Origin of the sequence: Arachnia rubra (genome assembly GCF_019973735.1) — a bacterium.
Taxonomy (GTDB): domain Bacteria; phylum Actinomycetota; class Actinomycetes; order Propionibacteriales; family Propionibacteriaceae; genus Arachnia; species Arachnia rubra.
In genome coordinates, this window is the sequence record NZ_AP024463.1 from 2,047,789 (window position 1) to 2,105,459 (window position 57,671).

The 57,671-nt window shown below is 64.9% G+C and carries 44 protein-coding genes, 2 pseudogenes and 1 riboswitch (2 of these 47 only partly in view); of the genes and pseudogenes, 8 read left to right on the forward strand and 38 right to left on the reverse strand.

Annotation, left to right across the window (positions count from 1 at the left end; translation table 11 throughout):
* Together fdxA and SK1NUM_RS09410 are read right to left on the reverse strand one after the other, a co-directional pair.
* A protein-coding gene (gene fdxA / locus SK1NUM_RS09405; protein ID WP_212321449.1) for a ferredoxin crosses the window boundary here: on the reverse strand, nt 1-61 show its 5' end (the start). It extends 260 nt beyond the left edge of the window; 61 of the gene's 321 nt are visible here — the first part of the coding sequence; its start codon is at nt 59-61; its stop codon lies off the left edge, out of view.
* Nucleotides 62-110: 49 nt separating this feature from the next.
* Nucleotides 111-1,847 carry a VanW family protein gene (locus SK1NUM_RS09410; protein ID WP_212321450.1) on the reverse strand — a complete coding sequence of 579 codons (1,737 nt, stop codon included), beginning with the start codon at nt 1,845-1,847 and terminating at the stop codon, nt 111-113.
* Nucleotides 1,848-1,942: 95 nt separating this feature from the next.
* Here SK1NUM_RS09410 and SK1NUM_RS09415 point away from each other — a divergent pair, with 95 nt between their 5' ends.
* Nucleotides 1,943-3,166: an MFS transporter gene (locus SK1NUM_RS09415; RefSeq protein ID WP_212321451.1), complete on the forward strand. Its 1,224-nt coding sequence runs from the start codon at nt 1,943-1,945 to the stop codon at nt 3,164-3,166.
* Nucleotides 3,167-3,176: 10 nt separating this feature from the next.
* Here the strand turns inward: SK1NUM_RS09415 and sppA are convergent, their stop codons facing one another.
* The 10 genes from sppA to SK1NUM_RS09465 all read right to left on the reverse strand — a co-directional run bounded on the left by sppA (nt 3,177) and on the right by SK1NUM_RS09465 (nt 15,525).
* Nucleotides 3,177-4,859 carry a signal peptide peptidase SppA gene (gene sppA, locus SK1NUM_RS09420; protein ID WP_212321452.1) on the reverse strand — a complete coding sequence of 561 codons (1,683 nt, stop codon included), beginning with the start codon at nt 4,857-4,859 and terminating at the stop codon, nt 3,177-3,179.
* A gap of 67 nt (nt 4,860-4,926) precedes the next feature.
* The gene (tkt, locus tag SK1NUM_RS09425) at nt 4,927-6,981 is read right to left on the reverse strand and encodes a transketolase (RefSeq protein WP_212321453.1); all 2,055 of its coding nucleotides are present in this window, start codon (nt 6,979-6,981) and stop codon (nt 4,927-4,929) included.
* An 87-nt stretch (nt 6,982-7,068) separates the two neighbouring features.
* Nucleotides 7,069-7,278: a hypothetical protein gene (locus tag SK1NUM_RS09430; RefSeq protein ID WP_212321454.1), complete on the reverse strand. Its 210-nt coding sequence runs from the start codon at nt 7,276-7,278 to the stop codon at nt 7,069-7,071.
* Between the two features lie 45 nt (nt 7,279-7,323).
* Nucleotides 7,324-7,818: a phosphoribosyltransferase gene (locus SK1NUM_RS09435; protein WP_212321455.1), complete on the reverse strand. Its 495-nt coding sequence runs from the start codon at nt 7,816-7,818 to the stop codon at nt 7,324-7,326.
* 9 nt (nt 7,819-7,827) lie between these two features.
* Nucleotides 7,828-8,343 carry a GNAT family N-acetyltransferase gene (locus SK1NUM_RS09440; RefSeq protein WP_223927474.1) on the reverse strand — a complete coding sequence of 172 codons (516 nt, stop codon included), beginning with the start codon at nt 8,341-8,343 and terminating at the stop codon, nt 7,828-7,830.
* Nucleotides 8,344-8,393: 50 nt separating this feature from the next.
* Complete coding sequence (locus tag SK1NUM_RS09445; protein ID WP_212321456.1) at nt 8,394-9,542, reverse strand: VWA domain-containing protein; 1,149 nt, start codon at nt 9,540-9,542, stop codon at nt 8,394-8,396.
* The gene (locus SK1NUM_RS09450) at nt 9,539-11,677 is read right to left on the reverse strand and encodes a DUF5682 family protein (RefSeq protein ID WP_212321458.1); all 2,139 of its coding nucleotides are present in this window, start codon (nt 11,675-11,677) and stop codon (nt 9,539-9,541) included. The genes SK1NUM_RS09445 and SK1NUM_RS09450 overlap by 4 nt, the downstream gene beginning before the upstream one ends.
* A gap of 13 nt (nt 11,678-11,690) precedes the next feature.
* Nucleotides 11,691-12,776 carry an AAA family ATPase gene (locus SK1NUM_RS09455; RefSeq protein ID WP_212321460.1) on the reverse strand — a complete coding sequence of 362 codons (1,086 nt, stop codon included), beginning with the start codon at nt 12,774-12,776 and terminating at the stop codon, nt 11,691-11,693.
* Complete coding sequence (locus SK1NUM_RS09460) at nt 12,773-14,233, reverse strand: DUF5691 domain-containing protein (RefSeq protein WP_212321462.1); 1,461 nt, start codon at nt 14,231-14,233, stop codon at nt 12,773-12,775. Before SK1NUM_RS09460 ends, SK1NUM_RS09455 begins: the two co-directional genes overlap by 4 nt.
* A complete protein-coding gene (locus SK1NUM_RS09465; RefSeq protein WP_212321465.1) occupies nt 14,221-15,525 on the reverse strand; it encodes an SWIM zinc finger family protein in 1,305 nt (434 codons plus the stop codon). Before SK1NUM_RS09465 ends, SK1NUM_RS09460 begins: the two co-directional genes overlap by 13 nt.
* A gap of 127 nt (nt 15,526-15,652) precedes the next feature.
* On the opposite strand from SK1NUM_RS09465, the gene SK1NUM_RS09470 reads away from it, so the two are divergent.
* On the forward strand, nt 15,653-18,184 hold the full coding sequence (locus SK1NUM_RS09470) for a DEAD/DEAH box helicase (protein ID WP_212321467.1): 2,532 nt from the start codon (nt 15,653-15,655) through the stop codon (nt 18,182-18,184).
* Nucleotides 18,185-18,338: 154 nt separating this feature from the next.
* Here the strand turns inward: SK1NUM_RS09470 and SK1NUM_RS09475 are convergent, their stop codons facing one another.
* The 3 genes from SK1NUM_RS09475 to SK1NUM_RS09485 all read right to left on the reverse strand — a co-directional run bounded on the left by SK1NUM_RS09475 (nt 18,339) and on the right by SK1NUM_RS09485 (nt 21,350).
* Complete coding sequence (locus SK1NUM_RS09475; protein ID WP_212321469.1) at nt 18,339-19,376, reverse strand: trypsin-like serine peptidase; 1,038 nt, start codon at nt 19,374-19,376, stop codon at nt 18,339-18,341.
* A gap of 528 nt (nt 19,377-19,904) precedes the next feature.
* Nucleotides 19,905-20,258, reverse strand: a complete 354-nt coding sequence (locus SK1NUM_RS09480; protein ID WP_212321471.1) for a hypothetical protein — start codon at nt 20,256-20,258, stop codon at nt 19,905-19,907.
* 267 nt (nt 20,259-20,525) lie between these two features.
* Entirely contained in the window at nt 20,526-21,350 is an 825-nt protein-coding gene (locus SK1NUM_RS09485) for a GNAT family N-acetyltransferase (protein WP_212321473.1), read from the reverse strand.
* 129 nt (nt 21,351-21,479) lie between these two features.
* Here SK1NUM_RS09485 and SK1NUM_RS09490 point away from each other — a divergent pair, with 129 nt between their 5' ends.
* From SK1NUM_RS09490 to SK1NUM_RS09510, 5 genes and pseudogenes are all read left to right on the forward strand, one after another.
* Nucleotides 21,480-22,184, forward strand: a complete 705-nt coding sequence (locus tag SK1NUM_RS09490; RefSeq protein ID WP_212321474.1) for a hypothetical protein — start codon at nt 21,480-21,482, stop codon at nt 22,182-22,184.
* Nucleotides 22,185-22,254: 70 nt separating this feature from the next.
* Nucleotides 22,255-24,004, forward strand: a pseudogene (locus SK1NUM_RS09495) (DEAD/DEAH box helicase).
* 90 nt (nt 24,005-24,094) lie between these two features.
* Nucleotides 24,095-24,895 (forward strand): purine-nucleoside phosphorylase, encoded by an 801-nt coding sequence (locus SK1NUM_RS09500; RefSeq protein WP_212321478.1) that lies wholly within the window; start codon nt 24,095-24,097, stop codon nt 24,893-24,895.
* Between the two features lie 5 nt (nt 24,896-24,900).
* Nucleotides 24,901-26,547, forward strand: coding sequence for a phospho-sugar mutase (locus SK1NUM_RS09505; RefSeq protein WP_212327676.1), 1,647 nt, complete (start codon nt 24,901-24,903; stop codon nt 26,545-26,547).
* A 49-nt stretch (nt 26,548-26,596) separates the two neighbouring features.
* Entirely contained in the window at nt 26,597-28,573 is a 1,977-nt protein-coding gene (locus SK1NUM_RS09510; protein ID WP_212321485.1) for a DUF2207 domain-containing protein, read from the forward strand.
* 137 nt (nt 28,574-28,710) lie between these two features.
* On the opposite strand, the gene metG is transcribed toward SK1NUM_RS09510, so the two are convergent.
* From metG to purU, 15 genes and pseudogenes are all read right to left on the reverse strand, one after another.
* Complete coding sequence (gene metG / locus SK1NUM_RS09515; RefSeq protein WP_212321487.1) at nt 28,711-30,498, reverse strand: methionine--tRNA ligase; 1,788 nt, start codon at nt 30,496-30,498, stop codon at nt 28,711-28,713.
* A gap of 67 nt (nt 30,499-30,565) precedes the next feature.
* Nucleotides 30,566-31,165: a hypothetical protein gene (locus SK1NUM_RS09520; RefSeq protein WP_212321489.1), complete on the reverse strand. Its 600-nt coding sequence runs from the start codon at nt 31,163-31,165 to the stop codon at nt 30,566-30,568.
* A gap of 2 nt (nt 31,166-31,167) precedes the next feature.
* Nucleotides 31,168-32,034, reverse strand: coding sequence for an ATP-binding cassette domain-containing protein (locus tag SK1NUM_RS09525; RefSeq protein ID WP_212321491.1), 867 nt, complete (start codon nt 32,032-32,034; stop codon nt 31,168-31,170).
* On the reverse strand, nt 32,024-34,090 hold the full coding sequence (locus SK1NUM_RS09530) for a S9 family peptidase (RefSeq protein WP_223927476.1): 2,067 nt from the start codon (nt 34,088-34,090) through the stop codon (nt 32,024-32,026). The genes SK1NUM_RS09525 and SK1NUM_RS09530 overlap by 11 nt, the downstream gene beginning before the upstream one ends.
* A gap of 11 nt (nt 34,091-34,101) precedes the next feature.
* Nucleotides 34,102-35,418, reverse strand: a complete 1,317-nt coding sequence (locus SK1NUM_RS09535; RefSeq protein WP_212321493.1) for a threonine/serine exporter family protein — start codon at nt 35,416-35,418, stop codon at nt 34,102-34,104.
* Nucleotides 35,418-35,963 (reverse strand): annotated as a pseudogene (locus SK1NUM_RS09540) (ribonuclease H family protein); the annotation flags it as partial. The gene SK1NUM_RS09535 and the pseudogene SK1NUM_RS09540, both read right to left, overlap by 1 nt.
* The gene (locus SK1NUM_RS09545; RefSeq protein WP_212321496.1) at nt 35,960-37,051 is read right to left on the reverse strand and encodes an adenosine deaminase; all 1,092 of its coding nucleotides are present in this window, start codon (nt 37,049-37,051) and stop codon (nt 35,960-35,962) included. The gene SK1NUM_RS09545 and the pseudogene SK1NUM_RS09540, both read right to left, overlap by 4 nt.
* Before the next feature lie 40 nt (nt 37,052-37,091).
* On the reverse strand, nt 37,092-37,490 hold the full coding sequence (locus tag SK1NUM_RS09550) for a cytidine deaminase (protein WP_212327680.1): 399 nt from the start codon (nt 37,488-37,490) through the stop codon (nt 37,092-37,094).
* 10 nt (nt 37,491-37,500) lie between these two features.
* Nucleotides 37,501-38,802 carry an ABC transporter permease gene (locus SK1NUM_RS09555; RefSeq protein ID WP_212321498.1) on the reverse strand — a complete coding sequence of 434 codons (1,302 nt, stop codon included), beginning with the start codon at nt 38,800-38,802 and terminating at the stop codon, nt 37,501-37,503.
* Nucleotides 38,799-39,983, reverse strand: a complete 1,185-nt coding sequence (locus SK1NUM_RS09560; protein ID WP_212321499.1) for an ABC transporter permease — start codon at nt 39,981-39,983, stop codon at nt 38,799-38,801. The genes SK1NUM_RS09555 and SK1NUM_RS09560 overlap by 4 nt, the downstream gene beginning before the upstream one ends.
* Nucleotides 39,980-41,533, reverse strand: coding sequence for an ABC transporter ATP-binding protein (locus tag SK1NUM_RS09565; protein ID WP_212321500.1), 1,554 nt, complete (start codon nt 41,531-41,533; stop codon nt 39,980-39,982). The genes SK1NUM_RS09560 and SK1NUM_RS09565 overlap by 4 nt, the downstream gene beginning before the upstream one ends.
* Before the next feature lie 89 nt (nt 41,534-41,622).
* Nucleotides 41,623-42,741 carry a BMP family lipoprotein gene (locus tag SK1NUM_RS09570; RefSeq protein ID WP_212327682.1) on the reverse strand — a complete coding sequence of 373 codons (1,119 nt, stop codon included), beginning with the start codon at nt 42,739-42,741 and terminating at the stop codon, nt 41,623-41,625.
* Between the two features lie 90 nt (nt 42,742-42,831).
* Nucleotides 42,832-44,037: an aminoglycoside phosphotransferase family protein gene (locus SK1NUM_RS09575; protein WP_212321501.1), complete on the reverse strand. Its 1,206-nt coding sequence runs from the start codon at nt 44,035-44,037 to the stop codon at nt 42,832-42,834.
* A complete protein-coding gene (locus SK1NUM_RS09580; protein ID WP_396020937.1) occupies nt 44,030-45,364 on the reverse strand; it encodes a hemolysin family protein in 1,335 nt (444 codons plus the stop codon). The genes SK1NUM_RS09575 and SK1NUM_RS09580 overlap by 8 nt, the downstream gene beginning before the upstream one ends.
* A complete protein-coding gene (purU, locus tag SK1NUM_RS09585) occupies nt 45,361-46,209 on the reverse strand; it encodes a formyltetrahydrofolate deformylase (protein WP_396020938.1) in 849 nt (282 codons plus the stop codon). Before purU ends, SK1NUM_RS09580 begins: the two co-directional genes overlap by 4 nt.
* Before the next feature lie 64 nt (nt 46,210-46,273).
* A riboswitch (cobalamin riboswitch) is annotated at nt 46,274-46,333 on the forward strand.
* 51 nt (nt 46,334-46,384) lie between these two features.
* On the opposite strand from purU, the gene cobN reads away from it, so the two are divergent.
* A complete protein-coding gene (gene cobN, locus SK1NUM_RS09590) occupies nt 46,385-50,050 on the forward strand; it encodes a cobaltochelatase subunit CobN (RefSeq protein ID WP_223927478.1) in 3,666 nt (1,221 codons plus the stop codon).
* 161 nt (nt 50,051-50,211) lie between these two features.
* On the opposite strand, the gene cobF is transcribed toward cobN, so the two are convergent.
* The 8 genes from cobF to dxr all read right to left on the reverse strand — a co-directional run.
* Nucleotides 50,212-50,976, reverse strand: a complete 765-nt coding sequence (cobF, locus tag SK1NUM_RS09595) for a precorrin-6A synthase (deacetylating) (protein WP_212321510.1) — start codon at nt 50,974-50,976, stop codon at nt 50,212-50,214.
* Nucleotides 50,973-52,406, reverse strand: a complete 1,434-nt coding sequence (locus SK1NUM_RS09600; protein ID WP_212321512.1) for a cobyric acid synthase — start codon at nt 52,404-52,406, stop codon at nt 50,973-50,975. Before SK1NUM_RS09600 ends, cobF begins: the two co-directional genes overlap by 4 nt.
* Complete coding sequence (locus SK1NUM_RS09605; RefSeq protein ID WP_212321514.1) at nt 52,403-53,347, reverse strand: cobalamin biosynthesis protein; 945 nt, start codon at nt 53,345-53,347, stop codon at nt 52,403-52,405. Before SK1NUM_RS09605 ends, SK1NUM_RS09600 begins: the two co-directional genes overlap by 4 nt.
* On the reverse strand, nt 53,344-54,135 hold the full coding sequence (locus tag SK1NUM_RS09610; protein ID WP_212321516.1) for an adenosylcobinamide-GDP ribazoletransferase: 792 nt from the start codon (nt 54,133-54,135) through the stop codon (nt 53,344-53,346). Before SK1NUM_RS09610 ends, SK1NUM_RS09605 begins: the two co-directional genes overlap by 4 nt.
* Entirely contained in the window at nt 54,135-54,608 is a 474-nt protein-coding gene (locus SK1NUM_RS09615) for a bifunctional adenosylcobinamide kinase/adenosylcobinamide-phosphate guanylyltransferase (protein WP_223927988.1), read from the reverse strand. Before SK1NUM_RS09615 ends, SK1NUM_RS09610 begins: the two co-directional genes overlap by 1 nt.
* Before the next feature lie 60 nt (nt 54,609-54,668).
* Nucleotides 54,669-55,739 (reverse strand): nicotinate-nucleotide--dimethylbenzimidazole phosphoribosyltransferase, encoded by a 1,071-nt coding sequence (cobT, locus tag SK1NUM_RS09620; RefSeq protein ID WP_212321526.1) that lies wholly within the window; start codon nt 55,737-55,739, stop codon nt 54,669-54,671.
* Nucleotides 55,740-55,830: 91 nt separating this feature from the next.
* Nucleotides 55,831-57,117: a M50 family metallopeptidase gene (locus tag SK1NUM_RS09625; protein WP_212321528.1), complete on the reverse strand. Its 1,287-nt coding sequence runs from the start codon at nt 57,115-57,117 to the stop codon at nt 55,831-55,833.
* Nucleotides 57,114-57,671: the final stretch of a 1-deoxy-D-xylulose-5-phosphate reductoisomerase gene (dxr, locus tag SK1NUM_RS09630; RefSeq protein ID WP_212321530.1), read on the reverse strand. 618 nt of this gene lie beyond the right edge of the window; only the last 558 of its 1,176 coding nucleotides appear in the window; its start codon lies beyond the right edge, outside the window — the gene reads right to left on this strand; its stop codon occupies nt 57,114-57,116. Before dxr ends, SK1NUM_RS09625 begins: the two co-directional genes overlap by 4 nt.

The following is a 57,671-nucleotide window of genomic DNA, read 5'->3' on the forward strand; positions in this document are numbered from 1 at the left end:
ACTCCTCGACACAAGCCCTGTCCTTCACGTCGACACACGGCAGGGCGATGATGTAGGTCACTTCACTCCTTCTGGTTCTTCCGCGCAAAGCTTAGCGCGAAGCACCGGAGTCAATTCCCGCCCGGAGAACCCGCAGCAGTGCAGGTGACCCGGTCACCGGCCGAATAGGTCCACGAATAATCTTCGGTCTTGGCTACCTCACCATTCTTGTAGAACAGCCGCTTCCAGGTGGCGGTAAAGCCCTGAATAGGGTCCTGAGGCTCACAATTTGGGGTGTCGACCACGCGTTCGCTACCTGAGTGGTAGTTGGATTTCTCAGGCTCGGTTGACTCCACCTTGTCCCACGTCGGGCGTGACCAGATCCGGAAGGTGAGGCTTCCCTTGCTACTCGCGGTCGAGGGGGTCAGGGAGCCCTGGATGTAGGCCGGATACTCGGTGTTGTTCCTGAACTTCATGTCGAAACTGCCGTAGTAGATGGTGGCCTCGCGACCCGCGGGGTAGCGCTCGAAGTACAAGGTGTGAGGCCGGTGCTCGACGTCCTCATAGCCCGCAAAGAAGCCTGCGTTGTACATGGTGGTCGCTGCCTGTGAGATCCCGCCACCAGACTCCTTGACCAGTAGGCCGCCGTTGATCACGTACCCGTCGGTGAAGCCGTTGTCCGGAGTGCGGGGCCCCAGGGTGTCGTTGAGGCTGAACACCTCCCCGGGCAGGAGCACTTTGCCGTTGATCAGCTCAGCGGCACGGCCCAGGTTCTTGTTGCGATAGTCGGCGTGCGGGAAGGACGTCGTGAACTCACCGATCACCTGGGTGGGTTTGAGGGATTCCGCCTTCTCGGTGGAGAACTCGGCAGCGCCCTCGATCAAGTCCACGCTGGTGGCACGGGCGTCACCACTCAAAACCGCGGCCTTGGCCACCCCCTCGGCCATGCCCTTCGCATCCACCTGCTGGCCGCCCTCGGCCGGCACCACCTGGATGGCGTTGTCCTTGAGGATGTAGCCGGCGTTCTTGCCTGTTGTCAGGCCGAGGCGGGTGCGGGCCTCGGCGGTGGCTTCGAGGAGTTTGTCGGGGTCGAGGTGTGGGACCAGTTTCCCGTCCTCGGCGGCGAAAGTGGTGACCGCTGCGATCTGTTCAGGAGTCACCTGGAAGCTCTTGTCACCGGCGTTCACCGTGACCGGGCCAGACAAGGCTGGGGTGGCAAAGTTGTTGACGGCCTCATCGACCATGGCCGAGGTCACGGCAGGTGGTTGCACCTTGACGGTGGCCGAGGCCTCGTGCGTGCCCGACTTCATGGCATCGGTGACCGACGCCTTGGTGGCGTCGACATCAAGGGCTGCCGAGTCAGTCGACTCGGTGCGGGAAATCGCGCCATCCGTGAAACTGAGGGTGGCGTCGACCCCTTCCACGGCAAATGCTGGGGCCTGTGCGTTGAGCGCCTCGGACAGCCTCTCGGCGTCGACCCTCTTAGGCAGTTCCGTGTCTCCGCCCCCAAGCAGGGTCTTGAAAACATCGATCGGGTTCAGCGTCGCTCCCCCAGCAGCCTTGACCGCCCCCGCGTAGTCGACGCTGAGCCCGCTATCCAGGGGAGTCAGGCTGATGGAATGCCCCCGGCCGTCCGAGACGGTCATGGCGGCCTCATAGCGTGGTCCCAACTCGGTGCGCAACCGCTCCTCGGCCTCTAAGGGATGCAGTCCCCCGATCGCTACCCCCTCGACTCTGGTGTTTGTTGGCACCTTGTCGCCTGCCAGGAAATAGGCTGCGGTGTAGGCACCACCCAGCAGCACGACAAGCCCTATGCCGCTGCCGATCAGCCATCTCCTACGGCGTGAGGTGGGTTTCTTAGTGGTCAAGTCCGGTCCTTTTCTTTCGCCGATTCCATGGGCACAAGCCCGCACTATGGTACGCGAGTAGGCTGTCATGTTGGCCGGTGGGCCGCAGGAGGGAGATGAGCATGGGATTCGTGGCACGTTTCAGGGCTGCGGGACTCCCGCGCACCGCCTGGGTGCTGGCGATCACAGCCTTTCTCGTAGCAGTGGGGTTCGGGGTGGTGATCCCGGTCCTGAGCCCCTTCGCACGCACCTTCGGAGCGGATAACTTCCAGCTGGGTCTGGTGGTCTCGATGTTCGCGCTGATGCGGCTCGTCAGCAGCCCGTTCGTGACTCGCCTCGGGCGGTTCATGGGAGAACGCAACGCCATCACGCTGGGCATGGTGATTGTCGCCGTGACGACTTTCGGGGTGGCCCTGTCTCCCAGCCTGTGGTGGATGATAACGGCGCGGGCCCTGGGTGGCACCGGCTCCGCGATGTTCACCGTCGCCTCTTTGAATCTGCTGATCTCCACAACTCCCCAGCATCTGCGCGGCCGCGCCTCCGGCCTGAGCCAAGGCGGTTTCCTGCTCGGCAACATGGCGGGCCCGGCGATCGGCGGCCTGCTGGGCTCGGTTTCGCTGCAGGCCCCTTTCTATTTCTACTCGGTGATGCTCCTGGTGGCCGGGCTGGTGGCCTTCCTGCTGCTGCCTGCCCGCAGCGAGCCTCTCCCAGCGGCGGCGAAGAATCCACCGACGTTGCGAAGGGCAGTCAGCGACATTCGCTACCGCGCTGCCTGCCTGCTTGGCTTCGCGCAAGGCTGGCAGTCGATTGGGGTGCGGGCCGCGCTGGTCCCGGTGATCATCACCGAGGTCTATGCCTTGGAAACCGGCTGGTCTGGGATGGCTTTCGCCATGGCGGCGGTGTCCCAGGCCGCCGCGTTGACGCCGGCCGGATTGGCGACTGACCGGATAGGCCGCAAGCCGGTGATGGTCGCGGGCGGCCTGGTGTGTGGGTTATCCGCCATAGCCATGCCTTTCGCGCCAGGCATCTGGATGCTCATCGCGTTGCTGTGCGTCTATGGGGTAGGCGCGGCCATGCAGGGAACCGCTCCTGCTGCGGCAGTCGGCGACGTCGCTGAGGGCCGCGGCGGAACGCCCGTCGCCACCTACTCGATGATCGTCGACCTGGGAGCGATCATCGGTCCAACTGCCGTCGGGGCCCTGGTCGATGCGACGAACTATGCAGTCGGTTTCGCCGTCGGCGGGACGCTGCTCCTGCTCGGCAGCCTCACCGCCTCGCTGATCCCGAGGTCTTTGGACCGTTCTTTCCTGGAATCCCCTCAGCAGGAGAACTCCCGCTGATCATGGAGGCTCAGCGCACCTCCAGGCGGAAGGGCAGGCTCAGCGCGCCATAGACCGGGAACCCGATCAGCTCGGCGGCGCGCATCAACAGGTCGTCGGCAGTCGGGATAGCCATCCGCGCCGACTCGGCGCGGTGCTCACTGGAGCGAGCCGGAATGATCTGGTCCAGGACCGATGCGGTGCCGATCCGGACCGGGGCCGCCTCTTGGGGGTCGATGTCCGCCAGGGCACAGGCGCGGCGCCACGCGAGCCCCCAGTCACCGACGTGATCAACCAAGCCACGTTCACACGCGTCAGCTCCTGTCCACACCCTGCCCTTGGCGAGGGACTCGAGGTGGTCATAGTCCATGCCGCGATCCTGTGCGGCCAGGCTGGTGAACTGCTGATAGATGCGATCGAGTTCCGCACCCAGGCGCTCCCAGTCCTCCGGGGAGAACTCCGTGGCCGAGCTGAGCAGGCCAGCAACCGCACCGATCCGGATGGGCTCGCGCTTCAACCCCAGCTTCTCGTACAGCTCCCGGGTAACGAACTTGCCTGCGAGCACTCCGATGGACCCTGTCAGGGTGGTGGGATAGGCGACGATCTCATTGCAGGGCATCGCGACGTAGTACCCACCTGACGCAGCGAGTTTGCCCATCCTGGCCACCACCGGACGTCCGGAGCCCCTCAGACGCTCGATGCTACGGTGAATGAAATCGGAGGCGACAGCCGATCCCCCGGGGCTGTCCACCTCGAAGAGGACGGCCTTGACGCGTTCGTCCCGCAGGGCAGCACGGAGATGCTCGTCGACCACATCAGCCCCAGCACTGGGGCCGTTGAGCCCCACCGAACTGCCCCGGCCAGTCACGATGGGACCCCGCAGACTCACAATCGCGACCTTCGGCCGGTCCCAGCGTAACGTCTCAGTGAAGTTGGGTCGGGGCTGGTAGCGAGACGCGTAGAGCAGATCCCCCGGCCTGGCATCCCACTCGTTGAGCGCCCAGGTGTAGGCCTCGTCCCGGTAGCCGACCTCATCGACGAGCCCGAGCTCCTTCGCGCGCTCCGGGACCACCGGGGAGTCGTTGACGGCTTCCCACACCTTCTCAGGTGCCACGCCTCTGCGCCGGGCGATCACCGCAACAGTGTCATCCACGATGGACTGGGCCAGCCGGTGAGTCATCTCCCGGTTGGCCTCAGTAACCTCTGCGGCCGAGAACTGGTCTGCCGCTGTCTTGTACTCATGGCGCTGACCGAACTGTGGCTCGATGCCGGCCTTCTCCAGCAGGCCCCGGAACAGGGTGATATCAACCTCTAGGCCTCCGATGCCAAGCACCCCGGTGGGCTGAAGCCAGATCGTGCGGCAGGCCGTGGCGAGTTTGTACGCGGCCAGCGAATTACCGAACTCACCGAACGACTCGGCCCAGGCCATGGTTGGTTTGGCAGTCCCGAAATCCTCAATCAGATGGGCGATCTCGTCCATCACCGTCATGGGCTGGTTGCAGTTCACCGCATGGACAATCAGCCCTGCGACACGCTCATCCCCGGTAGCTGCCTTCAGGTGTTCGCGTAGATCGCTGACAGCAGTTGCCCCCACCACCTGCAGCATCTGCAATGGATTCCTTGGGAAAGTCTCCAGGACTCCACGTGCCAGATCGAGCTCAAGCACGATGCGACGGGCAGGGGACAGCTTGTCAAGCAGGGTTTTGAACACCATGCAGGCGAGTCTATCGGCGACCGCCAAACGCCCCTACCCGTCACAGGATATCTTCAACCCGGTGTTCTCAGAGCACGGACTGGGCTGTCTTGATGACATTGTCGACGGTGAACCCGAACTCCTCGAAACACTTTGCCGCAGCGGCTGAGGCACCGAAATGCTCAATGCTGACGCTAGCTCCGGCGTCGCCGACATACTTGCCCCAGCCCATCGCGATGCCTGCCTCGATCGAGACCCTGGCCTTGACCTCCTTCGGCAGCACCGACTCGCGGTAGCTGGGATCCTGCTCGTCGAACCACTCCATGCAGGGCATAGAGACGACGCGGGTCGGGGTGCCCTCTTCCTCCAGCCTCGCAGCAGCGTCAAGGGCTAGCGCCACCTCGGAACCAGAGGCGATCAGGATCAGCTTCGGTTTCTCCGAGGCGTCCTTGAGCACGTACGCCCCACGGGCCACGCCCTCGGCCGAGGCGTACTCGTCTCCGCGAGCCACGGTGCGCAGATCCTGGCGGGACAGGATGATGCCGGCGGGATGGTCGGTGCGGCGCAGGATCTCTCCCCAGGCCACAGAGGTCTCATTGGCATCCGCGGGGCGTACCACGTCCAGGCCGGGGATGGCCCGCAATGCAGCGAGGTGCTCGACGGGCTGATGCGTGGGACCGTCCTCTCCCACGCCGACGGAGTCGTGCGTCCACACGAAGATGGAAGGCAGCTTCATCAGGGCAGCCAGCCGCACCGCGGGGCGCATATAGTCGGCGAACACCATGAAGGTGCCACCGTAGGCGCGAGTGAGCCCGGACAGGACGATGCCGTTGATGATGCCGCCCATCGCATGTTCACGAATCCCGAAGTGGATGGTGCGCCCATAGGGATTGCCCGGCCAGTCGTCGGCCTGCCGGGCCTCCGGAAGGAAGCTGGGCTCACCCTTCATGGTGGTGTTGTTGGAGCCTGCCAGGTCGGCGGAGCCACCCCACAGCTCTGGAAGCTGCGGACCCAGCGCGGAGAGGACCTCGCCCGAGGCCTTGCGGGTGGACATCTTGCCCTCCTCGAAGACCGGTAGCTTCAAGCCTGCCGGGAGCTTGTGAGCGCGTACGCGCTCCAGCAACGCGGCACGTTCCGGGTTGGCGGCCTTCCAGGATTCGAACTTCTCATTCCAGGCGGAACGAGCCGCCTCGCCACGGGACGCGGCGTTGGCCCGGGCATGAGCCACCGCCTCCTCGTCGACGGCGAATGGCTCAGCGGGGAAGCCAAGCTTCTCCTTCAGGGCCGCGATCTCCTCAGTGCCGATCTTGGAACCATGAATGTTGTGATGGCCAGCCTTGCTGGGCAGCGGCCAGCCGATGATGGTGTTGAGCTTGATGATCGACGGCTTTTCCTTGACAGCCTTGGCCGCCCGGATCGCCGAGAGAAGAGCGTCAAGGTCCTCCTCATAGCGGGTTCCCTCGTTGGTCCAGTCGACCTCCTGGGTATGCCAGCCCAGCGCGTCGTAACGGGCCAGCACGTCCTCGGTGAACGCGATGTTGGTGTCACCCTCGATGGTAATCCGGTTGGCGTCGTAGATCATGATCAGGTTACCGAGGTCCTGCGTGGCAGCCAGCGACGAGGCCTCCGCGGCCACGCCCTCCTGGAGACAGCCGTCGCCGACGAGACAGTAGACATAGTGGTCGAAGACCGACTCCCCCTCAGGCGCATCGGGATCGAGCAGGCCACGCTCCCTGCGGGCAGCCATAGCCATGCCGACAGCATTACTGACACCTGCTCCGAGCGGGCCCGTGGTGCACTCGATGAACCGGGTGTGACCGTATTCAGGATGACCCGGACATTTGGATCCCCAGGTCCGCAACGACTTCAGGTCATCAAGCTCCATGTCAGCGCCAGCGAGATACAACTGGCAGTACTGGGCGAGGGAGGCATGGCCGAGCGACAGGATGAAACGGTCACGTCCGAGCCACTTGTCATCCTTCGGGTCCACATTCATGACCTTCTGGTACAGCAGATAGGCCACAGGCGCGAGTGAGATCGGGGTGCCGGGGTGGCCGTTGCCCACCTTCTCCACGGCATCGGCAGCGAGGATCCTGGCCGTGTCAACGGCTCGGGTATCCAGTTCGGTCCAGTCGAGGGTCATGTTCCGTCCTTTGAACTCCTGGGAGATGGGGCAAATGCTCCCTTAGCCCCACACTATCTGGTTGTTAGCGTAAGCACCTGAACCAGGTCAGGTATCGGTGACATCCACGGAGAGCCCCGCCCACTGGGGAAGCGCGGCCAATGAGGCTCCCTGGTCAGTCTCAGGATCATCCTCAGACAGGGTGGGGCTGGGGCCCGAGCCTGGCATAACGGGACGGATGGTCTCCCCCAGCGCCTCCCGGACGAGACGTCCGAGGTCAGAACCACCTTCGGAATCGTGGGTGCGGATCTCAGCCATGGCCCGGATTCTACTGGCCTTGGCTGAGCGGCATCTATGGGCCTCTCACCCAAGCGGTGGCTTCGCAGACCACGGGAACACGATCCACCGGTCAGTGTGCTTCCAGCAGAAGTCCGGCTCGACGACAGTGGTCGGTTTGGCATACAACACGGCGCTGCGCACCTCCGCCCCGAACCCGCGCAGCAGTTTGACCACCAGAGCGAGAGTACGTCCTGAGTCGACGACGTCATCGACAATGAGGATGCGCCGGCCGGTGATCGACTCGGTGTCCAGCATGGGCGCCAGCAGCACCGGGTCGGGAAGGGTCTGGTGAACATCGGTGTAGAACTCGACGTTGATCGCATCGGTGAGTTTTACGCCGAGCCGGTATGTCAGCGACCCTGCGGGGACCATCCCGCCCCGGGCGATGGCAATAATCACCGAGGGGTCGAAGCAGGACTCGTGGACTTGGCGGGCCAGGTCGTCGGTGGCGTCCCCGAGCCCCTCCCATGTGAGTACCTCTTTGCCCTCGTGCTCGCTGGTGTCGCCGTGATAAGCCATGCCGGAATGCTACTCAACGGCGCTGATTCCATCGAAACGGTAGGTGACGAACACGACATCAAGCCAGCGCCCGAACTTCCGCCCGACTTCGGGCAGCACCGCCGACTCGGTGAACCCGAGGCTCCGGTGGAAGGCGCGTGAGGCCATGTTGCCAGCGTCGAGGACACCAACCATGACATGGACGCCACTGCCGCGCGCGTGGTCGATCAAAGTCCGCAGCAGCAACCGTCCTGCTCCCCTGGACCGGCTGTTCTCAGCGACATAGACGGAGTGCTCGACGGTCTGCCCGTAGGCCGCCTTGTCGCGGAAGGGCCCGTAACTGGCGAAACCGGTCACCCTGCCCTCGTCCTCAAACACCAGGACAGGATGTCCCTGGTTCCGTAAGCGCTCAAACCATGCCGTACGTTCCTCGAGGGTCACGGGCTCGACGTCATAGGAGGCGGTGGTGGCGACACCACCCTCGTTGTATATCTCGACGATGGCGGGAAGGTCCTCATAGCTGGCGGAACGGATCACAGGTGGCATGTTTCATATCTTCTCCCACAAGAAGCCACTTCCAGGCCTAGCCCATGTTCCTAGGCTCCGGCGGCTTTCTCGGCAGCTGCCCAGCCCGCCAGGTCACCTTTGCTGATCGCAAGAGCAATCATCTCTGGGAAGGCGTCGGGCGTGCAGGCGAAAGCCGGGACATCCATCGTGGCCAGAGTATTGGCGACCTCGTGGTGATAACTGGGGGTTCCGTTGTCATCGAGTGCCAGCAGGGCCACCACAGTGACCCCCTGCTGCTGGAACTGGGTAATGCGACGCAGCATCTGCTTGGGCTGGGAGTCGTAGAGGTCGCTGATCAGCACCATGACGGTGTCCCTGGGGCGCTGAACCAGCTGCTCGCAATAGGCAAGTGCCCTGCTGGTGTCGGTTCCACCGCCAAGCTGGGTTCCGAAGATGACCTCCACAGGATCATTGAGCTGCTCTGTGAGGTCAGCGACAGCCGTGTCATAGACCACCAGGTGCGTCTTGACCGTCTTGATAGACGCCAGCACGGCCGCGAAGATACTGGCGTAGACGACCGATGCCGCCATCGAACCAGACTGGTCCACGACCAGCACGATCTCCCGCTGGAACCCGGTCTGTCTCCGGCCATATCCGATGAGACGCTCGGGCACGACTGTCTTCAGCTCCGGCAGATAGTTGCCCAGGTTCGCCGCTATCGTCCGTGACCAGTTGATGTCATTCAGGCGGGGACGGGTAGTGCGGGAGGCCCGGTTCAGTGCCCCTCTCACCGCTTGCTGCACTCTGTCGGCCAGTCTCTCCTCCACCTGCCTGACCACCCGGCCCACGACCTCGCGGGCACTGGCCTTTGCCTTCTGCGGCATGATCCGGCCGAGGCTGGCCAGAGTGGCGACAAGATGCACGTCGGCCTCCACAGCCTCAAGCATCTCGGGCTCCAACAGTAATTGTTTGAGACCGAGCCGGTCGATCGCGTCGGCCTGCATCACCTGCACCACCCGTGATGGGAAATAGCGGCGGATGTCACCGAGCCACCGCGCCACCCGTGGCGCCGAGTCACCGAGCCCGCCACCACGCCGTCCCCGATCCTCCGGCCGGTGGCCGTACAAAGCAGCCAGAGCGGCATCCATCGCAGCATCCTGTGTGGACAGGCCATCTGCAGCCCCCTCCGGGCCGGAACCAAGCAGCATCCGCCAGCGACGGCTGCGTTCCTCGTTCATCGCGCTCCCTCCAAGATCGCGTCGACAGTGACGAGCACAGCCGTCATCTCAGCCAGATCAGGTTCCTCCTCGTCGACCGGACCGGTACCGCCGAGGTTGGCCACCTTCCCGGCAAGAGCCTGCCGTTCAGGCTTGTCCCATGCCCCGAAGGCCCGGCGGATCACGGGAAGTATCTCCGTGAACAGCTCCTCAGCGAGCCCCATGACCCAGGAATCAAGCACCTCCAGCAGCGCTGGCGAGTGGAGCAGCAGCAGGGAGCTGCCCGACAGGACACCCTCAGCCCACGATGCCTGTTCACGCGCCGGATGGCCGCCCGAGAGGGCCAGCGACAACCGCTGCTGCACCTCGTCAGCATCCAGGCTGCCGGCATCGAACAGGATCCTGACGAGTCGTCCGGCGAGCAGGCCGGGCAGGTCGTGACGGTCAGCTGCGCCCCTCAGGGCATTGCGCCACAGCTCCTGGGCTGTCTCCCCCAGCAGCCCGACGGCCGCGTTGGCTTCGTCTATCAAACCCCGGCATCGCTCGGATTCCTCGGGAGTGAGCCCGCTCAGCGCCACAGGCAGGCCGGCGCAGGCCCTGCCAAGCAGCGCTTCAACCACTTCTCCCAGCCGGCCGGTGTCAGTGCCCCGCACATCGCCGTAGCGGTGGGCCTGCACGAGTTCTGGCAGGGCCTCTAGGAGCCTGGCGACATCCGTCTCGGCAGCAGCCCTGACATCCAGGAGCCGCAGCAGCTCGGGCATCGCCGCGGGCAGATCGGCTGTCAGCGCCCGGTCCACGCCCCGGGCGACGCCCGCCAGATTGCTGGTGTCAGACAGTAGATGGGCCGCGGCTGCGGCCTCGACGGTGCTGCCCCACCGTGAGGCGTCCACAACGGCGACAGCGAGCTCCGGTTCCCAGGACAGGCGCCAGAGCTCGCGAAACGTGCCGGTACCGGACTGGCCCATGGGCCTGCCCCAGCCGATACCGAGAATCTGAAGCCGTCTGAGGAAACAGGACCTGGCCAGGCCGCTCTCCTTGCGCAGGTCGAGATCGAGTTCCCGCTCGGTGGCGTCCTGTTTGAGTCGGAGCCGCCGGGCCGTAGCGTTCAGGTCGGCCTCGAACGGGGTGCGGGGCACTTGATCGGGCACCGCACCGAGGCGCTCACCGATGATTGCCTCACGGGTGACCAGGTCGAGGGCAAGACCGTTGCCCTCGCACAGCACCGCCAGGGTGGCTTCCTGGACCTCGGATAGCCCCGGCATGGGGCGGCCACGTAGGACGGCTAGGGAGTCGGCGAGCCGGACACCTTCTATGACGTGGGCGGACGAGGTGGGCAGGTCGTGTTCCCGCAGCACGGCGCCGACATGCGCCAGCCACCTCTCGACAGGATGGTCTGACGCGGTGAACAGATGGTGGTACCACCCAGGCGACCGGACACCGGCGCCGTAACCTGACGAGGCAGCGAGCCGGCCATGCGACCACGGCACCCAGGTGACCTGCGTCTTGACCTTGGGCAGTTGTCTCAGCAGCGCATTGTCCGCGGCGGCCGTCACCTTGGCCGCCAGCGCCGGCACGTGATAGGCACCGCACACCACCGCGATCTTTTCGTACCGGCGTCTCGCCGCACGCAACGCCTTGCGCATGTGGGCCTCACGCAGCTGGTTCTCCTCATCGGCGGTCTCGCCCTCGCGGATGGCCGCCATCGCCTCGCCGATCACTTCGAAGACGTCCTCGTCACGCTGCTCGACGAGGTCCTCCCACCAGCGTTCCGGGTCGTCGTAGCCAGCCGCATCGGCGAGCAGCCGCAACGGATCCGACTCCATCGCCCGCTCCTGGTGTTCCCGGGCGAGGCTGAGCGAACTGGGCAGGTCGATGAACGAGGCGGAGCGGCTGTTCCTGACCGCCCAGCTGAGCGCCTGCCATTCCGGTGAGAAGGCAGCGAACGGCCAGAACGCAGCCCGCGACGGCTCGTCGGCCACCCAGGCCAGCAGGGCGATGGGAGGCACCAGGTCCGTCACATAGGGCACCATCGCATCAGCGTCGGCCGGGCCTTCAATGAGGATCGCGCCGGGGTCGAAAGTCTCGAGGGCACGAAGCAGCGACCGTGCCGATCCCGGCCCGTGGTGGCGGACCCCATAGATCCTGACCTCGCTCATGAACGATCCTCAGTCACTGCGTCACGTGGCGGCAGGCCCGGTAGAAATCTTTCCAGCCGGACCTCTCACGCACCACCGTCTGGAGGTATTCCTGCCAGATCACCTGGTCAGCGACGGGATCTTTCACAACGGCACCGACGATTCCGGCCGCGACGTCCTCAGCCCGCAGCACGCCATCACCGAAATGGGCTGCGAGCGCCAGGCCATTGGTGACCACGGAGATCGCCTCTGCTGCGCTCAGCGTCGCCGAGGGAGTCTTCAGTGAGGTCTTGTTGTCCTCGGTGTGGCCTTGACGTAGCTCACGGAACACCGTCACGACACGGCGGATCTCGGTCAGGGCGTCGCTGGCCTCAGGCAGTTGCAACGAACGTCCCAGCTCGGCGACACGCCTGGTGACGATCCTCAACTCCTCCTCGGCACTCGAGGGCAGCGGGAGCACAACCGTGTTGAACCGCCGCCGCAGGGCGCTAGACAGGTCGTTGACGCCGCGGTCTCGGTCGTTTGCGGTGGCTATCAGGTTGAAACCAGCGCGGGCCTGCACCTCCATACCCAGCTCGGGAACCGGCAGCGTCTTCTCACTGAGCGTGGTAATCATGCCGTCCTGGACGTCGGAGGGCATCCGGGTCAGCTCCTCAACGCGAGCGATGGCACCACTAGCCATTGCCGTCATGATCGGGGACGCGACCAGCGCCGCCTCCGACGGCCCCTCCGCGAGCAGGCGAGCGTAGTTCCAGCCGTACCGCACAGCCTCCTCCGCGGTGCCTGCCGTGCCCTGCACGAGAAGCGTGGAATCGCCGGAGATGGCGGCCGCCAGATGCTCGGAGACCCAGGACTTGGCGGTACCCGGGACACCCAGCAGCAGGAGCGCCCTGTCAGTGGCGAGAGTTGCGACCGCAACCTCTATGAGCCTCTGGTTTCCAACGTATTTCGGGGTGATCTGAGTGCCGTCGGGCAGGGTTGCGCCCATGAGGTACTGCACCACAGCCCACGGTGAAAGCCGCCAGTTCACCGGGCGTGGCCTGTCATCGGCCTTCGCCAAAGCATCGAGCTCATGCGCGAAGGCCTGTTCGGCGTGTGGGCGAAGCACAGTCTCGGTCATCGGGTCTCCTCGGGCTGGTTGATGGATTCGTGGATGCCCTGGCGCAACGTCAGGGCAGCTGCGGCGTCACGCGCTATACGCTGGTTGAACGTGGACAGGCCGGGTTGCTGGCCAAGAAGCGTGAGGCGAGGCAGCAGCCCGGAGGCAGCGCTGGGTTCAGCCGCGAACGCCAGGAGACGGGCCGGGGCCTCGGGAACTGTGTTCTTGGTCTTCGCGTGGGCGAAGATGCCGTCCAGGATCACGCCCGCGGCCTCGCGGGACAGGCGCAGGCCTTGCTGCGCCAGCAGCCTGGAGCAGAGCCCGGGGAGTTCTTTGGGAGTGGTGGCATGGACGATCTTGACCAGGACGGTGTCGCGCTCTGTGGCCGGCAGAAGCGGCAGAAGCGCTGGATCCAGGTGCCTGGTGAGCAGCACACGGGCAGCCTCCGTGTTGCCCCAGCGGATCGCGGCACAGGTCAACGCCTGGGCCACGTCGATGTGTTCATCGTCACAGAGCACGCCGGCTCCGAGACCAGCGACGCTGATCCCCAGTTCGGCCCAGCGGTGCGGCGGCATCATCGCGGCGAGAAGCTGCACTCGTCCGGCCGGTCCTTTGACGACCTGCGTGGCGGCGACGTCAGCGTAGAAGCCAGCAACCAGGTCCTGCTCAGGCGGCGCAGCGGCGAGAATGTCCTGCTCTGGCGCACGGAGCCTGCTGAGCAGCCCTTTCCGTGGCTTGTCCCTCAGGCTGAAACAGCCTCGGGCCAGCTCCAGCACACGGGTGAGATAGGCCGATCCGTCGAGCCGGGCGAGGAGCCCGGCGGCGGCACGCCCCACCTGTTTGGACCGGTCTCGCAGCGATACCTCAAGCAGTTCCTCATCACCGGGGCCGAGACCGACCTCAAGCGCAGCGACAAACTGCGCGCGGTCAGCGGCCTTCTCGCTGCGGGCCTGCTGGACGAGCTCGCGGCCCGCGGCCGGGTCCGCCGCACGCAGGTGGCGTAGCCATGCGATCCGCTCGGCCAGGCTTCCCTCCTCCCAGTCGAGTGGGTCCGGAGCGGCGATGGCCTGGTGGCGCAGCCAGTCGCTGTCGAGCTGAGCCAGCCACCTACCCCGGCGCCCCAGCACCGCCGGAAGCCTTGCCGCGATGTCACGGCTGGATCCGGCGGCGACCAGCAGCGGGACGAGGAGCTTGACCGGCAGCACCAGGCCCGCGGTGGCCAGCTGTTCCAGGGCCTCCACCAGGATCGGGTCGCGCATCGCCGCCGGGCGGGCGAGGACCATACTGACCGTTGCCGCGAATGCGCTGGAAGGCTGGTCCGGTTCCTGCCCGGGAGCGGGTGCCGGCGCTGGGAGCTCACGTGTGCGGACGGTGGCCCGGCGCAGCGCTGCGTGGCGGGCAGCCTGGTCGAGGAGCGCCGGGTCGGGGCTGCCGACCAGCGCGGCGGTTATGAGCTGGGTGGGTTTCACAGTGGACACACCGTCGCTTCCCGCAGGTAGGCGATGGGTCGCAAGCCATCCGCGCTGAGCTCACCGAAAACGGTGACCGGCGTGGTGCCGATCTCAGCCAGCATGCGCCAATGATCGGTGTGGGTACCTGTCAGGGCAACAGCCCGCTCAGAGACCAGCCAGCAGCCCCCCGACTCCCGGGTCAGTGAGCCCTGGATGGCGACCGGCCAGGCCTCGCACCAGGGATCGGCGGCGACAGCGTCGCGCAGCTGGCTGATGGCGGTGGCGACGTCATCACCAGCGAGTTCCCAGCCGCTGACGCGCGGCAACTCAGCGTATGTGGATCCGACCGCGGCACGCAGCGGTGGCCTGCCGGGGTAGAAGTGAAGGTCTGCGTCGATCTCGGTTCCGGGATAGAGGCTGGTGTCGAAACCATCGCCTCCCCGGGCGAAGAACAGCACGAGCGCACGCCTGCCGGTCTCCCGGCCCCATAGCCATACCCGCCGCACGCTGACCTGCTCCTCGTCGGCGTCGTGCATGCCCAGCACCACCCAGCGGTCTCTGACGCCGGGGGTCATGAGCACATCCTCGACACGGGTGGTGAATCCAATGTGGGAGCGGACGGTCTCAGCAAGGCCGCTGGGTAACTTGTCACGGCCGGCCCAGGCCACGGCTAGGAGATGGAGGGAACCATATCCATCGACCACCTGGGTGGGCCAGTCTCCCGACGAGGGCACGGTGGCGAGTTCCCGCAGCCGCGATGCGATCCCCGGGGCCTGTGCATCCACCATGCGGGCCGCCATGTGCTCCAGTCGTCTCGAGCGGTCGCCGGCGTGGGTGGCAAGGCCTTGTCTCAACTGATCAGCCAGGAAGCGGTCAAGCTCGGTCAGACCATTGGCGACCCGTTCCTCGCGCTGTGCGGCACGCTTGGTAGCGGCGGCCTTCTGCTCCTCAGTCCGTTCTCGGGCCTCGGTCTTCTTCCTGCCCGCCCTCGCCTCGCGTGCTCCAGCCCACTGCGAGGCGAACCCAGCGATCTCACCAGATTCGGATACTTGGCCCTGCGCCCACAGGAACAACAGGGCAAGGGCATGCTTGCAGGGGAACTTGCGGCTAGGACAGGAGCATTTGTATGCGGGCGAGGCGGTGTCGATGCTGACTCTGTACGGCGTCTTGCCCGACCCCTGGCAGGCACCCCACAGGAGATTGCCCTGGAAACCGATGTCAGACCAGGGCCCTGGCTTCGCCAGTTTGCGTCCAGCGGTTGCCGACGACGAGTCAGGCGCAGCGGCCTCGATGCGCTCCACTGTCCACAGTTCAGGCATGACGCCAGAGGATAGTGGCCGTCTGGACCACGTGATGAACCCGCATTTGCCGTAGTTAACCCCGTTGGACTCACCGTCTTCGCCGCGGGCAATGCCAAGCATGGGGCATGGGAGAATTGAGAACGCCATGACTAATCTCAGCGACCTCTTGCCCCAAGACCCCTCCCCCGATTCTCTCCTGGAGATCTTCACCACCTGGGTCGAGGACTCGGGAATCTCGCTGTACCCGCACCAGGAGGAGTCGCTGCTGGCTATTCTCACCGGCGACAACGCCATCATCACCACGCCGACGGGTTCCGGGAAATCACTGATCGCGCTCGGCGCCCACTTCGCGGCGCTCGCGGAGGGCCGCAGCACCTGGTACACCGCCCCGATCAAGGCCCTGGTGAACGAGAAATTCTTCGCCCTGTGCGATGCCTTCGGAGCTGAAAATGTCGGAATGGTCACCGGAGACGCCTCCGTCAATGCGGATGCCCCCATCATCTGCTGCACCGCCGAGATCCTGGCAAACCTGGCGCTGCGTGAGGGCCGGGACGCCAAAGTCAGTCAGGTAGTGATGGACGAGTTCCATTTCCTCGCCGAGCCAGAGCGTGGCTGGGCATGGCAGGTTCCGCTGGTTGAGCTGCCCCAGGCGCAGTTCGTCATCATGTCCGCGACTCTGGGGGATGTGACAGGTCTTGCGAAGGACCTCACCCGGCGCACCGGACGCGAGACTGCCGTGATCGGCGGGGTAACACGCCCCGTCCCTCTGACCTATCGCTGGTCCCTGGCACCAGTACACGAGACCATCGCGGAGATCATCGAGACACATCAGGCTCCCGTCTACATCGTCCATCCCACCCAGGGGGCCGCTGTCGAACAGGCAGCGGCGCTGCTCAGCCAGGGAGTGGTGCGCAAGCACGGAGCTGCGGTCCCGGATGAGCTGAAACAGGCGCTGGCAGGCTTCCCGTTCGCCGGTGGTTTCGGGGCGACATTGTCGAAGCTGCTGCGTGGCGGGATCGGCGTTCATCACGCGGGGATGCTGCCCCGTTACCGGCGGCTCGTGGAGCAGCTGGCACAGCGCGGACTGCTGGCGGTGATCTGCGGCACCGACACCCTAGGGGTGGGGATCAACGTCCCCATCCGTACCGTATTGTTCAGTTCCCTGACAAAGTTCGACGGCCGGCGGCAACGCGTACTGCGCAGCCGTGAGTTCCACCAGATCGCGGGGCGCGCTGGCCGGGCCGGTTTCGACCCCATCGGCTATGTCGTAGCCCAGGCACCTGAACACGAGGTGGAGAACGCCCGGATCCTCGCCAGGCACCAGGGGGACGAGAAGAAACTGCGTTCGGTGCGCCGGAAGAAGCCACCGGAGGGTTTCGTGAACTACACGGAGGCCACCTTCAACAAGCTGATCGAATCGGTGCCGGAGCAGCTGCATGCACGGATGAGGATCAGCCATGCCCTGCTGCTGAACCTGTTGCAGCGCAACGAGGAGACCAGCATCGCGGTGACGCGCCTCATCGACTCCACCCATCCGGAGCCGAAGGCCCGCCGGGCCATGCTGCGAAGGGCCGTCGGGCTTGGTCGTTCACTGCTGCGGGCCGAGGTGGCCACCCGGCTGCCCGATCCGACCCCCGGTGGCCGCCGGTACGAGCTGAACGTCGACCTGCAACGCGACTTCGCCCTCAACCAGCCCTTATCGGCCTTCGCGCTGTCTGTGATAGAGACCCTCGACCCGGCCTCCGCGGACTACGCCCTCGACGTGGTCTCGGTGATCGAGGCCACGCTGGAGGATCCACGGGTGCTGCTGCTGGCCCAGCAGTTCAAGGCACGCGGTCAGGCTGTCGCCGAGATGAAGGCCGATGGGTGGGACTACGAGGAGCGGATGGATGCCTTGGAGGAGGTCACCTGGCCGCAACCTCTGGCAGAGCTGCTGGAGCGGGCGCACATTGAATACTCCGTGAGGCACCCCTGGTTGTCGGAAACTCCCGTGAGCCCCAAGTCGGTGGTGCGGGACATGTACTCGCAGGGCATGACGTTCGGCGAATACGTGGCCCATTACAAGCTACAGCGCACCGAGGGACTGCTGCTGCGTTACCTGACCGACGCCTACCGGGCGCTGCGGCAAAGCATCCCGGAAGGCCTGCGCACTGACGATCTGGAGGACCTGATCGCCTGGCTCGGCGAGACCACCCGGCTGGTTGACTCATCGCTGCTGGATGAGTGGAACGAACTCGCAGCCCTGGCCGGGGTGCCTGCGGAGCAGCGGGCTGAGGCCGCTCCGCCAGCCCGCCCAGTGACGGGCAACGGGCGCGCCTTCAGGGTGATGGTGAGAAACGCCATGTGGCGGCGGGTGGAGTTGTGTGCCGATGACGACGTGGATGCGCTGGCCGCCCTCACCAGCGGCGATCCCATGACCCGGCAACGCTGGGATGACGCCCTCGGCAACTACTGGGACGAGCACGAGGATATAGGCGTCGGGGCGGATGCTCGTGGCCCTGCTTTCTTCATTGTGGAGGAGCACCGAGGCGGACGGCTGTGGGAGGTACGGCAGATCATCGATGACCCGGCGGGGAACCGGGACTGGTCGATCTTCGCAACGGTGGACCTGGACGCCTCAGACACCGCTGGCGAGTTGATGCTGAAAACCCTGGACTTCAGCCGCCTGGACGGCTGAGGCGCGTCCCCATCACAGGGGACACGCCTCATGTCCTTTCATATTTTGTTCTGACAGCTATCAGCCAGTTCCAGACTTCACGTGAAGTGACGGTGCAACTGTCAATTGGCTGATACCAAGGCTAAGTTCCCCATTGCCTTGATGCCCAGTTCCATCAGGCATCGCGCAGCTGGAGGATATTCCGGGGATTGGGTGCGGCAAGCAGCTCGGTGAGAGCACATTTGGATTTTGAATTTGCACCGGGACCTACGCACCGCGAGGTCACCGCCCAGGTGTATCCCAGATTCTGCTCGCCGTGATCCTTGATCCAAGGCCCACCAGATGCCCCCTCATTCATTCTGCACTGCATCACGGAGTCAGCAGACCGAGCAGTGGAAGAGCCGTCGCAGAAGTAAGGAAGCGAACCATCAAATGGAGTTTCCGCTGGATAACCCCAGATGCGACTGCCGGAGACAGTCCCGCTACCTCCCCCTATGAGGCCATTCCCGCCTACTGCCTGCGTAATGGTACGGCCATCCTTAACACCGAGGCTCACAAAACCTTGATCGTAGCGGTAGTTACCCTGCTTCCAGCCTTGGAATACGACCGCCCTGGAGCCATACCAGATCCCCTGCGGTCCAGATCCTTTGTAATAGGCAGGGATGAATGCAAAATTCTTGTACCAATCTGTACCGCCATCTCCCGGATGAATACAGTGACCTGCGGTGATGATCTTTGTTCCATCACCGCCAGCCACTGCGGAAGCTGTACAGCTGCTCGATCCCTTGGGTGTCGTGAAGAACAGCCGCCCCACAGTGCTCGGGACCTTGACTTGATCATTAGGGCCGGCGCCAGAACCGGCGTAACTACCCACGGCCAGGTCCCCAACATCAGACTGTGGTTTCACCGGTTCAGAGCTAACGATGTCCTCCCCCTGTCGCACCTCAGCCTGTTCCTCCCCAGCAGGCGTATGGGATTCACCAAGAGTCCCGACTGGTGAATCCAGGGGTGTCGCAGAATCCAGCCGCTCCTGCGTCCAGAACTGCTCTGTCTCAGCCACCTCCTCAGGAGAGACCCCATGCGCCAGAGAATCTCCAGGCTGCTCCGCATCAGAGGTGTTGTCCGCATACGCCGGAAAGGCAATTCCAGCCATGAATGTGAGAGTGGCCGCTAATGCCGCGGCTGCTCCGCCTACTCTATTTCTTTTCTTCATACTTCACTTCTCTTTCCAATATTATAGGAACCTATGAGGCTTGTTTCACAGCCGCAGCCAATCTGCTCTGACAAAAATTTTGCTGTTTGCCGGCCGCCCTATGAATAAGCTTCTATAATGACAGCCCTGAGCCCTCATCGAAGCCAACTATCCGCTGACAATCACACAATCTCAGGACTTTTGAGAGGCTTTCCGCAACCACAAGCAAACTTATTTGACAAGGACTTTTACTGAAACGAAAGCCCTCTTGGAGAGCCTCACTATCCAATACTACCCATCATAAATAATCTCTAATGTACAACAGCCTCCTTCCAGGCATTACTTCATTATCACCCAGCGCCTGAAGGTCGCAACAAAGGCTATTCATGGCCAGCTCATGAGCACCGAATCCCATTATCGGAGACTGACCACTCACAGCTGTGAATAACCCTCAAAATCTAACGACACCCCATCGGCGCATAGACTAGGGAAGCCAGAATCTACCCAAAATCTTTAGATCATGATATACAGGCAATAGAATTATTGCATCTAAGCTTCAGATTGCGATTCCATAATCCACTTTCTGAGAGAATTAAAAGCATCAGCTAGGACAATACAGGCTAGGGATACACCAATCCAAAAAGTAAATTTTATTGATGTATTCTCAGGCTCAGGCATCTCCGCTGGAATCGCCTCGGCCATGCGCTCCGGAGTCCAGTACTCCTCCGTTCTGGCGATTTCCTCGGGCGAAAACGTATGCGATATCGACTCCGCACCCCGGTTTCCAGTGATTCCATGTCCCAAGGATGCCGGAGGAGCAAATCCAACCATAAGCACTATCGATGCCACAAAAAATACAGTCGGCCTCAATATTGTATTTAATCTTACATTTCTTCTTTTCACGCTTCACCCTTCCTCTCGATTATTAACCCCACAGAGGTGATAGCCAGAACCAGAGCATCTAGGCCCAACCTGACAACCAAGCACCTCCCCGGCAACAGACAACACTGATGGATATTTCAACTGCCTCACGCAGCTCCATCGTCGCCAGGATGCTATGACGAATTTAGATTGACGTTAGTTCACCGGGGGCGATTTCGCAACCCTTGATAATTCAGACGCGAAAATTTATGCAGTCATTGTCTGTTCGCAACCAAGAATTCCCAGCACTCAGGACAGCCGGGGCAGGATCTGCTCGGTGAACAGCGGAGCCCAGCTCGGTTGGGGGCGCGCAGGATCGACGAAGACTGCCTCGGCGATCTCAGCCCGCGGCCGAGGAAGGTGAGCGAGAGGTTCTGGGGCTTTGAAAACATCGGCGACCACGACGGTGTGAGCCTCGTTGGCTGCCGGAGCGCGATACTGTCCCAGCGGGATCAGCCTGCCCGGACCGAGGTCCAGGCCCAGTTCCTCTCGTAACTCTCTGGATGCGCACTGCTCCGGGGTCTCTCCCGGTTCGGGCTTTCCGCCCGGATTCAGGAATGCCTCCGTGCCACGCTTGCGGACCAGCAGCACCTGGCCCGTCGCGTCGGTCAGGACAACGGCGCTGACGCGGATCTCTCCTGGTCTCAGCATTCTCAGGTGGGGGATCCCTGCCTCCAGGTACTCCTCCCCCACTGTTGTGAATCCGAAGTCCTGGTAGAGCGGCACCACATAACTCTGTGCGTGGATGACGAAAGGTTTTTTACCCAATCGGCCCAGCGCCGCCGCGATCAATCGCCGCGCCAATCCCTCGCCACGGCGGTCAGCCCGGACAGCCACGCGCCCGAACGACTGGGATACTCCAAGCTCCGGCTCATCAAGCTCTACGGTGCGCAGATAAGCTGCACAGCCACCCACATCGGGGACCCACCAGTGACGGGTTCTGGGGTCACGGTCGAAGGCATCGAAGTCGGGAGTGTCAGCACGCTGTTCCACGAAGAACACCTCGGATCTCAGGCACACGATCTCGAAGAGCTCGTCCTTGGTCAGTTCTTCCCAGGCCTTGACCTGAATCATGCTGTCCAATGAATCCTCCGCCTCCGCTCGCCTTCTGCATGGATGTCGCTTTGCCTGCGTGACGTAATCTGGAGCATACAGGGCGCTTTGTAGGAGTGATGTGCTGTGACCCTTGGTGGTTTGTTGGTCATGATGATTGTTGCCGGGCTGGTTTTCCTGGCTTTGCGGGGTACACGCGCGCTCGGCGCGGGGCAACAGCCTCAACAGCTCAGCGCCGGGCCGGTTCGCTACGGCGAGACCCCGATCGGGGACGCGGCCCGCGCTTCCCTGGACAGCGACATCACACGATTCGGCGACGAGCTCCGCGAACTGGACATGGATGTGGTGGGGCTTGAGCTCAACGCGGAAGCCCAGGCCAACTACACAGAGGCCCTGGATGCCTACGAGAACGCCAAGCAGGCCATGAACCAGGCGCGCTATGAATCCGATGCCACCGCCATCGCCCACATCCTTGAGGAGGGGCGTTACGCGATAGCTTGCGTGAAGTCCCGGGCACAGGGCGAGCCACTCCCGGAGCGCCGCCCACCGTGCTTCTTCGATCCATCGCATGGCCCATCCACCCGCAACGTCACCTGGGCCCCCGCAGGTGGCACGCCCCGCGAGGTCCCGGCCTGCGCGCTGGATGCCGCACGCATCAGCTCAGGCACTACCCCACACATCCGCATGGTGCAGCAGGGCTACCAGACGATTCCCTACTGGGAGGATCAAGCACACGCTGCCTACACACGTGGCTACTACCAGCAGTACGGGTTAGATCCGGCAGTTCGCGGCCTAGCCCAGGGAGCCTTGATGCTCGGCGGCTTCTCCCTGCTGATGGGGCTCTTCGACGACTAACAGGGCAGCCCGGCACACGCCACCGGCAAAACCAGCTGCTCTCCCATCCTGGGGTACGCTTCGAACCCGTATGACTTCCTCGGCGTTCGAACATCTCTCCCCCGCCTTCCCGCAGCGCGCTGCCTGGGGTACTGCCCAGAGTCTCCGCGCCTGGCAGGTGGCGGCCCTCGAACTCTACGAGACATCCCAGCCTCGTGATTTCCTGTGTGTCGCCACCCCCGGGGCAGGCAAGACCACTTTTGCGCTGCGCGTGGCACATCAGCTACTTCACACACGCACCGTGAAACGCATCGTGGTGGTCACCCCCACGGAACATCTGAAGACGCAGTGGGCGGATGCCGCCGCCCGGGTCGGCATCCACCTCGATCCCGGCACTGGTGGGGTGAGGCGAGGACGTTCCAGGCAGTTCGACGGATCGGTGGTGACCTATGCGGGAGTCTCGATACGCGCCTACGCCTACGAGGCGCTCTGCAATCAGGTCTCCACCCTGGTGATCTTCGACGAGATCCACCATGCCGGCGATGCCCGGAGCTGGGGCGATGGCGTTCTCCAGGGCTTTTCTGAGGCGACGCGGCGCCTGGCACTGACGGGTACCCCGTTCCGCTCGGATGACAACCCGATCCCGTTCGTCGCCTATGAGGAGTCCGTATCCGGGGTGAAGACGTCGCGGGCCGACTACACCTACGGGTACCGGGAGGCCCTGGCTGACCATGTCGTCCGACCCGTGATCTTCATGAACTACGGCGGGCAGATGCGCTGGCGGATGCGTTCAGGTGAGGTCTTGGACGCGGACCTGGGAACGATGCTGACCAAGGATCTGACCGCTCACGCCTGGCGCACAGCACTGTCCCCCACCGGGGAGTGGATCCCAGCGGTGCTGCGGGCCGCCGACCAGCGGCTGACGCAGGTACGCCGCTCCATCCCCGACGCAGGCGGGCTGGTGATAGCCACCAATCAGACTGTGGCCCGGGCCTACGCGAAGATCCTCACCCAGATCACGGGGAAACGTCCCACGGTGATTCTCTCGGACGACGCCAAGGCCGGCGGGAAGATCGAGGAGTTTGCCGAGAGCGGCGACCGCTGGATGGTCGCTGTCCGTATGGTCTCGGAGGGAGTGGACGTGCCCCGGCTCGCGGTCGGGGTGTATGCCACTTCCACGTCGACGCCACTGTTCTTCGCCCAGGCGGTAGGACGTTTCGTACGCTCCAGGCGTCGCGGTGAGGTGGCGACGGTGTTCCTGCCCACCGTTCCGATACTGCTGGCCCACGCAGCTACCCTGGAACGGCAACGTGATCACGTGCTGGGACCCCCCCCGCTCCGAGGAAACCGATATCTGGGCCGAGACGGAGGCACTGATCAAGGCCGCCAATCGCAGCGAGTCCGCCTCCGATGACCTGCTGGGTGAATTCGAAGCCCTCGATTCCCAAGCCACCTTCGACCATGTGTTGTTCGAGTCCCAGGCCTTCGGTATGCATGCTGAGCCCACGTCCCAGGACGAACTCGATTACCTGGGGCTCCCCGGCCTCCTTGAGCCTGACCAGGTGAGCACGCTCCTGGCTGACCGGCAACGCCGGCAGCTCAAACGCCGGGAACGCAAGGACCCGAAGTCGAAACCAGAGGTGCCACTTCACCGGGCACTCGCGAACCAGCGCAAGGAGCTCAATTCCCTCGTCGCCCAGCTCGCCCGTCTTGAACAGCGTCCTCACAGCCACGTCCACGCCGATCTGCGCCGCGAATGTGGAGGGCCGCCACTGGCCCAGGCCACGACCGAGCAAGTGACCGAACGCATAGCCAAGGCTAGGAGCTGGCTCAGGCGCTGAAAAGGTGCCGTTCCGCTGACTCGCGATTCCACGAGCCTGGACGAAGGAGGACAGCCGCCGTTTCAAGCCGCCCGGCACTACGCTTGGGACATGAGCGATGACTCCATAAGGCTGGCGCATGAGGCCGTCGATTTTCTCTCATCCCGGTTCGGCCTGGACCGGATAGATCTGGCGCTGGTGTTGGGCTCCGGTTGGTCTGCTGGAGCCGATCAGTTGGGCGAGAGGCTCGGTGAGATCGAGCTCGGCGACGTGCCAGGCTTCAGTCCTCCCGTGGTCAGCGGCCATGGTGGCGTGCTGAGACTGATCCGCACGATGCCGGGCAAGACGGCCGCAGTCCTGACGGGGCGCACTCACTACTACGAGGGCCGAGGCGTCGCGCCGGTCGTGCATGGGGTGCGCACGGCCGCTGCCTGGGGGGCGGCGACTTTGGTGCTCACCAACGGCTGCGGCAGCCTGAACCCGGCGTGGGGGCCGGGCACCGTGGTCCTGATCCGCGACCACATCAATCTGACCGGCGCCACCCCTTTGCAGGGCGCCTCCTTCGTGGATATGACAGATGCCTACTCGCAACGGCTGCGCGACCTGGCCCACACGGTGAGACCTGAGCTACCCGAGGGTGTTTACGTGCAGTTCCGTGGTCCTCAGTACGAGACTCCCGCCGAGGTGCGGATGGCCGGCATCATCGGCGGCGATCTCGTCGGCATGTCGACGACGCTGGAGACCATCGCCGCACGCGAGGCTGGCATGGAGGTGCTGGGGCTCTCGCTGGTCACCAACGCGGCCGCAGGCCTGTCGGCCTCGGGGCTCGACCATTCCGAGGTGCTGCGGGCCGGCCGCGACGCCGGGCCACAGCTGGCCTCGCTGCTGGCCGGAATAGCGGGTGCGCTATGACCGGCATGACCAGTCATGACGCAGCCCGGGCCTGGCTGGCCACCGACCCCGACCCCATCACCCGGGCCGAACTCAAGGAACTTCTTGAGGCAGCCGATGCGGGAGATCCAGAGGCAGCAAGAACTCTCGAGGACGCCTTCTCGGGCCCATTGACCTTCGGCACAGCAGGGCTCAGGGGCAGGATGGGCGCGGGCCCCCACCGCATGAACCTCGTGGTTGTCGCACAGGCCACAGCCGGACTCGCGGACTGGCTGAGAGACAACGGCCACGCCGAGGGCCAGGTGATAGTCGGTTACGATGCCCGGCACAGGTCTGAGGAGTTCGCCCGTGAGACCGCTGCGGTACTCGCTGGCGCCGGTTTCGAGGTGCTGCTCACCGGCTCCCCCACCCCGACTCCCCTGGTGGCATTCGGCGTGCGCAAATACGGATGTATTGCCGGGGTTGTCGTGACGGCCTCCCACAATCCGGCCGCCGACAACGGCTACAAGGTGTACCTGGGTGACGGGTCACAGATAGTCCCGCCCACCGATTCCGAGATCACCGCTCGGATCGCAGCGCACCCGGCTGACTCCCTGAGTTCGCTTCCTCGCAGCGATGCATACCGGATGATGTGGGACCGGCTCAGTCACGACTACATCACTCGGGGCACCGCGCTGATCCACGCCAATGCCCCACGTGAGGTCACCTGGGTGCACACCGCGATGCATGGGGTGGGGTCCCGGACACTCCGGGAACTGACCAGGGCCGCTGGCTTCCCGCCCGCCCACGAGGTAGCGGAGCAGGCCGAGCCGGACCCGGATTTCCCGACCGTCCCCTTCCCCAACCCGGAGGAGCCCGGCGCCATCGATCGCGCACTGGCGCTGGCCGAGGAGTCCGGGGCTGACCTGGTAGTGGCCAATGACCCTGACGCAGACCGGTGCGCGGTCGCCACGCTCGTCGATGGGAAGTGGCGGATGCTGACGGGCGACGAGCTGGGGCTGCTGCTCGCCGACCACATGCTCCGCCGCGGGGCCGAGGGTGTGCTGGCCAGCTCGGTGGTGTCCTCGGGGGCGCTCGCCGCCCTGGCGGCTGCGCGGGGACGGCGCCACGTCACCACTCTCACGGGTTTCAAGTGGATCGGGCGGGTTCCGGACCTCGCCTTCGGATATGAGGAGGCCATCGGCTACTGCTGTGATCCGGCCGTGGTCCCGGACAAGGATGGCCTGACCGCAGCTCTGATGGCGCTTGAGATGACGGCCAGGCTGCGTGCGAAGGGGCTGACACTGGCCGACCGGCTGGACGAGCTGACCGCTGAGCTGGGGCTTCACGCCACAGCCCAGCTGGCTATCCGGGTGGATGACCTCTCCCTGATCACCGCCGCCATGGAAAGGCTACGCGCCAATCCCCCGGTGAGCCTGCTTTACGCCCCGGTCAGTTATCGCGACCTGGCTGAGAGCTCGGCTGGGCTTCCTCCCACCGACGCCGTGGAGCTGGCCAGCGACGAGGTGCGCGTGGTGGTGCGCCCGTCCGGGACCGAGCCGAAGCTGAAGTGCTACCTGGAGGTGGTGCTGCCTCCGGAGAAGTCCCAGTCTGGGATGGCGGCCAGGCTGGCCGCGGAGATCCGCCTGATGACTCTGCGCGGACAGGTGCAGTCCGTGCTCGGCCTCGACTGACCAACAGACACGCCCCTGGTTGCCCCCGGCAGGCTCTACCCTGAGAATCATGTGGAAGGTACTCAGGGGACTGTTCGTCATGCTCGTCGTGGTCGCTGCCGGTGCGGTGAACACCCCGCAGGCCCACGCGCAGGATTCGGCCCCAGTCAACTGGTGGAATGTTAAGGTCAACCTCAGCAGTGATGGGGTGGCTCACGTCGACGCCACTTTGGAGATGGACTTCTCCAAGGTCAAGGGTCGCGGCCCTGTGTTCGCGCTGCCGAAGCGGCAGCGAACTGGAAATGAAAACCAGTGGTATCGCTTCGAGATATCCGGCGTCCAGGTCTCTTCCCCTAGCGGCGCCCATTCCGACACACAGATCACCCAGGACAATGGAACCATGACCGTCCGGGTGGGCGAAGCGAACACCGTCTATTCGACTCCGCAGACCTATCGGATCAGCTATGACATCACCGGGCTGATCGCCACCAAGCACCCAGAGAGCGGCCTGGATGAGTTCAACTGGAATGTCATCGGAAACTGGGCATCGGAGATCAAGAACTTCCAGGTTTCCATCACCGGCCCAGCGGAGATCTCGAAGGTCAGCTGCTGGCAGACGACAAACCTGGATAAACCCTGCGAATCCAGCTCCGGCGGCACCAGCGCCTCCTATTCGGTAGACCGGATCCCAGCTGGCGATCCAGTGCAGGTTGTCGCCGGTTTTCCCGCTGGCACCTTCCCTGGGGTGACCCAGACGATAGAGACCATAGATCAGGAGCGGAGGCGCACCCCATGGCCAATCTTTTGGTCTCTTTGGTCAGAGCATTCTCCCCTGAATCCCGTCTTTGGGACTGCCACCGCCGTTCTCAGTGTGGGAGCCGTGGTGGCACTAGTCATGATACGAAACAAGAAAGCCCGTGACGAGGTGTTTCTCGGTCTCACGCCAGGCCTTGCCCCAGCCGCAGGCATGGCCGCCCGGACTGGCAAGCGTCGCGGCAAGGTCAACGTTGCGGTGGCCTTCCAGCCGCCCCGGGGAGCCCGGCCCGGTGAGATAGGCACCCTGGTGGATGCGACCGCAGACTCCGTGGACATCTCCGCAACAATCATCGACCTGGCAGTCCGCGGATATCTCGTAATCACTGCTACCGAGCACGGCGGTCACCTCTTGACCCGCACAGATAAGAACTCTGATGGCCTCATCGGCTACGAGCTGAAGCTCTTAAATAGAATCTTCCGTTCAAAATCAGGCCACACTACTCCCAAGAGGAAAACGCACCAACCCAATACCGAGAGAAAAAACCACCCAAGCGAAATACCTCAGAAAGGCAGCCAGGTCAGTCTCAAAGATCTGCGGGACGAGAAATACGGCGACATACAAAGCACGGCCCGGCAAGGCCTCTATAACCGAGTGGTAGCGCTCGGCTGGTTCCGAAGCAATCCCCAAGCAGGACGACAGTCAGCATTGAAGAAAGGAATCAGCATCGCCCTTTTCGGCACCATAGTCAGTTTCCAGCTAGGGGTAGCATTCGGCTGGGGCATCGTCGGAATCCCCATCATGCTGTTCGGCGCTGGTTTAGCGATCATGTCGCAACGCTTCGGGGCCCGTACCGCTCAGGGATCAGCGGCACTCGAACAGGCGCGGGGCTTCGAGCTATACCTGCGCACAGCAGAGAAGGAACAACTGCGCTTCGAGGAGGGCGTAGACATCTTCAGCCGCTACCTGCCCTACGCCATGATCTTCGGTGTGACCCACCGCTGGACCAAGCTATTCGCCCAACTTGGAGCCGAGGGACGCAACCTCGCCAACACATCCTGGTACCAAGGAGCGGATCTCTACCATTCGACAGGCTCCTTCTACACCAGTCTCGGCAGTTTCTCCCAAGACTTCTCCTACTCAATGGCACAAGCCGCAGCAGCCACCGCATGGTCGGCCTCAAATAGCTCTTCTGGTGGCTCAGGTTTCCCCGGTGGCAGCTTCAGCGGCGGCTCAGGTTTCTCCGGCGGCGGTGGTTCCTCTGGCGGCGGCTTCAGCGGCGGCTCGTGGTAGTCATCGCCACCAGTGCCGTGTGCGTGCACCTTCAGCGGTGGTTGGGATACGGCTCTGGCCACATACGGCTGGGAGGCACAGCGGCCAGGCCCCCGTCTGGTCTCCGCAGATCCGCGCATTCAGGACAGCCTCAAGGGTCAGGTCGTGATGGGCGCCCAGCTTGGGCCGGTCTCAGCCAGCTTCTCGTCCAGTTTTCTGAACAGTGGTGTCGGCTTGGCCAGCGGGGTACCCGCAACGATGGACCGGCGCTGCCACGACGCCTGCTGGGAGGCATAGTCACCCGTCAGGATCGGGTAGCTGACGTCGCCGTCGGTGACCTCCCGCAGCTCGGGCTGCGCCGCCCATACCCCCTCGTTGCCGAGTGCCTCGAAGATCGCTTGGGCGGAATGTGGCAGGTAGGGGGTCAGGAGGGTGTTGCAGTCGGATACCACCTGCAGCGCCACGTGCAGCACCGTGTCACGCCGGGCCGGGTCGTCCTTCAGCTTCCAGGGTTCCTGGTCGGACAGGTACTTGTTGGCCAGGGAGACGATCCGCATCGCCTCGGTGATGCCGGCCTTGAACCGGCGCGCGGCGATATGCTCCCCCACCACAGCGAACGCCGCTGCCGAGGCGTCGAGTAGCTCTCGATCGGCATCAGTCAACTCACCTGCTGCAGGAATCGCGCCGTTGTTCTTGTGGGCCATGGAGATGGAGCGATTGACGAGGTTGCCCCACTCGTTCGCCAGTTCGAAGTTGATCCGCCTGACGAACTCCTCCCAGGTGAAGTCCGTGTCCTGGTTCTCAGGGCCAGCCACGGCGATGAAATAGCGCAGCGCGTCAGGACCGAACTCGTTGAGGAAATCGCCGACGAAAATGGACGCACCCCGCGAACTCGACACCTTCGAGCCACGCATGGTCATAAACTCCGACGACACCACCTCGGTGGGCAGCTGCAGCTCACCCAAGGCGGGCTTGACCTCGCCCCCCGCGGAGCCCTGGCCGTTGACTCCCAACAGGATGCCTGGCCAGATGACGGAGTGGAAGACGATGTTGTCCTTGCCCATGAAATAGAAGCTCTGGGCGGTCTCCTCGTTCCAGAACCTGCGCCAGGCGTCTGGGTCGCCGCTGCGTCTCGCCCACTCGATGGAGGCCGAGAGATAGCCGATGACCGCATCGAACCACACGTAGATGCGCTTCATGGGGGCGTCGATCCACCCCTCGAGGGGAACGGGAACGCCCCAGTCGAGGTCGCGGGTGATGGCCCTGGGCCGGATCTTCTCCAGCAGGTTGTGACTGAACTTCAGCACGTTCGGACGCCAGTCCTCACGGGAGTCAAGCCAGGTCGTCAGCTGCTCCGCAACCTTCGGCAGGTCGAGGAAAAAATGTTCCGTCTCGATGAACTCCGGGGTCTCTCCGTTGATGCGGGAGACCGGATTGATCAGGTCCACGGGGTCAAGCTGGTTGCCGCAGTTGTCGCACTGGTCACCGCGGGCACTGTCATACCCGCAGATCGGACAGGTGCCCTCGATGAAGCGGTCGGGAAGTGTGCGTCCCGTGGACGGGGAGATCGCACCCATCTGAGTCTGCGCGACGATATAGCCGTTGTCGTAGAGAGCCGTGAACATCTCCTGCACCACCAGGTAGTGATTGGGAGTGGTGGTGCGAGTGTAGAGGTCGTAGGAGAGCCCCAGGCCCTGCAGATCGGAGGCGATCACCCGGTGGTACTTGTCCGCGCACTCGCGGGCCGTCAGACCCTCAGAGTCCGCCTTCACCTGGATCGCGGTGCCGTGTTCATCCGATCCTGAGACCATCAGCACGTTATGGCCCGCCATGCGCATGTAGCGCGCGAAAACGTCCGAGGGGACGCCGAAGCCGGAAACGTGACCAATGTGGCGGGGGCCATTGGCATAAGGCCAGGCAACCGCCGTGAGAACGTCAGAACACATGGCCTGCATCCTATCGCCACTTGGGAATTCCGCGGACAGGTGCTGATGCCAGATGGGTGAGCGCTCCTCAGGCTCGGGCGATGCGGAACCCGCCCCAGCCGCCCCAGGCAGACCCGACCAGTATCAAAATCACCCCACAGGCGCCGACGATGAAAGACACCAGGGGCAGGCCCTCGAACAAAGGCCGCACCAGCAGGTAGAACAAGGCAACCGCAGCGCCCCACGAGAAGACCGCGACCGCCACTCCCCGCCAGCCATATCCGAGCCACAGCGCACAGCCCAGCATCAGCAGGGCCACGATCGGCAGGCCGTAGAGCAGGAACAGCCCCTCGGAATGCCCTCCATCGCCTTGCCCCACGGCAAGCCTGGCGATGCTGCCGATGATCTGCCACAGCATCGGCAGCCCGACGCTCAAGGCGATGAGGATGGGAAACACGCGTCTTCGCGCATGCCCCAGGGCAACGGCGAACCGGGCCCCCCACAGCCACAGCAGGGGCACTGTCGCCAGGCAGACCAGGAAAAGCACGCCAGCAGGTTCTTGGATGTTCTCCTGCCGGAAGGTGGCAACCATGGCGACATCAGCCAGCCAGGGGATCACGGGCCACCAGTAGCGCCAGGCGAACCGGCCGCCGATGGCGGACAGCACCGCGCCAACGTCTCCCGTCATCGTCATCTCCCTCTCTCGACATCCGTCTGGGCGTCACGTCTGGGGCCGATCAGCAGATCAGCCAGTTCCCGCAGGCTGACGGGCTTGGCAGGCAGGTCACCCTCCGCGCCTCTCCTGACCACCGCGCTGGCCCATCCGCCCTCCCGGTCCAGCCGCCCGAGTCTCGGAAGCGCATCCACCTCCGCCACCGGGCCACTCACCCGGGTGAATGACGTGACCAGCCCGGTCACGGTGTTGGAGGCCGTGACCCGCCCGCCCTCCATGAGGGCGACATACTGGAACAACGGTTCAGCCTCATCCACGAGATGCGTGGAGATCAGCAGAGTCCGGGGGAACAGTTTCAGCTCCTCCACCAGGACCCGCGTGAATCGCCGCCGGGCGGGCACGTCGAGTCCGTTGTAAGGCTCGTCCAGCAGGGTAAGGGGAGCACGGGCCGCCAGCGCCAGGCTCAGGAAGGCCGCTGTACGCTGCCCCCGGCTCAGCGCCATCGGATGGCGGCTCTCCGGCACATCGAACCAGGCGAGCAGCTCGATGGCCCGCTCCATGTCGAAATTTGGATGCACCCGGGAGACGTGATAGGCCAGGTCCCTCAGCCGCTGATCTCCGCCGAAGGGCCAATGCTCTGCGGTCAGATAGACCGTCCCGGAGGCCGCTTCAGGTAACGCCCTGCCGAAGACCTGCGCCTCACCAGTATACCGGGCCTCACGTCCTGACATCAGGCGGAGCAAGGTGGACTTACCCGCCCCGTTACGTCCGATCAGGCCTGTTATCGACCCGACGGGCGCTGCCAGGTTCACCTGCTGCAACACCACGCGGGCACCCAGCCCAACCTGTACGTCCCTCAGCCTGAAGGCAGTTTCACCTGCCACGTCGTGCCTCCTTTATGCGCACCGGAAGCTGTTCAGCCCACCAGTCGAGAATCGCTTCAAATCTTTGCCGCCTGTGCCAGGGCGATCCGGACCGGGAGAGCTCATGATTTTCACCGGGAAAAACCAGCATCCTGGCAGTCACCCCACCCCTGCGCAAAGCCGCGAAATAGCGCTGCGCCTGTTCGAAGGGACACCGCAGGTCGCGCTCGGAGTGTATGACGAGGGTAGGGGTCCTGACCTGGCCGACCTTCGCCATGGGCGACTGCTGCTCCACCTGTTCCGGATCCACGCCCACATAGACGTCGGAGAAGAACCAGCCGATGTCACTCGTCCCGACGAAGGCAGCAGGATCCAGGTAGCCTCGCTCCACCACAGCGGCGGCAAATCGATGGTCGTGGGCTGTTATCCACGCGGTCAGGTAGCCGCCGTAGGAGCCTCCCATGACACCGACCCGCTCCCCATCCAGGCTCTTGAACTGCGCGCATGCACCCTCCAGGAACGCCAACACATCGGCCATGTCAACCATACCCATCCGCTCTTTGATGGCCCGCCCATGCTCCTGCCCGTAGGAGGCGGAGCCACGGGGATTGCACTGCACGACCGCGTACCCGGCGCGAACATAGACCTGTGCCTCGTCGAAGAAACTCCAGTCGAAATTCGAGAATGGCCCGCCGTGGATGTTCAACAGCACCGGGTGTGGCCCCGCTCCCTTCGGCACGAACACCCAGCCATGAACGTCGTTTCCGTTCTTGCCCTGGACAGTCAGTTCCCGCGGCTCCAAGGGAGTGGCCGCGGCCACGAGCGGCTGCGCGAAGTCAGTCAGCTGCATGAGCCGCCCGGCGTCCACCCTGGCCAGCTCCGTCGGCCGGGTCGCCTCGCTGACGACGGCGACCACCACCCCCGCCCGCTCAGCAGCCGCGGTGACCACCCGGGGTCCCCGGACCAACACCTCGGCGTGCCCCTCTGCAGAGATGGCATGCAACTCGCCACATCCTCTGACCCTGGCGGGCGCCAGCACCGAATCCTCACCATAGGGTTCAAGAAAGGTCCAGGAGGCACCGTAGTCGGTGGTCTGTGGATCGGTCAGCAGGCGGGGCTCAGCGCCCGGCTCCGCATCCGCCGTGAGGGCAGCCACGGACAGGGCATGTCCCACGATGTCCACCCCGTCGTCACCCAGCTGCTCGGTCAGCAGGAACAGCGTGGCACCATCCCGGCTGAATCGTGGCTGCGACCATGCCCTGGCGGAGCGGGCACCGCCGGCCACGAGCCTCGGCTCCCCACCCGTGATAGAGACGCTGTGGATCATCAGGCGCAGGTCGGAGTCCTCGCCGGCATGCAGGGCGGCTGTGAAATAGAGCTGCTTCCCATCGGGTGTGAACTCGGGCTGGTGGCAGTCGGACTCAACCGGTGTCAGCAGCTTCGCCAGCGGCAAGCCCCGCCGGCCACCCAGCGCCGCATCACCACGAGGCTCCTCCTCGGCGGACGTGGCTGCGCGCCCCACCGGCTCAAGCCAGGGCTCCTCGTCCAGTGAGGGAACGTCAAGGACATATATCCCCCGGGGCCGGTCCCGGGTGAAGCCGAGCCCGTTTGCCTGGTATTTATTGCCGATGACCAGCCGCGGGTCCTCGCGTTCCGCAGGGACCCCATCGAGGGTTCCATACCGTCCCGCCTCAGGAATCCGCGCGACAAAAGCCAGCCTGCGCGAGTCCCGTGACCAGATGAACTCAAGCACCCCCAGCGGAGCATCCGTGAGAATCCTCGGCTCCCCACCCTCAGCAGACACGATCGCCAGCTGCGAGCTGACGCCGACCCCGCCCCGCAGGAATGCCACAGCGCTGCCGTCAGGACTCAACTGCGGCGCCGAGTCCAAGGTGCCGCGGGTAAGTGGCCTAGGCCGGCCCCTGCCAGCTGTGGCCACGCTCCAGATCCTCCCGACGTAGTCATCGACGTCGAAGGATGGGCGACGCGCAGCAAAGACCGCCTGCTCGCCATCGGGGCTGAGACTCGGGGAAGACAAAGTGACCAACAGGTCCAGGTGGCGTGGCTTCACATCCATACCGTAAGGCTTCACCTCTTCCGGACGCCACGTGACCCCAGAGGTCTTATTGGCCAGGGCAGCTTCCGGATCGGAACCGACATGGGGCGGGCCATGGCTGCGCCAGCGGCAACGCCAGCCGCCAGGACGATGCCCACGGCCGCCGCGGTCATCAGGTCCAGCTGGCCGTCCACGAAGGAACCCTCCCCCGTGACGAGGGCCAGTTTCAACACTCCGGACCACGTCACCAGGCCAGGCAGGATCGGCACCACGGCAGAGGCCGATATGGAGTCCAGCTGTACCCGCAGCAGGCGTGCCGCCACGGCAGACGCAACCCCGATCGACAGCGCAGCCGCTCCGGTGGCGGCAACCACGGACCAGCGATGCGTCACCAGCCAGAGGAACAACAGCCAGCTGACAGCCCCGATCAACCCCGCGCTGACAGTTGCCCGCCGGGATGCCCGGGTACAGAACGCCCAGGCCGCTGCCACGATCCCCGCCCAGAACACCGAGGCCGGACCCAATAGGCCATTGAGGCTGAATCCGGCTTTGATCCAGACCGGGACGCTCAGCCAGCCGGCCCCTGCCACCACGATGCTGGCGCCGATCACCAAGCCGATCGTCACGATCAGCCCATGGATGGCGTGGGCGGTGCCCGTCACGTAGAGACCGGATATGGCGTCCTCGGAGGCACCGAGAATCGTGATGCCCGCGAGCATCGAGATGATCGCGCCGATGACGATCAGGCCTGGCTCGATCCCTGAGAGCCCGGGAACTCCCCACTCCTTGGCCAGGGCGACCATGACCGCGGTAGCGGCCGCCATCGCCCCGCCGACGCACTGCTGGAAGAACACCGAGACCCGCCGCTTGGCGAGCCACACCTGGGTGCGATGGATACACCAGGCAACGATCAGCGCGAGCAGACCGACGATCCACCGCGCCCCAAACATGAGGGCCGCTGCCCCGGAGACAATCCCGAACCCCAGCGAGACATCCAAGCCTCCCCAGCGTCCAGAGCGCCCGAGAATGGCGTCGATCCGGGAGCGGGAGTGGGAGATGCTGTTCATCCGGGCTTCGGAGGCCACCTGTTGAAGCTCCGTGATGCGGTCGAAGTCCTGATGCCCGAGAGGAACCACCCTCATGGCCGTGATGGGATCGGCGTCGGTCCGTGCCCTGACCGAGACGATGATCATGTTCCCCGTGACGTCAGTGTGGTACTCCTCCATCCCGAGGTCCCGCATCGCGTGACGGGAAGCACGGATCGCAGAGGACACGGAGGCGCCATGGGCCAGCATCCCGCAGCCAATCTCCAACCCCAGGTCCAGCACCTCCCGGGGAGCCGCACTCATGCCTGCTCACCGGGAAGGTCGAACAGCGCAGCCTGGCTGGCCGCGTCGTCACGAACCAGGCCTGACCGGCCTGGTCGCTCATCCGCTCCTGGGAACCCGGGACCCGGGTCGACTGGGGTGCCGTCACGGTACGCGGTGGCAGCCGCCCGTGCCCGCTCGTCGGCAGCCTCGTTCAAAGGATGCCCCGCATGCCCCTTGACCCATTCAAAGCGCACCCGCCGTCCCTGCAGAGCCTGATCCAGCTGCCTCATGAGATCAACGTTCAGGACCGGTTTCCCGTCACCCTTCCGCCAGCCACGGCGTTTCCACCCTGGCATCCACTTCGTCAGTGAGTTGATGACGTACTGCGAATCGCACAGGACCAGCAGTTCCTCGCGTGTCCCGGACGTGGCGTCCAGCAGGTCGAGTACCGCCATCAGCTCACCCATGTTGTTCGTGCCATGAGCCCAGCCACCGGAGGCCCAGCGGTCCTCGTCGATGTACCAGGCCCAGCCGGCGGGACCGGGATTGGCCAGGGACGACCCGTCGGCGGCGGCCGTGATCACGCCCGAACCTCGCGGCGTGCAGCCCTGAAGGCGGGACGGATCAGGCCGTCGATAAGAGCCTCGCGTTCGGGATGGCTCAAGAAGGCTGCGCGCATGGCCGCCACAGTGGCGGTCTCCACCTCGTTGAGCCCCCATCCGAAGGTCTCTGAGAGTCTCGCGAACTCCGCGGAAAGCGAGGTGTCACTCATCAGGCGGTTGTCGCAGTGAATGGTGACGTTGAATCCAAGTTCGGCGAGTCTCGCCACAGGATGCTGTCCGAGAGTCGCGGCCACCCCGGTCTGCAGGTTGGACGTCGGACACACCTCAAGCGGGATGCGCTGGTCCCGCACGAAGGCCGCGAACCGCCCGAGCCGGGGATGCTCTCCCCAGAATTCCTCGATGTCCTCGCAGATCCGCACACCATGGCCGATGCGCTGGGCCCCGCAGAGCTGGACGGCCTCCCACACGGAGTCAGGCCCGTCCGCCTCTCCCGCATGGATGGTGTAGTGCGCGTTGTTGCGGCGCAGCAGATCAAAGGATGCCTGGAACCGGGTGGGGCGGAACCCAAGCTCGGCACCCGCAATGTCATATCCGGCGACGGAGTCGTCGCGATACGCCAGAGCCAGCTCGGCGATCTCAGTGGTCGGTTCCTCGGCATGCCGCATCGCCGTGACGAGCTGGGTGGCCACGATGCCCCGCCCCTCGGACTCGGCCTGCGCCATGCCCTGTGCGAGGCCGTCCCGCACCGCCTCAACGGCAGCCTGGAGTGTGAGTCCCTGTTCCAAGTGCTGTTCGGGAGCCCACCGCGCCTCGGCGTAAATGATGCCGTCGGCAGCCTGGTCGAGCACGAACTCGCGCGCTACCCGCACCAGTTGGTCCCGGGTCTGCATGGCTGCGGTGGTGTGGGCGAAGCCCTCCAGGTAGCGCACCAGGGAACCGGAGTCGGCAGCCTCGAAAAACCACCTTCCCAGCTCCCCAGGATCTGTGGTGGGCAGCTCATGGCCGTTCTCAGCGCAGTGCTCGATAACGGTCGCGGGCCGCAGCCCGCCGTCGAGGTGATCGTGGAGAGCGACCTTCGGGAGGGCACGCAGTTCTTCCTGGCTCAGCATGGGAACATCCTAGGGTTGTGGGCGGCGGTGGTGGTGAGGTTCAGCGAATGTGATCCAGGTCTGCTGGCCCGAAGGCCTGGGGCAGCACCTGCGACATCGGCAGTACACCGGCTGGGGTGTCGACGAGCAGCTCGTCCCCGCCGAACTCGAACAACAGCTGGCGGCAGCGTCCGCACGGCATGATCCTCTCCCCCCGCTTGTTGCAGCAGGTGAATGCCACGAGACGTCCACCTCCGGTTGCGCTGAGCTGCGAGACCAGTCCGCACTCGGCGCAGAGCCCCACACCGTAGGAGGCGTTCTCCACGTTGCACCCGACGACAACACGGCCATCATCGACGAGGGCTGCCGCCCCCACCTGATAGCCGGAATAGGGCGCATAAGCCTGGGGCACTGTCCTGCGCGCTGCCGCTCGGAGCCTCTCCCAGTCGATACCGGTCATATCAGTCATATCAGTGGGTCTTCACAAAATGGGCACCGTCAGCGGCAGGTGCGCGAACCCGGCCGATCAGGCCAGCCACGGCGACGATCGTCGCGATGTAGGGCAGCATCTCGATGAAATGGCTGGGGATCGGGAGCTGCATGAGTTTCGTCGACTGCGCAAAGGCGCGGGTGAATCCGAAGAACAGCGCTGTGCAGGCCCCCAGGACGGGGTGCCACCGCCCCATGATGACCGCTGCCAGGGCGATGAAACCATTGCCTGCCGTGATGTTGTTGTCCTGAAAGGCACCGCCGAAACCGACCGTGAAGTAGGCGCCGCCGAGACCTGCGAACACACCACCCAGCAGCACGGCCTGGGTCTTGGTCGCAATGACCTTGATCCCGACGGTGTCGGCAGCATTCGGATGCTCCCCCACCGCACGGACTCTGAGACCCCACTTTGTGCGATAGATCAGGAACCACACCAGCGGCACCGTGATCAGCGCGATGAAGGACAAAGGACGCTGCGAGAACAGGATGGGCCCGATGAATGGAATGTCTGAAAGCCCCGGTATGGCGAACGACGGCGTGGCTGTGACATTCCCGAATGTGCTGAGGTCACGGGCAACAAGCTGCTGGAATATGAAGCCCGTCAGGCCTGTGGCCAACAGGTTCACGACGACCCCGATGATGACGTGATCGACCAGGTATTTCAGCGTGAACAGTGCCAGCACCGCGGCCATGAGAATCCCCGCTATGGCAGCGGCCACCAGGGCGGCGGGGAAGGACTGCGTGATGGAGAACATGACAGACGCGGCGAAAGCGGCCGCGAGGAACTGTCCTTCGATTGCGATGTTCACCACCCCAGCCCGCTCTGACAGGACTCCGGCCAGTACCCCGAAGATCAGCGGTGTGGAGTACTCCAGGGTGAGGTTCAGCTGACTCGTCAGGGTGAAGGCGATGCTGGATGAGGCGGCAGCCCAGACCATGAAACCCGTCAGGCAGCTGATGCCAGCTATCACCCCGGCGACAGTTCGCGGGTTCTTGGACAGCCCGCCACTGAGAAACCCCACCCCGGCCGCAAGGGTCAGCAGGGAGCACAGCAGCAAGACAGGCAGCCCGGGCACTTCGATGGTAGGCAGCTGCACTTCCGCGAAGGCATCAGACAAGGCGATCTTCCCAGTCGCATTGGCGGTGAACGCCATCACCATCAGCAGGATGCCGATCGCAGTGAGCAACATGCCTTTGGAGATGCGGACTGCGCGGATCTCCGGCGATTCGACAATCTCCCGGGCCTGTGCCCGGCCCTGGGAAACTACGGTGCTGGTAATCATGCCTTGGCCTCCTCCACGGTAGTCCGGACAACCCGGCGTTCCCTCAGGAAAGGCAGCAGCCAGGTGACGAAGGCGGGAGCCGCCACGAACAGGACGATCAGGGCCTGGATGAGGTCAACCAGCTGATGCGGCGTGCTGGCCATCGTGACCATGGCGGTGCGGCTGGCTTTCAGGGCTCCGAAGAGCAGGCCAGCGAGCACCACCCCGAGGGGCCGGGAGCGTCCCAGGAGAGCGACCGTAATGGCGTCGAAACCGAGGGTGCCGACGATGGTCTCGGTCAGCTGGGGCGGGAATCCCGTCAGCATCTCGGGGGCGGTCACAGCAATCAGGCCTCCGAGGCCAGCCAGCCCGCCAGCCAGCGCCATGACGATGACCGTGACCCGGCCGACAGAGATTCCCGCGGTGGCGGTGGCAGCCGGATTCAGGCCCACGGCCTGCAGCTCCAGACCAAACGTGGTGCGTTCCAAGAGCCACCAGCACGCGAAAGCCGCTAGCAGGGCCAGCCCGAAACCCAAATGCAGGCGCGTGCCGTCGATCCGCGGCAGGGTGGCGTTCCACTCCAGCACGGGAGCAATCGGATGCTTAACCTCTGGCTGCCGCATGAAAGGCTGCATCATCAGGTAGGCGAGGGTGATGGTGGCCACGTAGTTCATCATGATCGTGAGGATCACCTCATGGGCCCCGGTCCGGGCTTTGATGAGACCGACCACGCCTCCCCACACCGCTCCCATGACTATCCCTGCGAGGATCACCAGCGGAAGATGCAGGAAGATCGGGAGCCCCTTGACGCTGAAACCGATGTACGCAGCGGTCAGCGCCCCCATCACAGCCTGCCCCTGTCCGCCGATATTGAACAGGCCGGCCCGGAAGGCAACCGCCACCCCGAGCCCCGCCGCAATCAGGGGAGCCGCCTGTGCGGTGGTTTCCGTCACGGCCACCACCGATCCGAGGGAACCGACATACATCGCCGTGAAGATGGCGGAGATCTTGCCCAAGGAGGCTCCCAGGGCGTCGCTGGGCCGAGCGATGAAGTAGGCGTATTTCGCCATGATCTCGGCATCCGTGACCACCATGATGATCATCGCGACGACGAAGGCCAGCACCAGGGAGGCCAGTGTCACCAGCGCGGTGCTCACCCAGGCTGGGCGGTTCCGCTTGGTCTGATTGGTCTGAGCGCTCATGCCCCGGCCTCCTGCCTGACGGTGGCGACGGCATCGTCATGGCCCACACCCGCCATCATGAGGCCCAGCACCTCCCGGGGGGTGTCCGGCGGAACCACCCCGATGATCCGTCCCCGGTACATGACTGCGATCCGGTCGGCCAGCGACTCAACCTCCTCAAGCTCCGTCGAGATGATCAGAACCGCCGTGCCCCTGTCGCGTTCAGCGACGATCCGGTTGTGGAGGAACTCGATGGCACCCACATCGACGCCACGGGTCGGCTGGTTCGCCAGCAGCAGCGACAGGGGGCGTGACAGCTCGCGGGCCAGCACCACTTTCTGCTGGTTACCCCCCGAAAGCGACTTGGCGGGTTGCGTGTGGGAGCTGGCTCGGATGTCGAACTGCCGCACCAGCTTCACCGCATTCTCGTTGATTCGTCTCATCTGGAGATTCCCGTGGTGACTGAACTCGTCCAGATTGTCCAGCACCAAGTTCTGGGCTATAGAGAACTCTCCGATGAATCCGTCACGATGCCGGTCCTCTGGTACGTAGCCGAGACCTGTCTTCAAGGTCTTCGCCGGGGAAAGCTGGGTGATGTCAGTGCCGTCAAGGGTGATCGAGCCGCCGACAGGGACCATCGTGCCGAGCAGCGCCTCTGCCAGCTCAGACTGGCCATTGCCCTGGACACCAGCTATCACGATGATCTCACCACCACGCACCGTCAGGTCGAGATGATCGACTGCCATGGTCCCGGAGGCGTCCGCAACCACCAGATCCGAGATGACCAGGCGGTCCCCGCCGGGAGCCGGTGGATGTTTGGCTACTCTGAGCTCAACAGAGCGCCCCACCATCATGGCCGCCAGATCAGCCTCGGTGCTGGTGGGCTCTGCCCGCCCGACCACCTTGCCCCGGCGGATGACTGTGATGTCGTCAGCGACCTCCAGCACCTCGCGGAGTTTGTGGGTGATGAAGACGATCGCACGTCCTTCATCACGCAGCGCGCGCATCACTCCCATCAGCTCGCCGATCTCCTGCGGGGTGAGCACTGCCGTCGGCTCGTCGAAGACCAGGTAGCGGGCATCCAGAGCCAGGGATTTCAGGATTTCCACCCGCTGCTGGATGCCGACGGGCAGGTCCGCCACGAGTGCATCCGGATCGACTGCCAGGTGATAACGCTCCGAGAGCTCTCGCACTCGACGCCGGGCCTGGGACACGTCGAGAAGCCCCAGCTTCCCGGGTTCGTGTCCCAGGACCATGTTCTCGGCGACGGTGAACGGGGGAATCAGCATGAAATGCTGGTGCACCATGCCGATGCCGGCGGCCATCGCCTGGCCAGGATCCCTCAGCTCCAGGACCTCATCACCAAGCCGGATCGTGCCCTCGTCAGGAGGGAGCAGCCCGAAGAGCACGTTCATGAGGGTGGACTTGCCCGCCCCATTCTCACCGAGAAGACAGTGGATGCGACCCGGGACGATGTCGATACTGACGTCGTCGTTGGCGGTGAGGGTGCCGAAACGTTTCGTGATACCTGACAATGACAACACCGGGGTGTCCGGAAGCGACGAAGTCATTGTTCCTCCTTCATCGGGCGGATTCACTCTACAGTCTGCCAACCAGAAAAGGGACACCGATCGGTGTCCCTTTTCCACGAGAGTCCGGCTCACTTGACCGGAGTGTCCACCACGATCTTCCCGGAAACGATGTCGGCGCGGATCTGGTCCAGCTCCGACTTGGTCTCGGATGAGACCTTCGAGTCGAAATCATGGAACTCAGCAAGGTCAACGCCTTTGTTCTTGAGATCACCGACGTATGGATCGGCTGAGAACGTACCGTCCTTGGCGGCCTTGATGATTTCGAGCACAGCCACATCCATGCCCTTCTCGATTGAGGTGATGATCACGTCCTTGTACTCGGGGGCGGACACGTAGCCGTCAGTGTCCACCCAGATGGCATTCACCTTGCCGTTGGACTCCTTCACCGCGGCCAGTGCTCCCAGGCCGGCGGGACCGGCCACCGGGAGGATGATGTCCGCTCCCTGGGCGATCAGGGTATTGGCGGTGTTCTTCCCACCGGTCTGGTCGCCGAACGGATCGTTGCCGCCGATGAACTGGCCGTCCTTGCTGGAGCGGTCCCAGCCGAGCACCTGGACGCTCTTACCCTTCGCCTGGTTGTAGTACTCAACGCCCTGGGCGAAACCGTCCATGAAAATCGAGACTGTCGGGTAGTTGGCTCCGCCAAAGGTGCCGACTTTGCCGGTCTGCGTCAGGGATGCGGCGACGTACCCCGCCATGAAGGCGGGCTCAGCGGTATTGAAGATCAGCCCTTTGGCATTGCTCACACCGTCGAAAGAGTTGTTGTCGACGATCGCGAACTTGGTGTCCGGATTCTGTTTCGCTGCGGCCTCTGTGGCATTGGCCAGAGCGAAACCGACCGTGACGATGACACCGCACCTGGCGTCAATCATAGATTGAACATTACGGGCGTATTCGGATTCCTGTTTCGACTCGATCTGGGCGGTTTCGATGCCCAGCTGTTCCTTCGCCTGCAGCAGTCCCTTGTAAGAGGTCTCGTTGAAGGACTTGTCGTCGAAGCCACCGAAGTCGGAAACCATGCAGGCCTTGAAATTCCCGGAAGAGGCGGCGGTCTGGCCTCCGGTGGCACTGCTGGCGGGGGCGGTATCATTCGAAGAGGAGGGTGCGGTGGGCGCCTGGGCGCACGCAGCCAGCCACAAAGAGCTGACGGCGGTGAGTGAGGCGAGCTTGAGCAGAGACTTCTTGATCACGTGGCCTCCAGACTTCGGAAGGTTCATAGGTGACCTGACCCTACCCCGTCGGGCTCTGGCCGGTGGCGACGCCCTGCCGAATCGTTATCAGCTTGCAACCTGTTTGACCAGCGCGACGGCGGAACGGACCATCTGCCGCGTCGACTCCTGCCAGCTAGGTTCCTGGCTGCGGTATGGCCCGGTTGCCAGCGAGATGACGACGGCGGCGGCCCGCAATCTCAGTTCCACCGGTTCTACCCGCCTGTCGAAGATCGGCACCCAGCGTGCGAGCAGATCGCGGACCTTCGCCTCCTGCGCAGGGTTCATGCGCTGGATAGTGGACAGGTGCGCTATCAGGCAGGCCAGATCGTCGGCGCGGCGTCCCGGGCCTATGGTGTCGACATCGAGGATCCCCACCACACGCCCAGCCGCCACATGTATCTGGCCCTCGTGGAAATCGCCGTGTGTGGGCTCATTGCCCGGCGGGATCCCCGCGAGCCCGGCGTGGATTCGCTGTACTGCCCAGTCAAGATCGCTCCGCACCTCGGGCAAGGCCGCCGAAACGATCTCCGCATAGTGCTGGACGGCATCGCTCCATGGCGGGCGGCGTTCGAGCTGCGCGACGCTCGGTGGCATCGCGTCCAGCACCTCGATCAGCTGCTCGGCGGTGCACGGGTCGCCGGGATTGAAGATCGCCCGCGCCAGTGCCTGGCCCTGAAGAGCGTCCAGCACCATCAGCTGGTCGTCAGTGGTGTAGGCCACGTGAGGCGCGGGCACCCCCGCCGTGGTCAGCAGCCGGTGCCTGAACAACACCTCGTCGAAGAGCTTGGCCCGTATCGCCTTGATGTAGAAAGTGTTCCCTCCCGTGGTGAAACGCACGACGGCCCGGCGGCGTGGCCGGTAGCCGATGATCTTCAACTCAAGATCGTCCCCGGTCACGGGGTAGGGCAGCAGCCGGGCCTCATTCACCAGCGCCGCCAGCTCCTCCGGATAGGCGGCTCTCTTCAGCCCCGGAAGGTCCGGATCGGCCGGATAGATCCAGACCGCCACCTCACGGTTGCCATCACCAAAGACCTCCGCCCCCCGGTCGGTCTCAGAAAGCTCCCCCCTGCGGGCTGACACCCCCAGCAACTCCGTGCGCTCCCCATAGGGCCAGGAAACCTTCGCCAGATACGTGGCGGTGGTCGACTGGTTGGGGTTGGCGTCCACGTGTTCCAGCGCCCAGCTGAGAAGTTCGCCGCCGGCATGCCTCACGGCGGCGCTGAGCACAGGACCGGCCCCAGGACCTGTCAGCAGGCTTGATCCATCATCCATGGGCGGCTTCCTGAGCTGGCCTGGCGGATATCCGGGAGGCGCGTCTCCCGTCCATCTCCTCGACGGTAAAGGTCCAAGAGGGTGCGGCTGTGTCATCCTCGGAGACCTCCTGTTGGGACAACTTTACTGTCACCTCATCCCCCACCTCGGGCAGCCGCCCGAGTTGCGCCATAACATACCCCGCGACGGTGTCATAGGGACCCTCGGGTATGACATAGCCAGACAGGCCCGAGAACTCCTCGATGGTCATCAGTCCATCCAGCCTGGCCAAGGGGTCGATCTTCGCGGGCGGACCACCGTCCACGACATCGTATTCATCCGTGATGTCACCGATCAGCTGCTCCACCAGATCTTCCAAGGTGACGATTCCCGCCGTGCCGCCGTACTCGTCACGGACGATGGCCATATGGGCTTTCGCGGCACGCATCGCGGACAGGGCCCGCAGCAGCTTCACCGTCTCCGGGAGGCTCAGGACAGGCCGCACAATGCTGGACAGCTGCCCACCGCGCTCCCCCGCGTCGAGATCCATCAGGTCACGGACATGGCAGAAACCAATCACCTTGTCCACGGACCCCTCCATGACCGGGTAACGGGAATGGGGCGCCCCCCGCACCTCCTTGTAGGCCAGCTGGATGGGCATATCGGAGGGCAGGAAGTCCACCTCGGTCCTGGGCACCATCACCTCTCGGAGGCTGAGCTGACCTGCAGCGAAGACCTCGTCCACGATGCTGCGTTCCTCCTGGCCTAGCGTCGTGGACCCGGAGACCATCTCCCGTAGTTCCTCGTCACTAACGCTGTCCTTCGACATCTTCGGGTCGCCCCCGAACACCCGGACTACCGCGTCGGTGGAGACCCCCAGGAACCAGATCACGGGCCGCGCCAGGGAGGCGATGCCCGCCACCAGCGGCGCCAGCGCCAGCGCAAACCCCTCGGCCCGCTGCATCGCCAGGCGCTTCGCGCTCAGCTCCCCGATGACTATCGAGAAATATGAGATCACGACTGTGATCACCACGAGCGCGAGGGGCTGTGCCACCGATGCGGGAATTCCCCACCCCATAAAAACAGGGGAAAGCCCCTCTGCCAGGGTTGCCCCGCCGAAAGCCGCTGACAGGAAACCAGACAGGGTCACACCGATCTGCACGGCAGACAGGAACCGGTTGGGGTTGCTCGTGAGCCGCTCGATCGCACGGCCCCGTTTCCCCTTGGATGCGAGCTGCCTGATCTGCGACTCACGTAAAGTCACCAAAGCCATCTCAGCAGCCGCGAACGTGCCGCCGATCAGGATGAAGAGCGCTATGAGCGCGATATCTGAAACCGCTGACATCAGCGGAAGATCACCGTCCTGTTCCCATCCATCAGCACCCGGTGTTCAGCGAACAGGCGCACCGCCTCGGCCAGGGTCTCGGATTCCTGGCCTCGGCCCTTGCTGACCAGTTTGCCGACCCCCATGGTGTGGTCCACCCGCACCACGTTCTGTTCGATGATCGGGCCCTCGTCGAGGTCGCTGGTGACGAAGTGAGCGGTGGCGCCGATCAGCTTCACCCCACGGTTGTGGGCCTGCCGGTAGGGATTGGCCCCCTTGAAACCGGGCAGGAAAGAGTGATGAATGTTGATGGCACGCCCCGCTAGGTGGTCGCAAAGCTCTGGGCTGAGGATCTGCATGTAGCGGGCAAGAACCACCAGGTCGACCTCCTTCTCCTCAACGACACGCCGCACCTCGGCCTCGAAGGCGGGCTTGGTCTCGGGCACAACCACGTGGTGCGCAAAAGGCACCCCGTAGAAGTCGGCCAGCGACCCCAGCACATCATGATTGGCCATGACGCCCACGACGTCGATGGGCAGAGTGCCGGCGCGCCAGCGGAACAGGAGTTCGTTGAGGCAGTGGCCCTCCTTCGAGGCAAGCAGCAGGGCACGGGTCGGGCGACCGGTCTCGTAGATGTCGAATTCCGCGCCGAGCCCCTGGGCAACGGGATCCAGGGCTGCCAGCAGCTCCTCACAGGTGGGACCGGCCAGGGCGATCCGGGTGAAGAACCGTCCCGTGTCGGCGGAGGTGAACTGCTGGCATTCGGTGATGTTGCCGCCGACAGCGACTACGGCACCGGTGAGGGCGTGCACGATGCCCGGGCGGTCAGGGCAGCGCAACGTCATAACGAGGTCCTGCATGAGGCCCAGCGTAGGCCATTGATGACAAGCAGCCCGCTCCTGAAACGCTAGGCTTGGGACGCCTTGGGGCTCTGGAACCCGGTGCGACTCCGGGACGGTCCCGCCACTGTGACGCATCCGCGAAGTCAGGAACATCCCATAAGGCACCTCAACCACCCGGACGTGGATCCTGACGGAGGACACCTTGACACGAATCGCACTGCTAACCACCACAGAGACCGACCTGCTCAGCGCCCGCGCGAGCGGGGCGGACTACGTGTACGGAAACCCCGCGAAGCTCGACGTGGCGGCGGTGGAGACACTGATCGACGGAGCAGACCTGATCGTGTTCCGATTCCTGGGGGGCAAAGAACAGCTCCCGGCGACCTTCACCACCTGTACCGAATCGGGGCTACCACTGGTGGTGCTCGGTGGCCAGCACACCCCCGACGCCACGCTGATGGAGCTCTCCAGCGTACCGATGGGTGTCGCAGCACAGGCCCACCACTACTTCGTGCAGGGCGGGGTGGGGAATCTCCGCAACGTGCACGCCTTCCTCTCCGACACCGTCCTGCTCACCGGTGACGCCTTCGAACCCGTGGAGCAGATGCCGGTGTGGAGTGAGCTGCCGCGGCCTGAGGCCCCCACCGATGAGCCGGACGGTCACCGGCGGCCCCGGGTCGGCATCATCTTCTACCGCGCCCACTATGCGGCCGGGAACATCAAACACATCGTCGCGCTGTCCGATGCCATCGACGCGGCCGGTGGGCGGGCCGTCCCTATCCAGACCGCCTCGTTGCGCGACCCGGACCCAGGTCTCATCGAGTTCCTGGGCACCTGCGATGCCATCATCACGACGGTGCAGGCCTCCGGCGGGCTCACCCCGGCCGATGCGTCCGCAGGTGGCGATGAGGGGGCCTGGGATGTGGAGCAGCTGGCCAAGCTGGACATCCCCATCCTGCAGGGCCTGACGCTCACCTGGAACCGCGAGACCTGGGAGGCCACCGACGACGGCATGAGCCCTCTCGACGTCGCCACCCAGGTGGCGGTGCCCGAGTTCGATGGCCGGCTCATCACCGTCGCGTTCTCCTTCAAGGAGGTCGACGCGGATGGCCTGCCCCACTACGTCCCGGACCCAGAGCGCTGTGCCCGCGTGGCCGGCCTGGCCGTGAACCATGCCCGGCTGCGCCTGATCCCGCCTGCGCAGCGGAAAATCGCCATCGTGCTGTCGGCCTACCCCACCAAGCACGCCAGGATCGGCAATGCCGTCGGCCTCGACACCCCGGTCTCGATCATCCGGTTGCTGCGCGCGATGCGGGAGGCCGGTTACAACCTCGGCAAGCCCGGGGAGATCCCCGGCACCGGCGAGCTGGAGCCGGTGGAGGGTGAACATCCCGACACCACCGCGGGCAATGCCCTGATCCACGCCATCATCGCCGCCGGCGGGCAGGACGAGGAGTGGCTGACCAGCGAGCAGCTCAGTGGCCAGCCTGTCAGGATCGATGCCGCCACCTACCGGCGCTGGTTCGCGGAGTTCCCCGCCGAGCTGCAGGAGCAGGTGGTCCAGGCCTGGGGCGAGGCCCCCGGGAACCTGTTCGTGGATCGGGTAGCCAATCCCGATGGAGAGATCGTCGCCGCCACCCTGCAGGCCGGCAATGTCGTGATCCTGGTCCAACCGCCCCGCGGTTTCGGAGAGAACCCGATCGCGATCTACCACGATCCCGACCTGGCGCCCACACACCACTATCTGGCCACCTACCGCTGGCTGGAGAAGGAGTTCGGGGCCCATGCCGTCGTGCATGTCGGCAAGCACGGCAACCTGGAGTGGCTGCCCGGCAAGACCCTGGCGCTCGATTCCGCCTCGGGGCCTGACGCTGCTCTCGGGAACCTGCCGCTGATCTACCCGTTCCTCGTCAACGACCCCGGTGAGGGTACTCAGGCGAAGCGTCGCGCCCACGCCACGATCGTCGACCACCTGATCCCCCCGATGGCGCGTGCCGAGTCCTACGGGGACATCTCCCGCCTGGAGCAGCTACTCGACGAGTACGGCAATGTCTCCGTGATGGATCCGGCGAAGGCACCGGCCCTCCAGGGCGAAATCTGGCAGCTCATCAAGGCCGCCCAGATGCACCAGGACCTTGGTCTTGAGGAACGCCCTGGAGAGGAGGAGTTCGACGACTTCGTCATGCATGTCGACGGCTGGCTGTGCGAGATCAAGGACGTCCAGATCCGTGACGGCCTGCACATCCTGTCTCAGGTACCTGAGGACGAGGGCATGGTCAACCTCGTGCTGGCGATCCTGCGCTCCAACCAAGTCTTCGGAGGCCGCACCGACGGGGTGCCGGGCCTGCGGGTTGCCCTCGGCCTGCCGGAGGACCAGCAGGACGTCTCAGTCACGCGGGAGGACACCGACCGGGTGGAGACCGAGGCCCGCAGCCTCGTGGAGCAGCTCGCCGCGGCTGACTGGGATATGGCCGCCATCGACGGCATCGTCGCGCCGCTGGCCGGGCGTGAGGACGTGGATGTAGCCGGGGTGCGTGCCGCCCTGGAGTTCGGGGCCACCGAGGTGGTGCCGCGGTTGCGTGAGACCGCGGGTGAGATCCCGGCGGTGCTGCACGCCCTCGACGGCGGCTATATCCCGGCCGGACCGTCGGGCTCGCCGCTGCGCGGCCTGGTGAACGTGCTTCCGACTGGCCGCAATTTCTACTCCGTCGACCCGAAGGCGATCCCGTCGAGGCTGGCGTGGCAGACCGGCCAGGCCGCAGCCGAGAACCTCGTCGCCCGGTACCTGGATGAGACCGGTGAGTACCCGAGTTCCGTTGGCCTGTCCGTGTGGGGAACCTCTGCGATGCGCACCTCCGGTGATGACGTCGCCGAGGTGTTCGCGCTGCTCGGCATCCGTCCCATCTGGGAGGAGCAGTCCCGCCGGGTGATCGGGCTGGAGCCGGTTCCCTTGGAAGAACTGGGACGGCCCCGCATCGACGTCACCGTCCGGATCTCTGGTTTCTTCCGCGACGCGTTCCCACATGTCGTGGCGCTCCTCGATGATGCCGTGGCGCTTGCCGCGGCACAGGAGGAACCCGCCGAGTCCAACTTCGTGCGCGCCCACGTGGCCGCCGACCTGAAGGCCCACGGCGATGAGCGGCGCGCCCGCACCCGGATCTTCGGGTCCAAACCGGGCACCTACGGGGCAGGCATGCTGGAGCTAATCGAGTCGGGGAACTGGCGTTCCGACGCTGACCTGGCCGAGGTCTACGCGGCCTGGGGCGGTTTCGCCTACGGCCGTGACCTGGACGGCGCCCCGGCCCGGGACGACATGGAGAACAACTACCGCCGCATCAAGGTCGCCGCGAAGAACGTCGACTCCCGGGAGCACGACATCATCGACTCGGACGACTACTTCCAGTACCACGGCGGTATGGTCGCGACGGTCCGGGCCCTGACCGGGGATGCTCCGAAGGCGTATGTGGGCGACACCAGCGTCCCCGACGCAGTGCGCACCCGGTCGCTGGCGGAGGAGACCGCCCGGGTCTTCCGGGCACGCGTGGTCAACCCAAGATGGCTGGCTGCGATGCGCCGCCACGGCTACAAGGGAGCCTTCGAGATGGCTGCCAGCGTGGACTACCTGTTCGGCTTCGACGCCACAGCGCAGGTGGTCGGCGACTGGATGTACGAGTCGGTGGCCAACACCTACCTGCTCGACGAGGAGAACCAGGCATTTCTGCGGCAGGCCAACCCGTGGGCGCTGCGCAGCATGGTGGAACGGCTCCAGGAGTCGGTGGACCGCGGCATGTGGGAGAACCCTGACCCCGAGCTGATCAACCAGCTCCACGAGCTCTACCTGGAAGTGGAGGGCGACCTGGAGGAATAGGAGAACCACGAAAGACCGGCCCTAGACAATCTGTCCGGGGCCGGTCTTCGCATATCAGAGGAAGTTTACAGAGACTCACCCTCCCCCACGGGACAGATACGCCTGGATCACAGGGGTGAGAGCCGCCACTAGCTCGTCGTGTGACATCTCCGGCATGAAACTTATTCAGCAAGGGTGAAGGCGTAGACGTCCATCACCCAGCCGTGGTCCTCTCGTATCCTCGCACGGGTGGCGATGATGTCGTCGATGACGTCTGCCAGGCGACCGCTGCGTAGCTGCTGGGATTCCAGGCCCAGGTTCGCCGCCCACCAGATGGTGGCGTCGGCGGCCTTATCGACGAGGTGTTGGACCTTCAGATGTCCGTCCAGCATCACCACGGTCATGCCGAGACCGGGCTGCCACTCGTCCACCAGGCGCCGTCCTGTGGTGATGTGGACGGGCCCACCGACCTCGTGCAACACGATGCCGTGAGCTGCCGCGAGGGCCTGGAAGGCAGTGATGCCCGGTATTACGTGGGGTTCGACATCGGTGAACTCGCGGATACGCTCGACGATGCGGATGGTGGAGTCGTAGAACGCCGGGTCACCCCAGACGAGGAATCCGACAACACTGCCCTCCGGGAGTCCCCTCATAACCTCCGCGTAGCCGCGGGCCCGGGCGGCGTGCCAATCAGCCACGCCCGCCTCGTACTGTTCCTTGTTGCGCTCCGCGTCCGGCCCACGCTTCGGGTCATCGACGGCGACAAAACGGTAAGAGCCGGGCTCCAGGTGTTCCTCGCACAGGGCACGGCGGGCATCCACCAGGTCGGCCTTCACCTCGCCCTTATCCGCCACCAGGAACACGTCCACCTCGCGCATGGCCGCGATGGCCTCGCCCGTCAGATGGGCGGGATTGCCCGCCCCGATACCGATGATATTGACCTTCACCTTGCCACCTCCAGCAGCGCCGACACATCCACATGCTCCTCGCAGGCATCCGCGAGTCGTTCAATCATGGCCTCCCGCTGCTCAGCGTAGCCGGGCGCCCCCTCACTGGGACGCCAGTCGCTGCCTGCCAGCTCTGCCACCTCAGTCAGGAAGGCGCGCCGGAAGCCATCGGACTCGAAGGCTCCGTGCCACATGGTCCCGAAGGTCGAGCCGGACTGCTGGCCCTCGCAGAAGTCCTCGCCCTCGGCGGCATGGACGCGGCCGTGGTGGATGGTGTAGCCCTCCACCACCTCGCCCCGCCAGGTTCCCCGAGGCCGCCCGAGCACCTTCTCTGCCCCGAAACGAACCTCACCAGGCAACAGGCCGAGGCCGGGTGCGTCGCCGTCCCCGGACTCGAGGTCGTCGAGGATACGGTCCGTGAGCATCTGGTAGCCGCCGCAGATACCGAGCACCGGCCGCTGTCTCGAGGCACGGTGCCGGACCACCTCCGCCAGGCCGCACTCCCGGAGCCACGCCAGGTCCGTGACGGTGGCCCGCGACCCGGGCAGCACCGCCAGGTCGGCATCCCGGACCTGTTCCGGTGAGGTGGTCACCACCACCTGGACGCCCGGCTCCGCGGCCAGCGCATCGACATCGGTGGCGTTCGAGGTGCGCGGGAGGTGAATCACCGCCACGTTGAGCACCCCGTTCCCAGGACGCAGCACCCGCGACCCGATGGTCAGGGCATCCTCACCGTCCAGCCACACGTCGGGTAGCCACGGCAGCACCCCATAGTTGCGCATACCGGTGCGCCGGGTCAGCTCCTCCAGGCCGGGCTCGAGCACCGCCTGGTCGCCGCGGAACTTGTTGATCAGGTAGCCCACCAGCCTTTCCCGGTCCTGTTCGGAGGAGATGCCGTGGGTGCCGAAGATCGCGGCCAGCGCCCCGCCACGGTCGATGTCGGCCGCCAGCACCACGGGCAAGCCGAAACGCTCCGCCAGGCCGAAATTGACGTAGTCACCCTGCCTGAGGTTGATCTCAGCAGGTGATCCGGCTCCCTCACACAACACCAGGTCGTATGCGCCAGCGAGTTCCTGATAGGCGGTGAAGGCGGCCTCGGCCAAGTGGCGGCGCCCGACCGCATACTCCCCCGCCTCCAGCTGGCCCGCGGGTTTGCCGCGCAAGACAACGAAGCTGCGGCGGTCGCTGCCCGGCTTCAGCAGGACCGGGTTCAGCAGGCTGCTGGGCTCCACACCCGCCGCCTGAGCCTGCAAATACTGGGCCCGCCCGATCTCAGTGCCATCGGAGCAGACCATCGAATTGTTCGACATGTTCTGCGACTTGAAGGGCGCCACCTTGATGCCGCGGCGCCGGAACGCCCGGGCCAGGCCCGTGACGATCAGCGATTTCCCGGCATCCGATGCGGTACCGGCAATCAGCAGCCCAGTCACTTCCTACCCCCGAACAGGATCAGGGCCCCGGCGAACACCGCCGTCGCCGCGGCCGTCACGGCTGTCACCAGCTGCGCAGCCCGGCGTACCTCCGCGCCTCTGGGACGCGGCCCGTCACCGAGCGTGGGACGCGACTCGACGCGTTCGCCGTAGCGGTTCTCTCCACCCAGCTGCACGCCAAGCGCACCCGCCCAGGCTGACTCGCACCAGCCGCCGTTGGGACTGGGATGGCTGGCCCCGTCCCGTCTCATGATGCGCCAGGCGGTTCCGGTCCTGCCTCCAATCAGCGGGGCTGTGAGGCAGGCTAGGGCACCGGTGACCCGGGCCGGCAACCAGGCGGCGGCATCGTCCGCGACGGCGGCAACCGTGCCAAACCGCCCGTAGCGTTCGTTGCGGTAGCCGACCATGGCGTCGAGGGTGTTGAGCGCACGGTGGGCCAGGATCCCGGGCACCCCCGCGACCGCACCCCACAGCAGTGTGCAGACCCCGGCGTCGTTGGTGTTCTCCGCCATGGACTCGACGGTGGCGCGCCCCAGGCCTTCCTCATCCAGGGTGCGGGGATCACGCCCGCAGAGGTTGGGAAGCTGCTCCCGCGCCGCCTCAAGGTCACCGCTGTCAAGGCGGTCGGCCATGATCCCGCCCTCGTTGGCGAGCCGCCTGACCCCAAGCGCCGCCCAGGTCGCCGCGGCCGTCGCCGCGACCTGCAGCCAGCCGCGCCGAGATGCAGCCTTCTCCACCACGATCCCGCCTGCCAGCGCGGGGGCGATGGCGGCAGCTGTGAACAATGCGCCAGCAGCCCGGCTGTCCGCATAGGCGACTTTCTCCACCAGGGTGGCCCAAGAGCCGAACCAGGCGACGGGGTGATGCCTTTGGGGGTCAGCCAACAGCTGATCCAGGGCAACCCCAAGGGCAAGCCCTGCGCCCCGGTGTCTCAATGTCATGTCACTCCGATCAGGTTCACGGTGAGCGCTGCTCCCAGCCATACCGAGAGCTGGGTCAGTTCAATCAGGGAGCCATAGCAGTCGCCGTTCAGGTGCTCCAGGCGCCGTAGGAGATGCCGTTGCCAGCATGCGGCGAGCACCCAGGCGATGACCACCACAGCGCACCAGCAGACCGCGGTCCGCCAGCCCAGCAACCACCCGGTAGTCAGCCCGCTGCTGACCAGCACTGCCGCTCGGCTGACCCAGAGCCCCGCTGCCCCCGCCTTCCCCGCGACCAGCGCGGACAGCGTGCCGGGCACTGCAACCTCACCGCGTCTCGGCAGGGTCGCGGCGAGCGGAGTCACCCGTCCCGCCCCCATACCGGCGGCCACCAGCAGCGGCCAGGTGTGGGAGGGCACGGCGCAGAGGGCGCCGACCTCCAGGAGGAGCGTGAACAACAGCGACGTCACCCCCATGGGGCCAATGTCGGACTGCTTCATGATGGCGCGCGCCTGTTCCGCGGGTTTGCGGGAGCCCAGGGCATCGGCGACGTCCGCGGTGCCGTCCAAATGCATCGCACCGGTCACGAACGCCACCGCGCCGAGCGCCAGCACCGCCCCCAGGAACAGGGAGCCGGAGACAGCGGTGGCACCCCACCCCAGCGACCCAGCAGCACCACCGAGTGCCAGGCCCAGCCAGGGGAAAGCGACTAGCCCGTCGGGGAAATCGCTGTCCGTCCAGTCGTGTTTGCGCACCGGCAGCCAGGTGTACATCGCGACTGCGCTGTGAAGGGCACGCAGCGCGCGCATTACGTCCCCTTCACCTGCATCGGGATCCCCGCCACGCAGAACCAGACCCGGTCCACGGTGGCTGCCACCTGCATGTTGAGGCGTCCCAGCTGGTCGGTAAACAGCCTGCCGGCGCTGGTGGCAGGCACCACCCCGAGCCCTACCTCGTTACTGACGAACACCACAGGCCTGCGGGTCTTACGCAGCGCGGACAGGAATTCCTCGACCCTAATGCCCAGCTGCTCCAACGCGGCAGGGTCACGATCCCAGCAGCCGTCGTCCAAAAGCCTCGTCAGCCACACCCCCAGGCAGTCCACCAGCATCGGCGCCTCGTCGTCGCGCCGGAGCTCCGCCGCTAGGTCGATGGTCTCCACCGTCTCCCAGTGGGAGGGACGGCGGGACCTGTGGATCCTGAGCCGCTCGACCCACTCCGCATCGTCAGGACGCACCTCGGAGGTCGCCACATAGGAGACCCTGGGGGCACCGGCGAGCAGTGACTCGGCGAAGGTCGACTTCCCGGACCGGGTCCCCCCCCAGGACCAGCGCGGTACCGGTCACGCCTTCGACACTCCCTGGCCGCTGAAAGTACCCATCTCGTTCATGACCAAGGCAGCGGCCCGGACGATGGGAAGCGCCAGGGCACCCCCGGATCCCTCACCGAGCCTCAGGCCGAGGTCGACGAGACCCCGGATCCCGAGAGCCTCGTGGGCCGCGGTGATGGCGGGCTCCACCCCAGCATGCCCGGCGATCAGATAGCCGGCGACACTCGGGGCGAAGGCACGCGCCACGAGCGCTGCCGAGCAGGAGACCACACCGTCGAGGACCACCGGGACGCGGCGGGCTGCGGCTGCAAGCATCAGACCGGCCATCGCGGCATGCTCGAAACCGCCGACGGCAGCCAGCACGCCGAGCGCATCGCCCTGAGCAGCCAGTTCAGCCACCCGGCCCGTCTCCAGGCCCTGCTGGATGACCGACACCTTGTGGGCCAGCATCTCGTCGTCCGCTCCAGCACCGCGGCCAGTCACCTCGGCGACGTTGGCTCCTGTCAGAGCGGCGGTCAGAGCGGCAGCGGGCGTGGTGTTGGACAGGCCGACCTCTCCGGGCACCAGCACGTCAGTCCCGGCGTCGATGGCGGCATCGGCAGCCTCGATGCCGACCGAGACTGCTGCGAGGGCCTGCTCCCTGGTCATGGCAGGTCCCTGGGTGAAGTCCGCGGTCCCGGCGGCGATGCGGCGGTCCGTGGTGCCTTCCGCGTGCTGAAGCAAGCCGACGTCGAACACCTCAACCTCCGCCCCGAAAGCCCGGGAGATCACGCTGACGCCTGCGAAGCCGATGGCGATCCCCGCCGCCATCTGAACACTGACCTCCTGGGGCCACGGTGTGACTCCCTGCGCATACACCCCGTGGTCGGCTGCGAAAACGATCACCCTCGGATGCGAGGGAACCGGTGGCGGGCACTGGGCTGCGATGCCACAGAGCCTGATCCCGACGGCCTCCAGCTCGCCGAGCGAGCCCGGGGGCTTCGTCAGGTCATCCTGCCTGGCGCGACCGGCCTGCAGCCAGGTCTCCTCGACGGGGGTGATGCGAGCAGCGAGCGCAGAAAGCTCGGCTGGGGTGATGCCCATGTGGTCACGTCCTTCGCTTGATTACCGGCAGCGCCCAGGCAGACAGGCCGGCTCGTAGGCCCGCTGGAACGCACCGCCGAGGCTAGCATCCTCAGAACAGCTTGATGGGGCTGATGATGTCGGCCAGGATCAGCACCACGCCGCCGATCAGCAGGAAACCACCGACCACATAGGCCACGGGAAGCATCTTCGCGGTGTCGACGGGCCCCGGGTCGCCGCGGCCTCGCAGTCGCGCGATACCACGCCTTAGTGCCTCGTAGAGGGCACCGGCCACATGCCCTCCGTCGAGTGGCAGCAGCGGGACCAGGTTCAGCAGTGCGACAAACAGGTTCACGCTGCCGAGCAGCGACAGCCAGGTGACGGCGCGGTCCTCCACTGGCAGTGAGTCGCTCACCGCGATCTCCCCGGCCACCCGGCTGGCACCGACAACAGAGATCGGGCTGTTGATGTCACGCTCAGCGCCAGTCACGAGTCCCACGCCGACGTTCCAGACCCGGGATGGGAAAGAGGCCAGTGCCACCACCGACATCTGGGTGGTGTTCCACATCTGCCCCGCGGTCTCGATGACACCGCCACGGACCAGCTCCCTGCCGGGCGAGACCCCAAGAAAACCCGCCTCCACCCGCGAACTCGGGTCGAGCTTGTCCGACACCGGCTGGATGATCGTGTTGACGGTGGGCAGTTCAATGACCTGCCCACCGCGCTCCACGGTGATCGCGGCCGCGCCGTCGCGGTTCGCGCGGATCAAGTCCGTCAGCTCGTTCCAATTGCTGATGGCGTGCCCGTTGAAGGCAACCACCTTGTCGCCGACCTGCATTCCGGCTTGTTTGGCGGGGGTCTGTGGGTCACCATCCTGGCAGGTGGCAGGCACCCGGCCGGCGGGTATGACGCAGTCATTGACGACCGTGACCTCGAGGGTTGACTGCCAGGTGCCGTGGAAAAAGTTGATGCCCAAGAAGATCAGGAACGCGAGGAGCACGTTCATGGCGGGCCCGCCGAGCATGATGATGACCTTCTGCCACACGGGTTTCTGATGGAAGAGCCTCCCATCGTCGCTGGGGCTGATCTCCTCGTATTCGTAGCTGCGCGCCTGGTCGGCCATCCGGGTGAGCCACCCCTTGGGCTTGTCCGTCTGCTTCTCAGGCGGATACATCCCGACCAGCCGGACATAGCCGCCTAACGGGAACATCTTGAAGCCGTACTCGGTCTCCCCTCGTTTCCTGGACCAGATGGTTCTGCCAAAACCCACGAAATACTGAGTCACCTTGACGCCGAAGAGCTTGGCCGGCACGAGGTGTCCAATCTCGTGCAGTGCGATGGAGGCCATGATCAGGGCGAAGAACAGCAACGCCAGGCCGATCAGCACGAGGGTGTTCAAGAGAGTTCCTCCACGAGTTCACGAGCGCGTTCACGGGCCGCGGCATCTGCGGCCAGCACGGCTTCCAAGGTCAGTTCAGTATCCGGGACGTGCCCAATGCCGAGATGCTCATCCAGGCATTGTGCGATCAGGTCGGTGATCTTCAGGAACCCGATCCGGGACTCACAGAAGGCGTCGACCAAAACCTCATTGGCGGCATTGTAGACAGCTGGCGCAGTGCCAGCCGCCTTTCCGGCGCGGCGGGCCAGCTCGACCGCAGGAAAGGTCGCATCGTCCAGCGGTTCGAAGGTCCAGGATGAGGGACGCGTCCAATCGCAGGGAGCCGCAGCCGCTGGAAGCCGGTCCGGCCAGGTGAGTGCCAGCCCGATCGGCAGACGCATATCCGGCGGCGAAGCCTGGGCTATCGTGGAACCGTCGCTGAACTCCACCATGGAGTGGACGACCGACTGGGGATGCACGGTCACGACGATGTCGTCCAGGGTGACCCGGTAGAGCAGAGCGGCCTCGATGAGTTCGAGTCCCTTGTTGACGAGCGTCGCGGAGTTGATCGTGAT

What these genes read in the sequence shown, in the direction of transcription:
- SK1NUM_RS09445 (WP_212321456.1), bottom strand. Translation starts at nt 9,542, where the DNA reads ATGAACGAGGAACGCAGCCGTCGCTGGCGGATGCTGCTTGGTTCCGGC.
- SK1NUM_RS09475 (WP_212321469.1), bottom strand. Translation starts at nt 19,376, where the DNA reads ATGAAGAAAAGAAATAGAGTAGGCGGAGCAGCCGCGGCATTAGCGGCC.
- sppA (WP_212321452.1), bottom strand. Translation starts at nt 4,859, where the DNA reads ATGGTGTTCAAAACCCTGCTTGACAAGCTGTCCCCTGCCCGTCGCATC.
- SK1NUM_RS09470 (WP_212321467.1), top strand. Translation starts at nt 15,653, where the DNA reads ATGACTAATCTCAGCGACCTCTTGCCCCAAGACCCCTCCCCCGATTCT.
- SK1NUM_RS09430 (WP_212321454.1), bottom strand. Translation starts at nt 7,278, where the DNA reads ATGGCTGAGATCCGCACCCACGATTCCGAAGGTGGTTCTGACCTCGGA.
- SK1NUM_RS09605 (WP_212321514.1), bottom strand. Translation starts at nt 53,347, where the DNA reads ATGACATTGAGACACCGGGGCGCAGGGCTTGCCCTTGGGGTTGCCCTG.
- SK1NUM_RS09490 (WP_212321474.1), top strand. Translation starts at nt 21,480, where the DNA reads ATGATGATTGTTGCCGGGCTGGTTTTCCTGGCTTTGCGGGGTACACGC.
- metG (WP_212321487.1), bottom strand. Translation starts at nt 30,498, where the DNA reads ATGTGTTCTGACGTTCTCACGGCGGTTGCCTGGCCTTATGCCAATGGC.
- SK1NUM_RS09545 (WP_212321496.1), bottom strand. Translation starts at nt 37,051, where the DNA reads ATGCTGAGCCAGGAAGAACTGCGTGCCCTCCCGAAGGTCGCTCTCCAC.
- SK1NUM_RS09415 (WP_212321451.1), top strand. Translation starts at nt 1,943, where the DNA reads ATGAGCATGGGATTCGTGGCACGTTTCAGGGCTGCGGGACTCCCGCGC.
- SK1NUM_RS09535 (WP_212321493.1), bottom strand. Translation starts at nt 35,418, where the DNA reads ATGAGTGCGGCTCCCCGGGAGGTGCTGGACCTGGGGTTGGAGATTGGC.
- SK1NUM_RS09575 (WP_212321501.1), bottom strand. Translation starts at nt 44,037, where the DNA reads ATGGATGATGGATCAAGCCTGCTGACAGGTCCTGGGGCCGGTCCTGTG.
- SK1NUM_RS09500 (WP_212321478.1), top strand. Translation starts at nt 24,095, where the DNA reads ATGAGCGATGACTCCATAAGGCTGGCGCATGAGGCCGTCGATTTTCTC.
- SK1NUM_RS09465 (WP_212321465.1), bottom strand. Translation starts at nt 15,525, where the DNA reads ATGCCTGAACTGTGGACAGTGGAGCGCATCGAGGCCGCTGCGCCTGAC.
- tkt (WP_212321453.1), bottom strand. Translation starts at nt 6,981, where the DNA reads ATGACCCTCGACTGGACCGAACTGGATACCCGAGCCGTTGACACGGCC.
- SK1NUM_RS09510 (WP_212321485.1), top strand. Translation starts at nt 26,597, where the DNA reads ATGTGGAAGGTACTCAGGGGACTGTTCGTCATGCTCGTCGTGGTCGCT.
- SK1NUM_RS09505 (WP_212327676.1), top strand. Translation starts at nt 24,901, where the DNA reads ATGACCAGTCATGACGCAGCCCGGGCCTGGCTGGCCACCGACCCCGAC.
- SK1NUM_RS09485 (WP_212321473.1), bottom strand. Translation starts at nt 21,350, where the DNA reads ATGATTCAGGTCAAGGCCTGGGAAGAACTGACCAAGGACGAGCTCTTC.
- SK1NUM_RS09440 (WP_223927474.1), bottom strand. Translation starts at nt 8,343, where the DNA reads ATGCCACCTGTGATCCGTTCCGCCAGCTATGAGGACCTTCCCGCCATC.
- SK1NUM_RS09530 (WP_223927476.1), bottom strand. Translation starts at nt 34,090, where the DNA reads ATGGATGTGAAGCCACGCCACCTGGACCTGTTGGTCACTTTGTCTTCC.
- SK1NUM_RS09610 (WP_212321516.1), bottom strand. Translation starts at nt 54,135, where the DNA reads ATGCGCGCGCTGCGTGCCCTTCACAGCGCAGTCGCGATGTACACCTGG.
- SK1NUM_RS09520 (WP_212321489.1), bottom strand. Translation starts at nt 31,165, where the DNA reads ATGACGGGAGACGTTGGCGCGGTGCTGTCCGCCATCGGCGGCCGGTTC.
- SK1NUM_RS09565 (WP_212321500.1), bottom strand. Translation starts at nt 41,533, where the DNA reads ATGACTTCGTCGCTTCCGGACACCCCGGTGTTGTCATTGTCAGGTATC.
- SK1NUM_RS09550 (WP_212327680.1), bottom strand. Translation starts at nt 37,490, where the DNA reads ATGACCGGTATCGACTGGGAGAGGCTCCGAGCGGCAGCGCGCAGGACA.
- SK1NUM_RS09455 (WP_212321460.1), bottom strand. Translation starts at nt 12,776, where the DNA reads ATGACCGAGACTGTGCTTCGCCCACACGCCGAACAGGCCTTCGCGCAT.
- SK1NUM_RS09560 (WP_212321499.1), bottom strand. Translation starts at nt 39,983, where the DNA reads ATGAGCGCTCAGACCAATCAGACCAAGCGGAACCGCCCAGCCTGGGTG.
- SK1NUM_RS09435 (WP_212321455.1), bottom strand. Translation starts at nt 7,818, where the DNA reads ATGGCTTATCACGGCGACACCAGCGAGCACGAGGGCAAAGAGGTACTC.
- cobT (WP_212321526.1), bottom strand. Translation starts at nt 55,739, where the DNA reads ATGGGCATCACCCCAGCCGAGCTTTCTGCGCTCGCTGCTCGCATCACC.
- SK1NUM_RS09450 (WP_212321458.1), bottom strand. Translation starts at nt 11,677, where the DNA reads ATGAGCGAGGTCAGGATCTATGGGGTCCGCCACCACGGGCCGGGATCG.
- SK1NUM_RS09555 (WP_212321498.1), bottom strand. Translation starts at nt 38,802, where the DNA reads ATGATTACCAGCACCGTAGTTTCCCAGGGCCGGGCACAGGCCCGGGAG.